Here is a 57,671-nt window from a genome sequence, read left to right as displayed (position 1 = left end):
CTGAGCCAGTGGCCAGCGTGGCAATGTATTGGTAGAGAAACGTTGGTGGAAAACCACGATATGTGATGCCAGACGCTCATCAGCCAGGTCAGTATAGAAGTCAGCAATAGCTGCCGGCATCATCAGACCTTTATAGCTGATTACAGTTGAGCATAAGGTCGTCACATAGAAGTATGGATCACTGGTTAACTGCTGCTCAGCACGACGACGCGCAAGGAACAATTTGCGGTTGAATTCAACTTCAGTCACACCGATTGGGCAGTTAACAATCACCTGTTCAAAAGCTGGTAGAGACTGCATTGCAATCTCACCGAGCGCATCATTATTCGTCGGTACAACACGCCATGCGATAACGCGACAACCTTCTTCTTCAATTTCTTTGGTCAGGACTTGTTTTGCATGTGCGGCTAATGCTGGATCCAGATTCAGGAATACTGTACCCACAGCAAAAATCTCACTTAAGGTAATGTCACTTAAGCGTTTGGCCTCTTCACGGAAGAATTCTTTAGGCATTGCCAGCAATAGACCACAACCATCACCGGTCTTGCCATCAGCAGCAATACCGCCACGGTGGGTCATACAACTTAGACTATGAATTGCGGTCTTGACCAGATCATGACTGGCATCACCCTGCATATGGGCGATCAAACCGAAACCACAGTTATCTTTAAACTCATCCGGTTGGTATAAACCTTGAGCGGGAGCTACATTATTAGGCGATGGCATGTGCATAGCGTACCCTTCTTTTCACTAAGCCCGATAGGCTATTAAACAATCTAAATTCTGCTGTGCGTGACTGTCTGATTTACTCGGCAAGCTAAGCAGCTTTATAGAGCAAAATATCATTGAGTATCTTTTCAACATAATCCTTTTTCAGACGGAATGCATGAAAAATAACATTCATTTTGCTGATGGATAAGATAAAAATAAGCAACAAAGATGACAATTACGCCTATTCATCGAATCATTTTCGCGCCAAAACAGGGAGATTAATTCAATTCATGCACCAATAAAGCAAATTTCATGCCAACTTAAGGAGCAAAAATCAAAACAACACAAATGACAAAGATTTAGCCTACAAAAGGAAAATTATGATTATTTATAGTGCGTATTTTTTGCACCAAAAGCGCACATTTATAATAAAGATAAAGTGTCCGTGCGCTATTTTAGACCGGCCTAGTTAAATGGATCACTAATCTCGTTTTCTTGAGGCCGAGAATTGCCATTTGATGAGCGCGGACTTCCTTCGACATGACTTTGAGATTTCTGTACATCCACTACATTACCTTCCTGATCACGTCGAACAATCGTGGTACTCGTGGTGCTTTCTTTAGGGGTGACCACAGGGGCTGAAGGTTGAGCTTTCGGTCTGATCTGTACGGATTCATCGACTTTCGGTAAAGGTACATTTTTCAACTGAATTTCATAAAGTTTTTGATTACTTGCCAGTTCTTCCGAACCCATACTGTTGACTAGACTGGCATATTGTTGCATGGCCACAACTTTAGGCTGGACGGATTTAGGCAGATTCAGATTGAGCGCTGATAAAGCCTGTTGAGCTTCTGCTGCGGTTTTATACAGACCATATAACAATACATATTGTTCAGGCTGGTTCTCACCCGAAAGCCTTAAATAAACAAAAGGCTTACGATCCTGTTGCTTTTTCAGGAAGGTTTTTAGAATGGCTTCATTACCTACACGAAATAGCTCAATCGCATGCTGTTTCTTTACTTCACCAATATATTTGGTTCCACGGAATTCAGGCTCATGACTAACATTGACAACAATTCGAGTATTGAGATCAAGAGGCTTAACCTCATCAGAAAGTGCACCAAGATGGGTCATAGAGGCTACTTTTTCTGGTTGAATCTGTAATTCAACTTCCGTTTCCGGCTTCTTCTCTACTTCTACAACTTCATCTGTATCAGCGATAGCCCAAAAAACCAAGGCAGCAAATAGACAGCATACGCCACAGACCAGCCAGAAATAATGCTGAATCTTTTGCCAAGGAGTACGTAATGCTGTCATAAAAATTTAAACCTATGCCTGATGAGCTAAAATCGCCTGTTGCATCAACTCGACATCAAAGTCTCGAGTAATAACCGCTTTTCCAAGTTGCTGCAATAATACAAGACGAAGCTGCCCATTTAAAACTTTCTTGTCGTGAGCCATATAAGCCAGGAAATCGTCAAGTGGGATTTTAGGACAAACAATAGGTAATTGCGCACGAGAAATGATTTTTTTTGTACGCTCAAGGTCTTCTAATGAAATCCAGCCCATGCGATGGGATAAATCTGCTGCCATCACCATACCGGTTGCTACCGCTTCTCCGTGCAGCCATTCACCATACCCTAGATAAGACTCAATCGCATGACCGAATGTATGACCGAGATTAAGTAAAGCGCGCTCACCCTGCTCTTTTTCATCATTGGCTACAATACGAGCTTTATGTGCACAAGAACGATAAACTGCTTCGGCCAGCAATTGCTCATCACGGGCAATAAGACCTTCCATATTGGCTTCCAGCCAGACCAGAAATTCTTCATCTCCGAGCAAGGCATATTTGATCACTTCAGCCAAGCCTGCAGACAGTTCACGATCTGGTAAAGTTGACAGCTGTGACATATCTGCCAACACCACTTGTGGCTGCTGGAAAGCACCAATCATATTTTTACCCAGTGGATGATTAATGCCAGTTTTACCGCCCACGCTGGAATCCACTTGAGAGAGTAAAGTCGTTGGCACCTGAATAAAATAGACACCACGCTGGAAACAGGCAGAGGCAAAACCGGCCATATCTCCAATAACACCACCACCGAGTGCCAGAACCGTACAGTCGCGGTTAAAGCCTGCCTCAAGCAATGCATCAAAAATTAGGTTTAGATGCTCAATATTTTTGTATTTCTCACCATCTGGCAAAATACAGGTCGCCACAGTTTTACCCAAATTTTCCAATGCAGCCTTATAGCGATCCAGATAGAGTGGTGCCACCGTCTCATTACTGACAACCATCACCTGCTTGCCATGAATATAGGGCTCAAGCAATTCCTGAGGATTCAAGTTACTGCCAATAAAAATAGGATAACGACGTTCACCGAGTTCGACATATAAGGTTTTCATGAGGGGATAACCACTTTTTCAACTGAACTTATTTTTTTGGAAGGATGAGATTCAGAATACGCTGCGCCAAATCTCGTGCAGCCCCCTGATTGGTCTCAATGATGTAATGTGCGACTTCCCGGTATAACGGATCCCGCACTGCAAGCAGATCTCTGAGTTTCTGTTCAGGATTTTCGACTTGTAACAAGGGACGGTTTTTGTCGCGATAGGTTCGCTGAAGCTGAATTTCAACTGGAGTGTAAAGATAAACAACGATACCTCGCTGCTTTAAATAATCCCGATTAGGAGCCTGAGTAATTGCACCACCACCAGTTGCAAGTACCAGCTGTGGGCGTGAGGTTAACTCATCAATTACAACAGTTTCACGATGACGAAAACCCTTTTCACCCTCTTTTTCAAAGATCCAGGGAATCGTAGCCCCTGTTTTCCGCTCAATTTCATGATCGCTGTCCAGAAATTCTCGTCCTAACAGTTCTGCTAAATGTCGTCCTACTGTTGTTTTACCGGCCCCCATCGGCCCTACCAAATAGATATTTGGCAGGGTTTCAAACTCTTTGCTTGGCAAGGAGTCACCTATTCATTTTGTTAAATTCAAAATATATTAATGATTTCTTGAAACACTGTCATTAACAATTCGAGGTGTAACAAAAATCAGTAGCTCACGTTTGTTATCCGATTTTACATCTTTACGGAATAAACGACCTAAATAAGGTAGATCGCCCAAGAAAGGAACTTTAGTTTGTGCATTTCGAGTTTCTTGCTCAAAAATACCACCAAGTACTACTGTTTCACCATTATCAACCAGTACATTAGTATTGATCTGGTTTTTATTAATCGTTAACTGTCCAGTAGGTGTCGGATTTCCTGGTGAGTCACTGGTAATATTCAACTCCATCTGCACTTTACCATCTGGTGTAATACTTGGCGTTACATCTAAACTTAAAGTTGCATCAATAAATTCAGTAGTTGACACTGCATTAGCACCACCACCTTCTGCGGACTGATAAGGAATTTGTGAACCGGAGGCAACGGTTGCTTTTTGCTTGTCAGCAGTGAGTACTTTCGGTGTAGAAATTACTTCACCATAACCATCTGCTTGAAGCGCAGAAAGTTCAAGATCGAGCATAAAATCTGACAGACTAATTAAACCAAAGGCGATGCGACTTGCTCCCGGACTAGTTACACCTAGATCCACATTAAGGTTATCCGGTCTCTGAATTTCATAGGTCCACCCCCCTCTTTCACTATCAAATTCAGGCTCCCTCAAATCCCAAAGAGTCGTATCACTACCACCAACAAGAAGGTGATTATTATTGGTAATCCCTTGAGAGAGAATTCCCCATTTCACTCCCATTTCTTTGGTAAAGTCAGTCGTTGCACGCACAATACGTGCTTCTACCATGACTTGCTTTACTTGGACATCAAGCAGATCAACCATATTACGAATTTTATCAATGAAAGGCTGGGTATCATTCACAATAATGGTATTGGTACGAGCATCAATAGAGATAGAGCCACGTGAACTTAATAAACTTTCTTTATCGTCGTTATTAGTACTATTACTTGAATTACCTGATCCTGATGCACTTTTATTTTGAGTAATCAGTTTTTCAATATCTGCCGCTTTTGCATAACTGAGTTGCATATATTCAGTTTGAATTGGTGCAAGTGCAACGCTTTGTTTTAAAGCCTTGGCTTCTTCTTCTTCAGCCTTAATCAATTCTGCCACTGGTGCAATCCAGATCACATTACCATTACGACGTTTATCCAGATTTTTGGTTTTTAATACAATATCTAAAGCCTGATCCCAAGGCACTTCTTTGAGGCGTAAGGTAATATTACCCTGTACGCTATCTGCAGCAACCATATTGATATCGGTAAAATCGGCTAATAATTGTAGAACTCGACGAACTTCAATATCTTGGAAATCGAGGGAAATTTTCTTGCCTGTATAAGCGACTGATTTAGGACGTAATGGACCCTTAACTTCTGGACGCTTCAAACTAATCGTCAGCTTATTATCCGTCTGGAAAGCCATATATTCATAACTTTCTGCAGACTGAATAGTAATTACACCTGAACCATTTTGATTGACTGCATCTACGGTTGAAACAGGCGTGGCAAAATCATTCACATTCAAACGTCGGGTCAAATGTGCCGGAATCTTGGAGCCCAGAGCCCGCACAATCACTTTGGTTCCCTGCTGCTGTACATCGACTGGTGTGTTCTGACCTGCCAGATCAATTACCACCAGTCCTTCACCTTGCGCACCCCGCTGAAAACCAATATTAGTAATCCCCTGAGCGACCTGCTGTTGTACAGGCTGAGCAATAGCGACTGGAGTGGCAGAATTAATTTTTAAAATAAAGGTATTGCCTTCCACACGCGTCGTAAATGCACCTGCATTAGCGAGATTCACTGTCAGGCGAGAACGCTGTGCATCTGAGCTAATATCCACTGAACTGGCTTCAGCAGTTGCGACTGGAATACTAGACTGTTTTAGATTTTGTTGTGCCTCATTAAAATCCAGAATCAGGCGTGATGGAGATTCAAGCTGATAAGCTTGAGGCTGAGGTGGCAAGCCATTAAACATCACTCGGATTTCAGTTCCCTGCCCAGGAATCTGCATTGGCACCACATTGGTCATTGAAACCTGCGCACTCGCTGCTTGCATCACAGCAATCGCGACAGCCCCCATAGAAAACTGACGAAACACATGATTCATTGTATTAGCATCCCCAAAAATAAATTCTTTAATACTCTTATTCATTTTTATTCCTTAAAACTTATGGCGCTGGCCCAATCAAAACCAGACTTCGTGGACGTTCCACATATCCCTCACGGCCATCTGGAATAATCTCAATCAAGTCAATCTGTGTCGGCGTAATTCTCGTTACACGACCATGATTAAGTCCCATATAGCTGCCACGTTGTATCCGTTCAATTTCCCCATCAGGCGTTTGAATTAGAGCCAGAATCTGCCCCGCCTGATTCCGCATACTGCCTTTCATACTTAAGGTTTCGAGTGGATAACTCTCTAAAGGCTGTAATTGGCGTGACAAATTTGGATAAACTCGCTTACCCGCCATAATTTTCAATTCAGCTGCTAAAGAGCTCGGCAGGAAAGGACTTTTCAGCTGATGAGCTGCGTAATTAAACATTTCTGTCGGAATAAAATCCGGCGCCGGTTCAATTGGTAATGGTGGTTGATTACGAATATTGGCCATTTCCTGATTGACTGCATCAATTCTTGATTCGCAGCCCACCAATAAAAATCCAAGCGTTAAAGCTGAAGTAATTTTAATAATATTCATTACTGAGCTCCCTGCGTATCAGTTGTAGCCGGAGTAGATGAAGCATCTGCATTACCTACATAACGGTAGGTTTTCGCTTTTACTACATAATCAATGACAGGAATTTCAGATTTCTTTTCTTTATTTTCAGTTCCCGTAATCGTGAAATCATGCAGCGTAACGATACGCGAAAGCCCTGCAATACTGCTCACAAAAGAACCAAAGGCATGATAATCCCCAGTGGCTTCAATCGCGATTGGCTGTTCAATAAAGAATTCCTGCTTGATTTCAGGTTCAAGACGAATATTCTTGAATTTCAGTCCGGAGTTCACTCCACTCAGGTTAATATCTTCCACCAGACCAGGAATTTCTGTTTCTTTCGGCAATTGTTCCAATTGCTGATTAAAACGTGCTTCCATTTCTTGCAACTGAATCTGGTACTGCTGTAAATTACGCAGCTTGGATTCCTTTTCCCGGAATTCATTTAACAGGTTTTGTTCTTGAGCACTGGCTTGTGAAATCGCTTCTATCTTGCCGCGAATAAACCCGAAATACCCCAGCATAAAAACCAGAATAACAATAAAGATCCAGCAGGTAATTTTGACTGATAACGGCCAGCTACCATAATTATTTGGATCTAGTGTATTGAATTGTTGAAAGAATTTTTCAACTGTCATTTTTTTTCTAGGAACAGCCACTACGTCTTGGCTTAATTCATCGAATCCGTCATTACTCATGATGATGCCTCCGCTGTAGTTGTGGCTGGTGTTTGTCCTTCTTTAAGTGTTGGCTCAGCGATTTGATCCAGATCAACCGTGACCGTAAAGCTGCCATAAGATTCTTCCACTCGGGGAATCACTGATGATGGCGCTTTATCTTTTGGTTCTTCAGCAACCAGGAAAGCATTCATAAATGCATTACGATACCAGGTAGAAGCCTCCAGATTACGTAGCAATTCAGCCACTGTATTCGGACTTTCCGCCTTACCTTCAATGGTGAATTTATCGCCGGTACGCTGGAATTTGGTAATGTACATATTGCTTGGTGTGACCCGTACAATTTCATCAATCAGGTGAACTGCGATCGGCCGTTGAGTCTGTAAACCCTGAATCAGCTTCATACGTTCAACAATTGCATTACGCTGGTCTTGTAAACCATCCAATGCTTTCAGCTGTACATCCAGATTCTGGTTAGTACTGACCACCAGCTGATTGGCCTGTTCCTGATCCTGAAGTTTTTGATCGTAATAGAACCAGGTTGAACCTGCTGCTGCCAATCCTAGAAAAAGTGCCCCTGCGCAAATCGCTACAAATTCATTATTTCTTTTAATTCTTAGCTCATCGCGCCAAGGGAGTAAGTTAATCTTTGCCATTAATCAAAACTCCTCAATGCCAAACCACATGCAACCATGAGTGAGGACGCGTCATTTTCAATTTTTTTAATATCAATTTGAGGAGAAAAGCCCATTTGCAGGAATGGATTGGCAATGGTGACCCGGTAGCCGAGTTTTTGCTGTAATAGTTTTGCCAGACCTGGAATATTGGCATTCCCCCCTGCCAATAAAATATGGTCAATCTCGTTAAACTGAGATGAAGAGAAGAAGAACTGTAATGAACGCGCTGCCTGCTGCACGACTGCATCTAGAAAAGGTTCCAGCACTTCGATATCATAATCATCGGGTAAGGCACGGGTTTTTTTAGCACGTCCTGCTTCCTCAAAAGACAATCCATAACGGTTCTGGATTTCCTGAGTCAGCTGCTTACCACCAAAAACCTGCTCACGAGTATAAATGATCTTGTTATTCTGCATGACGGACAAAGTCGTCATACTATGACCAATATCCAGGATCCCGACAGTATTTACCCCCATCGGCAAGGTGTCTGAAAATACCTTGAATGCATTTTCTAGTGCAAAACTCTCGACATCTGCAATTTTTGGATTGAGATTGGCAATTTGCAGTACTTCAGAACGCGCTTCAACATTTTCGATTCGGGTTGCTACTAACAGGACATTGACCCGGTTCGGATTGGTTAAACGGTCTGGCAAGACTTCAAAGTCCAGACTGGCTTCATCAAGTGGGAAAGGAATATATTGTTCGGCATCTTCACGAATCTGAATTTCACGTTCATCATCCGACATATCGGCATCCATTTCGATGATCTTGGTGATGACCATAGAAGTTGGAATCGCAAAGGCTGACTGACTAGACTGGGTATTGGCCAAATTAATCGCACGCCCCAACGCATCACCCACCGCTTCTGGATTTAAAATGTTTTTTTCAACGACACTACTTTCTGGTAATGGGACCAAAGCATAACTTTCTACCCAGTACCTACCGTTCTTTACAGAGAGCTCTAAAACTTTAACAGAAGTCGAACTAATATCGACTCCTATTAACCCCTTATTTGGCTTACGATATAACCTGCGCACAATACAATTCCTATTATTTTTTTATCCCCAATAAAAACAAACTCACCAATCTGTGCCGGCCTATAATTTTATATAGATACAATAACTCATCTAACAATATGCATATCTAAAGGATATACTGACCGGTAATTAGTTTGCCATTAGCTCTTATTAAAACTTACTTGTTATGAAAAAGCTATCTTGTTCAGGCCTTGTTCATCCATTTTTTTTGATCATTATCATTATTTTGATCTCAATTCCGATGGGTTTCTATGGCATGTATCTCTATATTGCCCCATCTTTGCCTGAAATGTCTACGCTTAAAAAGGCACCTTTATTAAAGCCTTTACAAGTTTTTAGCTCAGATAATGAGCTCATTGCAGAGTATGGTGGCAAGCTTTCTGTTCCTGTGAATTATGAACAGATTCCGAAAGAATTTATTTACGCCTTCCTCGCTGCAGAAGATTCCAGTTTCTTCGAACACAGCGGGATCAGCTTTAAAGGCTTAGGACGTGCAGTCAGTGAAACCATTACCGGCTCTGATGTACAGACTGGTGGTTCGACCATTACCATGCAGGTCGCTAAAAACTACTATTTAAGTCCCGAACGTACTTTAAAGCGTAAGCTGACTGAAATTTTCCTGGCACGTAAAATAGAACAGAATTTAAGTAAAGAAGAAATTCTAACTTTATATGTCAATAAAATTTTCCTCGGGAAAAATGCTTATGGCATCGCGGCAGCAGCGAAAATCTATTACAACAAAAGTTTAGATGAGCTTTCGATTGCACAAATGGCGATGATTGCTGGCCTACCTAAAGCACCTTCTCGTTATAATCCGGTGGCTAACCCTAAGCGTGCACTGGAACGCCGCAACTGGATTTTAGGTCGTATGCTGCAACTGGGTTATCTGAATCAAAGCCAATATCAGGAAGCGATTGCTGAACCGATTAACCTGGATATGCCTGACCGTAGTACCCGCAACAAATTTCCCTACGTCGGTGAAATGGTTCGCTCTGAACTGGTAGAAAATTTTGGTGAACAGGCCATAGATTCAGGTTATAAAGTCTATACGACGATCCACAGTGAACGTCAAGCTTACGCTGAGCAGGCAGTACAGGATGGTTTAGAAGCTTACGACCGTCGTCATGGCTGGCGAGGTGCTGAGGCTCATGATCAACCTCTGCAAAATTTCCGTGTCTATGCCAACACTTACCCTGCTGAAGTGACCAAGGTCAATAATAATAGCTTTGAAGCGTTGATGCAGGATGGTACAACCGTAACTGTGCCTTGGTCAGGTATGTCTTGGGCTCGTCCTTATCGTAGTGCAGATAGTGTAGGTACTGCACCAAGCAGAGCCTCACAGATTGTTAAAGTTAAAGATATTGTTCGTTTAAGACCTAATGAAAATAAAAGTTCCTGGGCACTGGTACAAACACCTCAGGTACAGGGCCAATTAATTGCATTGAACCCGAATAATGGTGCGATTGAAGCCATTGTCGGTGGTTATAATTTTTATCAATCCAAATTTAACCGCGCGACTCAAGGCTGGCGTCAGCCGGGCTCAACCATTAAACCCTTTGTTTATGCTCTGGCTTTAGAACGTGGTATGACTCCGCATACCATGGTCAATGATGCGCCTATTACCATTGGTAAATGGAGTCCGCGTAATTCGGATGGCCGTTATTTAGGGATGATTCCTTTACGTCGTGCTTTATATCTGTCACGTAACACGGTTTCAGTACGCCTATTACAAACTGTTGGTATTGAGCGTACACGTCAGTTATTTATGGATTTTGGCTTGCAGGATAACCAGATTCCACGTAACTACACCATTGCTCTAGGTACACCTCAGGTTTTACCAATCCAGATGGCTACTGGTTATGCTACGTTCGCCAATGGCGGTTATCGGATTCAGCCACATTTTATTACGCGGATCGAAGATGCCTATGGCAAGACTATTTTTGAGGCTAAGCCTGAATATGCCTGCATCTCGTGTATTAATGCTCAGGAAGAAAGTCCTCAACCAACAGCCGCACTCACTCCTGATGATGAAGCCATTGAAATCAATAACAAAACCTTAGCACAGAAACCAGAGACACCAAAAATCTCGGCTGAAGACAGTAACTACCGTCAGGCAGAACGTATTTTAAAATCTAGTTCTGCTTATGATATGGCCAATATCCTGCGTGATGTGATTCAGCATGGTACGGGACGTGCTGCTTTAAGAATTGGTCGTAGCGATATTGGGGGTAAAACCGGTACCACCAATGATGCCAAAGATGCCTGGTTTGCAGGTTTTAATGGCAAACTGGTCACCGTTGCCTGGGTCGGTTTCGACCAGCCAAAAACTTTAGGTCGCCGTGAATACGGTGGCGTGGCAGCCTTACCAATCTGGACCGACTTTATGGGGAATGCCTTAAAAGGTACACCAGAAGCTTGGGTTCGCCTGGATCGTAACGCTAAAGCACCAATTAACCGTAATAAAGTAGTGCAAGGTGAGCAGGAACAACATGATCCGTCTTCTCCACCTTTAGCGACGCCTCTGTATCGCCCTGCCCCGGTTGTAGCACCTAAACGACAAAGCAATGATTTTGAAGATTTGCCTGATCAGGAAATCCGCATACCGGATGATGAAAGAGTGGCACCAAGAGACCAGCCACTACAGCCAAATCGGGTGGTGGATCCTTTGGAAAACTTGATTGAAGAAATTGAATAATCTGAACCAATAAAAAATCCCTCATTATTGAGGGATTTTTTATTTCTAAATGCCCGATTTACTTCTTCTGAAATACATAAATCTGGAATTGGGCCATTAAATCGAATTGATCCTGCTGCTCAAGTGCCAAACGGCGTTCAGGTTTGGCTTTATAAGCATAGGGAGTCATAGCAATCAGGTTTTTTAAATCCGCTTGAGGCAAAGTCATTGGCGCATCAATCACCTGTTCACTTACCAGATTAAATACATCCTGCAACTGCTCAACAAATTTATGTGGTTCATGTGCTTTCACTTCCTCAAATAAGGCTTCCCGCATCGCATACAAATGTTGTGGTGCAGGCGTCACTACCATCAAATAAGATTTTGGCTTTAATACCCGCAATATTTCTTGTTTCGGAATCGGACTAAATAAGCTGGTACAGAGATCAATGGATTGATCCAATACCGGCAAGGTTGCCCCTGTCCCTACCACCCAGGTAATTTCTTTATTCAGTTTAGCTGCGACCTGAACTGCATTTTTGGCAATATCTACGCCGACACATTGCATGACTTCAGCCTGCATGGCATTAGTGTAATAACCTTCACCACAACCAATATCGAGCAGGTTTTCAATCCGCAGCTCACGGATTTTCTTGACCACAGCATGTTGCAAAGGCGCATAATGACCTGCACTCAGAAATGCACGGCGTGCCTGCACAGATTCAGGCGTATCGCCCGGATTTTTACTATGTTTATGCTGCACCACATGTAGATTCACATAACCCTGCTTGGCTACATCATAGCTATGCTGATTGTCACAGCGCCATGTACGTTCATTTAAGCGTAACTGCTCACGACAAACAGGACACATCAGTAGGTTCATTTTTTAATTTCTCCAAAACAAAAAAGCCGGCATGCGCCGACTTTTTCAAATGCATTTCTTAGCGTAATTTTAAGGTCATTAGGCCCAAAACTACCAGCATAATCGTAATAATCCAGAAACGGATGACGACTTGAGTTTCACGCCAGCCTTTCTTTTCATAATGGTGATGCAGCGGTGCCATCAGGAATACCCGTTTATTACGCATTCTTAATGAACCGATTTGCAGGAAGACTGAAATTGCTTCCACCAGGAATACACCTGCCATAATCGCAAACACGATTTCCTGACGCACCATCACAGCAATCGTACCCAGCATTGCACCTAAAGATAACGCCCCTACATCACCCATGAACACTTGAGCTGGGTGAGCGTTATACCAGAGGAATGCCAGACCGGCACCAATCATCGCAGCGCAGATCACTACCAGTTCAGAAGAATATTTTACATAAGGGATATGTAAGTAGTTAGCGAAACGTACATCGCCTGCCAGATAAGCAAATACCCCTAAACCTGCCGCAACCAGGACAATTGGCATGATTGCCAGACCATCCAGACCATCAGTCAGGTTTACGGCATTGGATGCACCATTAATCACGAAGTAAGTGAAAATAATGAAGCCAATTCCCAACGGAATCACGGACAATGGAATGGTGTGATCCTTAAAGAATGGAATCAGCACATCCAGCATATTGGCAGTCACAACCGGATTCGATTGCTGCTGTGCGATGACATATAGTGCAATACCAGCACCCAAAGAACCCACTGATGTCCAGAAGAATTTCTTGCGTGCAGGTAAACCGGCATTGTCTTTATAACGGATTTTAATCCAGTCATCCGCCCAACCAACGGCACCAAAAATCACCATCACCGAGAGTACAATCCAGACATAAGGATTCGTCAGGTCTGCCCACAATAAGGTAGAGATCCCGATCGAGAGCAGGATTAGCACCCCACCCATGGTCGGTGTGCCCATTTTCTTGGCATGATTCTCAGGAGCAAACGAACTTACTGCCTGACCATATTTTAGTGCCTGCAATTTGCGAATCATGATCGGACCCAAGACCAAACCGATAGTCATAGCAGTCAAAACGCTGAGCAAAGCACGTAAAGTTAAATAACGAACCACCTGAAACGTGCTATCAAAGCCCGCCAGCTGGTCAAATAGCCATAACAGCATTTAGAGTTTCTCCATCAATGCAGCCATTAATGTTTCCATATGGGTAAAACGCGACCCTTTAAATAGAAAAGACATTGGCTGGGGATGATGTGTTTCAATCAAATCAATTAAAAATGGTAAAGCCTGCTCCTGATTGAGGAAAGCCTGCATCTTCTTACCATATTGCGTACTACGTGCACCTTCTTGTGCAGCTGGAGCAAATTCACCCACAGCCACCACAAAATTAATGCTTTTGACCGATACCAGATCCCGACCAAGTTTATAATGCTCGATCGCGGCAGATGAACCCAGTTCACCGATATCACCGGTCACCATCACTCGAATACCCTGCTGCTGCGCTAAAACTTCAGCCGCTCCACGCATCGAGCTTGGATTGGCATTGTAGGTATCATCAATAAATAAAAAATCTTTGTGCGGAATAAAGTTCAAACGACCTTTGGCACCAACAGCCTGTTCAAGGCCAGCCACGATATCATTCAGACTGATACCAATCGCCAAAGAAAAAGCCACCGCTGCAGTTGCGTTTTGCACATTGTGTTCACCAGCAAATGGCAGATTTACGGTTTTACTGCCTTGCGGTGTATTTAGTGTGAAAGTCGCAGATTGCGGATGTAGTTCTACGTCAGTTGCATAGACATCACCGCCCTGACCAAAACTCAAAGTTTTCTCAGTTTTGACGGCTGCACGGATTTGCTCGGCATAATCATCAGCTGCAGGCACAATCGAAGTTTCAGAAATATGCGAATAGATTTCAGACTTGGCGCGACAAATCCCATCACGGCCACCAAACTCACCTAAGTGTGCGGTACCGATATTAATGATACCGGCCACATGCGGCTGTACCAGGTTGGAAGTGTAATCAATTTCACCCTGATGGCTTGCACCCAGTTCCATCACTGCATACTGATGTTCAGCACGCAGTTCCAGCAACATCATTGGGACACCCAAATCATTATTCAGGTTACCGCGAGTGACTAAAGTCGGTGCCAGACGTGACAGGATACTGCCCAGCATTTCCTTGGTCGTGGTTTTACCGCTACTGCCAGTCAAAGCAATGACTTTAAGCTGTGAGTTTTGCTGACGACGATAAGCGCCAAGATGACCCAGTGCCAGACGAGTGTCTTCAACTACTAGCTGGCAAATATTTGCATCAACAGGTCGACTGACAATTGCGATTCCACAGCCCTTCTCAGCCACTTGGGCGATAAAGTCATGCGCATCAAAATGCTCACCTTTGAGTGCCAGAAAAACATCACCTGCTTCGGCATGACGGGAATCAGTTAAAATCCGCTTAATCTGGCCTTCAGGTTTTTTATCATTCAGCCAATAACCCTGAGTGGCTTGCTGTAACTGTTCAATTGTCCATGGCTCTAGAGGCACGGTACTTGTTGTTGAAGTATGCATGTAAAATCCTAATGCGCTGGAAATGCTAAATCACGGTTGTGATGCTGGGCATCAATCGCGGCCTGTACCTCGACCACATCATCAAACCAATGTCGCACCCCATCAATCTCCTGATAATTTTCGTGTCCCTTACCGGCAATCACCACAATGTCACCTGACTGTGCCTGATCGACTACAAAGCGGATTGCTTCACGACGGTCATGAGTTTCATGATAGGTTTTGCCTGAAAAATCGATACCCTGCTTCATGTCAGCGAAAATCTGGTTTGGATCTTCAGTACGTGGATTGTCCGAAGTCAGCACTGCAATATCAGCACCTTCGAGGGCCGCTTGAGTCATCAACGGGCGTTTACCACGATCACGGTCACCGCCACAACCAAAAGTAACCCAGAGTTTTTGACTGACATGGCGCTTCAGCGTAAGCAAGACCTGAGTGAGGGCATCTGGAGTATGTGCATAATCCACAACAAATAAACGCTCATCATCACGAATGACCTGCATACGGCCTGGGGCACCTTTCAGCTCGGGCACAGTTGCGATTAAATCGGCTAATGCAAAACCGGCTTGCTCTGCCACAACCAGGCTGGCAACCAGATTTTCGATATTAAAATGACCCAGCAAAGGACTATGCACAGTAAATGTATCTTGTGCAGTGATCAGTTTGAATTCAGCACCGGAAATACTGTACTGGATATCCTGAACCTGATAATCAGCTGCTTGCGACAAAGAATAAGTCAGAATTTTCGGCTGATTCGGATTGGCTTTTGCAGTATTCAGCATCACCTCTGCATGTGCGTCATCAATATTGATGACTGCAACTTTCAGAGATTCAAAGCTGAATAAACGCGATTTTGCTTCTGCATAAGCTTCCAGCGTACCGTGATAGTCGAGATGGTCACGACTTAAATTGCTATAAGCCGCAATTTCAATCGCACAACCATTCAGACGACCCTGCTCCAGACCATGCGAACTCGCTTCAATTGAAGCAAATTCCGCGCCTGCCTGTGCATAGGCATGCAAGGCATTTTGCAATTGCAGGGCATCCAGTGTGGTATGAGAAGAGGCTTCCAGATTCGGCAAAATACCATTCCCTGTAGTCCCCATAACTGCACAGGCTTTGCCTTGCAGCATTAATAACTCAGCAACCAGACGGGAAATCGTGGTTTTACCATTGGTGCCGGTCACGGCCAGAATACGGGCAGCCTTGACTGGCTGAGTCGCTTGCAGATAGCGCTTTTGCCACTCGCCCATCAAGTGACGGACATTGGGTACTACCAAAGCTGGAGTAACACCCAGCTCCTGTTCAGAAATCACCGCTAACGCGCCTAATGACAGGGCTTTCTTGGCATATTCTGCGGTTTTTTCAGGTTGAGACAAGCTGGTCAGAGCAATAAAAATTTGCCCCAATTTGACTTTGCGGCTGTCCAGTTCGAAACCCTGAAAGGATTGTCGCATCCATTCAGCAGGTTCTTGAACGGCGTAGAGATCTTGAAATGTAATGGACATTGATCACCTATTTACTGGACTTTGGGAGATTCTAAAGGTTTGTCCAACGGGACATTCAGCAGGCGTAAAGATTCCTGCATCACACGGGCAAAGACAGGTGCAGATACCATACCACCATAATAAGACCCTTGCGGATTTTCCACGACCACCACCATGGCAATACGTGGATCACTCACGGGTGCTACACCGGCAAATAAAGCACGGTATTCACTGGTTGAATAGCCTTTACGATCGGCACGCAATTTATGCGCAGTACCGGTTTTACCTGCAACACGATAACCAGGTACGGTTGCACGGGTTGCTGTACCACCAGGCAAAGTTGCAGTCTCCATCATCAGCAGAACCTGTTGTGCGATTTGTGGATCAATCATCTGCTCGCCTTGGGGCTGTTCTTCTAATTTATACAGGCTTAAAGGCACTTTCACACCTTTGTTCGCCAGCATGGCATAGGCATCAGCCAATTGCAGCACAGTCGCATTCAGACCATAACCATAAGCCATAGTTGCTACTTCAGATACATTCCATTTACTTGGCGGCAGAATCAAACCGGAACTTTCACCCGGAAATTTCACTGCGGAACGCTGACCAAAACCAAGACGTTTATAGAAAGTCGGTAAAGTTTCATACGGCAGTGACAAAGCTAATTTAGCTACACCGACGTTTGATGATTTCTGGATAATGCCACCCAGTGTCAACTGGCCGTAGTTATGCGTATCACGGATGGTGTGGTTTCCAACCCGCATACTACCTGGACTCGTATTGATCACCGAATTGGCCGTGTATTTGCCACTCTCCAAAGCCATCGCCACTGTTAGCGGCTTCATGGTTGAACCCGGCTCGAAGGAATCGACAGCACCACGGTTACGCATTGCGTCTTTATTTAATAAGCCATTCTTGTCATTCGGGTTATAAGAGGGCCAAGAAGACATTGCCAGAATTTCACCGGTTTTGACGTCGACTGCAATCGCTGTTGCGGAGCGGGCATTATTGGCGACGCCTGCTGCAGTCAGTTCACGATACATAATGTACTGTAAACGTGAGTCGATACTCAGGGTAATGTTTTCACCTGGCTCAACTTCTTTAATCACTTCCGGTTCTTTAACGCGGTTGCCTTTTTTGTCACGGATAATCTGCTGTTCACCATCCTGACCGGCAAGACGGGTATTCAGCTGCATCTCCAGACCTTCGATCCCGGTACCTTCACTATTGGTCAGACCAATAATCTGGGAGTTTGGCTGGGGCTGAGGATAATAGCGCTTATAGTTTTTCTCGGTATACACACCTTGGAAATTACGCTTCATGATCAGTTCCGCCTGTTGTGGCGGCACTTCTTTTTTCAGGATCAGATAACGTGAACGTGGACGCTCTTCCATCTTTTTGCGCAATTCAGCACGATCCATGCCCACTGCATCAGCCAGCTCATCCAGATTCAGGTTTTTATCTGGGAGCTGGCGTTTTAGTTTACGGCTATTCGGCTCTTTCTGTAGTGCCAGCATGGTTTCATCATAGAGTTTTTTATTATCAAAATAGTCACGTGGGTCAATCACGATTTTCATAATCGGCGTACTGATCGCCAGCGGAATACCATTACGATCATAAATTACGCCACGCATGGCTTTGATGGTATTGGTTCGCAGAATATTGGCATTGGCTTTATTTTGCAGAAAATCCTTATTAATAATCTGCACATAGAAAGCACGGCCGATCAGTGTTACAAAACACAGCAGCACCACAGCCCACATGATGTAAAAACGGTTGATATAAACATTTAAGGCATTTTTCTCGGTGACGGACTGCTTTTTACGTACCGGTTGCTTCTTTCTCTTGTCTACCATGTTCGAGCGCTAGCCTTATTTTTTCTCATCTGAAGGTTGTGGTAAGGAAATCACGACACTCTGTGAAATCGGAGGTGAATACATCCTTAACTGGGTCACTGCACGGGTACCAATTTGCGCGGTCGCACCAAAGGTCTGCTGTTCAATCAGCAAACGTCCCCACTCTGCATTCAAATCATCCCGTTCGCGCAGATAGGTACTCAGTTTGCGGTTATCCTGACGGTATTCAAAGACCTGGAAGACGACAAATACCGCACTGATGAAGACCATCAATATCAATATGAGGTAAATAATGACTTTTTTCAGCCATAACTTTTCTGTTTTTTTATCAACCACTTCAGTTTTCATGATGTGCCTATTAAGCTAAACGTTCTGCCACGCGCAGCCATGCGCTACGTGAACGAGGATTGGCTTTAACTTCCTCATCACTTGCCTTGACCCGGGCGATTTTCTTTAAACGTCGCGTATCCTTTTGTTGTTGCGGCATTCCCCAGCCTGAATCTTCTTCAAGCGTTGATTCTTTTTGAATAAACTGTTTAATCAACCGGTCTTCCAGTGAATGGAAACTGATCACAGCCAAACGTCCCTCCGGTTTTAAAATCTCAACCGCTTGAGGGAGGAAAGTTTCAATATCTTCTAATTCTTTATTAATAGCAATACGAATTGCCTGGAAAGTTCGGGTGGCAGCATGTTTATTTTTTTCCCATTTTGGATGGGCAACTTTCACAATTTCCGCCAGTTTGGCTGTGGTATCAATATATCCGGCAGCCTTGATCGCTTTGGCTATACGGCGACTATAACGCTCTTCCCCATACTGAAAAATCACATTAGCCAGTGCTTCTTCTTCAATATCCACCAGCCATTCTGCTGCAGTCGGACCTTGCGAGTTGTCCATACGCATATCCAGCGGGCCATCTTTCATAAAGCTAAAACCACGTTCTGCCTGATCCAGCTGCGGTGAAGACACCCCTAAGTCAGCCATCACACCATCTACACTTTCAATACCCTGCTCAGCTAATGCCTGTTTTAAATCAGCGAAGCTGGCATGGATAATTTTAAAACGTGAATCTTCCTGTTCCAGTTCTGCGGCAACAGCCAATGCTTGCGGATCTTTATCGAAAGCATAGACGCGTGCATTTTCATCTAATTTGGAAAGCAATAAACGTGTATGCCCACCGCGGCCAAAGGTTCCATCCACATAAATTCCCGTATCGCGACCAGCCAGTAAGGCATCAATCGTTTCGTGAAGTAATACAGAAATATGTGACATAAAAACTCAATCAATAGGGCGAAAAATTTAACTGCACATTATCACTCTGTTTAGCTAAAGCTCCAAACGACTTTTTGTAGATAAATATTAATTTCTATAGAGAAAACCGTTTTTATTTTTCGACAGTCGATAAAAAAGCCTCCATCGAGGAAGCTTTCTTATATTTTAAATTTATTTTTTAATCAACAGATTAACGCTTCGAGTTATAAATCTGGTCGAAGATCGCGCCATTCACAAAGTGAGTTTTCTGTGCATTGGCCCAGCCACCGAATACTTCATCAATCGTAAAGGTTTTAATTTTCGGGAACTGTGATGAATATTTGGCTAAGACTTTCTCATTACGTGGACGGTAGAAATGTCGTGCTGCCATGTCCTGACCAAGTGGAGAGTAAAGATAGTTAATATAACCTTTAGCTAACCATTTATTGCCATTTTTATCTACGGTACGATCTACGATGGCTACAGAGGGTTCAGTCAGAATGGTCAAAGATGGATAAACGATATCAAACTTATTTTTACCCAGAGTTTTTTGCGTTACCAGAGCTTCATTTTCCCAAGTTAACAACACATCACCAATATTACGTTCAGCAAATGTGGTCATCGATGCACGTGCAGCAGAGTCCATCACTTTGACGTTTTTATAAAGCTTGCCGACAAATTCTTGGGCTTTGGCTTTGCTACCACCCGGCTGTTTCTCTGCATAACCCCAAGCTGACAGATAAACCCAACGTGGCAAGCCACCAGTTTTCGGATTTGGTGTAATAATTTCTACACCCGGTTTAGTCAGATCTTTCCAGTCTTTAATTCCTTTAGGGTTACCCTTACGCACCATGAAGACAATCGTTGAAGTATAAGGTGCAGAATTATGCGGGAACTCTTTTTGCCAGCCTGGCTGAATCTGACCAGATCTTACGATCTCTTCAATATCGTTTGCCAATGCCAAGGTAACCACATCACCTTTTAAACCGTCGACCACAGAACGCGCCTGTTTACCTGAACCGCCGTGTGACTGTTTAAAGTTCACATCAATACCGGTTCGTTTTTTCCAGTAGGCACCAAAAGATTTGTTGAATTCGTCATAGAATTCACGGGTTGCATCATAAGAAACGTTCAGGAATTCACGATCCGCAGCTTGGCTCGCAGTTGCAGTAAATGTCAGACCTGTTGCCAATAAGGCAGCACTAACGAATGATTTTAATTGAGTTTTCATAAGAGTATCGGGAGATTATCTTCATTAGATATAACTATATGAAATAAAGTTATTTTTCGCAATTGAGCAAACAAAGTGCATACAGGGTAATATTTAGTTATTTTTTGTTTTAATTTCATGTTTTATATAATAAAAATATCTAGATTAAAGGCTTATCCCATTTTTATAGCATTTTATGCTTTAGATATAAAAAAAACGGATAATAAATTATCCGCTTTCTCATTATGGTTCAGTAAGTAAGATTATTTACGGTTTTCCACAGAGATCTGATCGTAAATTGCCCCATTCACAAAATGGGTTTTCTGCGCTTTTGCCCAGCCGCCAAAGACTTTATCAATAGTAAAAGTCTGGATTTTCGGGAATTGTGCCGCATATTTTGCTGCTGCTTTGGCATCGCGTGGACGGAAGTAATATTTCGCTGCCAACTCCTGCCCTTTTGGTGAATATAAATAGTTCAGATAACCTTTGGCCAAATTACGGTTGCCATTTTTATCCACGGTCTTGTCGACAATCGCCACTGAAGGCTCAGCCAGAATAGAAATTGAAGGATAAACAATTTCATATTTATCTTTACCCAGACCTTGCGTAGCCAATAACGCTTCATTTTCCCAAGAGAGTAATACATCGCCGATCCCGCGTTCAGCAAAGGTCGTTAATGAACCACGCGCACCTGAATCCAACACTTTGACATTGGCATAGAGTTTTTTCACCAGTTCTTTGGCTTTGGCATCACTACCACCCGGCTGTTTCAAAGCATAACCCCAGGCAGAAAGATAAATCCAGCGCGGTGCACCGCCAGTTTTCGGGTTTGGCGTAATAATTTCAACGCCTGGTTTGGTTAGGTCATTCCAGTCTTTAATCTGTTTTGGATTGCCTTTACGAACCAGAAAGACAATTGTAGAAGTATAAGGAGCCGAATTACTTGGGAACTCTTTCTGCCAGCCCTTTTCGATTAAGCCTGCATTGACGATTTCTTCGATGTCATTGGCCAGTGCCAAAGTGACTACATCGGCCTGCAAACCATCCACCACAGAGCGTGCCTGTTTGCCTGAACCGCCATGCGACTGTTTGAAATTGACCGCTTGCCCGGTTTTCTGTTTCCAGAACTTACCAAATTCTTCATTATATTCCTGATAGAATTCGCGGGTCGGATCATAGGAAACGTTGAGAAAGTCTTTTGCAGCATAGCCAGGAATGGCACTTCCGCCAAGTAATACTAAAATAGTAGAAGTTATTATCTTTTTCATGATTAGTGCTCATTGCTAATTTATCCAGCACTATATAAATAAAAAAATTACTTAACAATCATGCGTTTATAATATTTTATCCAATCATATTCTATTTTTGATATATATGCTCACAATTCATTTCGGATACATTTTCCCCTAAAAATTTAATATCCTGCTACAATATAAGACAGTTCTTCACGATCTCTACACAGTTATCTGTTACAAATAGTCAACTTAAATGTGGAAATTCTGAGATTTAGTAATTTTCCACAGAGAAATATTAGTTTTTTGTAAAAAATGTGACCTGGTTCTACTTTTTTATATCTGAATGTGATTAGATTGTAGCCAGTATTATAACAACATTTTTAACAAAACAAGATTAACCAGAGCCAAGGAGGAAGTTTGGATATGAAATTTAAAATATTCACAGCCAGCATCCTAAGTCTTATCATGCTGTTCTCGATTCAACTTGGCCATGCCGTAGTTGTAAAAACAGAGCTACCTAAAGCCTCTGTAAGTGCAATTGAAGTGAAAACATCACCAATTGAAAAAGCAATTCAGCAACATAAGGCTGATAAAAATGCTTTTCATACTGAGGATGAACTTAAAGCGCTGACTGCGTTCAAATCAAATCCGACTCAAAGCTTTTTTGCAGCTCAAAACCTGCGCTTTACCCGCTTTGTACAAAGTATTTTTTCTCCGAGTAATTCATAAGACTTAGTTTTAGTTCTCCACATTCGTTATATTTTGCTCATCCTGAAAAGCCGCATCATTCAATGTTGAATAAAGCATTAAGTGATGTGGCTTTTTCGTTATAATAGCTGCAATTTTATATTTAAGATTAGATCCGGTTATGACTGTTCGTACTCGTATTGCACCTTCTCCTACCGGTTTCCCGCATGTGGGAACTGCCTATATTGCCCTGTTCAACCTGTGTTTTGCCAAACAGCACCGGGGAGAATTCATTCTTCGTATTGAAGATACAGATCAGCTGCGCTCTACTCCTGAATCTGAAAAAATGATTCTGGACTCACTACGCTGGTTAGGTCTGAACTGGTCAGAAGGCCCAGATGTCGGTGGTCCACATGCACCCTACCGTCAGTCAGAACGGATGAGCATCTATAAAAAATACGCAGAAGAACTGGTAGATAAAGGTCATGCCTTCTACTGTTTCGCAACAGCGCAAGAACTGGATGAAATGCGTGCTGAACAGCAGGCTCGTGGTGAAACTCCACGCTACGATGGCCGCGGTCTGAAACTGTCTAAAGAAGAAGTGGCACGTCGTCTGGCAGCTGGTGAACCGCACGTGATCCGTATGAAAGTGCCAGCTGAAGGTGTATGTACCTTTAATGACATGCTGCGCGGTGAAGTAGAAATTCCATGGGCGCAAGTCGATATGCAAATTCTGCTGAAAACTGATGGTCTGCCAACTTATCATCTGGCAAACGTGGTTGATGACCATCTGATGCAAATTACTCATGTGATTCGTGGTGAAGAATGGATTCCATCTGCACCAAAACATCAGTTGCTGTACAAATACTTTGGTTGGGACATGCCAGTCCTGTGCCATATGCCGCTACTGCGTAACCCGGACAAATCAAAACTGTCTAAACGCAAGAACCCGACCTCAATTAACTACTACAAAGATATCGGCGTATTGCCAGAAGCATTGCTGAACTATCTGGGCCGTATGGGCTGGTCAATGCCAGATGAGCGTGAAAAGTTCACGTTGGCTGAAATGATTGAACACTTTGACATTAACCGTGTCTCTCTGGGTGGCCCAATCTTTGATGTTGAGAAACTCAACTGGTTAAATGGCCAATGGATTAAAGCTCTCTCTCCTGCTGAACTGTTAGATACCTTACTGGCTTGGAAAGCAGACCGTGCCAAACTGGAAGAAATCGCTGCTGCAATTCAACCACGGATCAATCTGCTGTCTGAAGCAGTGAACTGGTCAGCGCATTATTTCAACCATTTCCCGACTTTGACTAAAGAACAGTTCGAAAGCAAAAAACTTTCTGAAGAACAAGTGCGTCAAAGCTTGCAATTTGCGATCTGGCGTCTGGAAAGTCTGTTCACCTGGAACAATGACACTGTCAGCCAAACGCTGATGGATTTGGCGAATCAGATGGGCATTAAATTACGTGACTTTATGCCAGCGTTCTTTATTGCCATTGCCGGTTCAACCGCTTCTACCCCAGTCATGCAGACCATGGTTACCATTGGTCCGGATCTGACTTTTGCCCGCCTGCGCCACGCACTGGAAGTTGTGGGTGGTCCTAGCAAGAAAGAAGTAAAAGCTTGGGAAAAACTGAATGAGAGTCTGAAACTGCCGAAAAATGAAGCAGTTGATCAAGCTTAATTTATTTTTTAGTTGACGGCTGAGCGTTATATCCATAATATAGCGCTCACACAGACTGGGGTCATAGCTCAGTTGGTAGAGCGCTACAATGGCATTGTAGAGGTCAGGAGTTCGATCCTCCTTGACTCCACCAAATAAGTCTTGCTTTACCTGTGTATTTGCCTCATTTGTCCCTATCGTCTAGAGGCCTAGGACATCGCCCTTTCACGGCGGTAACCGGGGTTCGAATCCCCGTAGGGACGCCATATTCAAGATGGCAACATCTTAATAAAAAACCCAAGCATTGTGACTTGGGTTTTTTATTGTCTGTCTGTTTTATATTGGCGGTATTTCGGTTTTTGCGTATCTTCCGATAAAATAATCAGTAATTTAGAATTTTGGAGTTGTAATGCAATATCGTTGCCCTAAATGTCAAAGCCCAAAAATCATGCCTGTGGCTCAGCCAGGTCAACCAGCGGCGCGTCCTGTCGTGCCTAAAAGCCTGATCATGCTGGTGCCTGCCCTGTTTGTATTATTGCTGCTGGTCATCATTAGCATCGCGATATGGATTTTTGGAGATGGTGCAGGTACGACTTTACAGACCGCCACTGTGATCGTGTTTATTATCTGTCTGATCGCAGGCTTCATGTTCTATAAAGATTTGCCTGATTTTAAAATTTCTATGCAAGCTTTCATGCAAAGCCAAAAGAAATGGAAATGCCGTGAATGCAATCATGAGTGGGAAATCTGATTTCTATAGTTCACTCATTTTCAAAGCTAAAAATCTTGCATGCTTATGCAAGATTTTTTTATTAGTAAAACTAAATTTTCTACCATCCAATATTAAAGTGTCGACTAGAGCAATAAATTCATATTTTTTCTAATTTACTTCACTTTTAAAATGAAGTTTTTTTATTTCTACTGCTTGTTTTTGCTCATTAAATACACAAAAATATCAACATGAGACTAAAAGCATGTAATTCATTACCGAAATAAAACCGCTTTATATTGTAGTCTTTAGTGGATAGTTTAAATAATTATTAATAATGGCAAACGTGAGGAATAAAAATGCTTAAACTCAAAAAAGTCATACATTTTCTGTTTTCTCATGAAGAGCCTACGGGTACAGAAGTGGAAAATTCTATTTCTGAAGCAGACACTTATTATCTGGAAGCTGTACAGTTTGAAAAGCTTTGCCATGCTTTAAAGCACCGCCAAGCCGAACATTTTCAAATTGCGCAGCTAGAGCAGCAAGAAAATTATCAACGCAATGCTTTCTGGAACTACTTAAGTGCAGCCACGCGTGGACACGCCGAAGCGCAATATAGACTGGGTAAACACTTTCTTAAAGGTAGTCTAGGTTTAGATCAGAATTATTTTCATGCTGAGGAATGGCTGAATAAGGCTAAACAGCAAGGTCATTTAAAAGCTGCGCGGCTGTTATCAAATACTTATAGCCAAATGAGTGTCCAATATTAAATAAAAAAACCAGCCCAAAGGCTGGTTTTTTATGCGCTTTAATTAAGCACCAATTTTGCGGTATTTCTGACGCTTCGCTGCCAGATCATCGCCATATTTCTTACGGCGATACTCTTCAAACTCGGTATAGTTACCGGTGAAGAATTCTGGAGTTTCATCTTCAAATGACAAGATGTGAGTCGCAATACGGTCCAGGAACCAACGGTCATGCGATACCACCATCACACAGCCCGGGAAGACCAGAATTGCATCTTCTAACGCACGTAAAGTTTCTACGTCCAAGTCGTTTGATGGTTCATCGAGCAAGATAACGTTCGCACCTTGTTGCAGGATTTTCGCAAGTTGTAAACGGTTACGCTCACCACCTGACAATTCGCCTACGCGTTTTTGCTGATCTTGGCCTTTAAAGTTAAAGCGCCCGATATAAGCACGAGATGCAATTTCGTAATCGCCCACTTTCAGGATATCCAGACCGCCAGACACTTCTTCCCAAACGGTTTTATTGTCATCCAGGGTGTCACGGATCTGACCCACATAAGCAACTTTTACAGAATCACCTAAAGTCACTGTACCAGTATCAGGTTGCTGTTCGCCCGTCATCATACGGAACAGTGTAGTTTTACCTGCACCGTTTGGACCTACGATACCGACAATCGCTGTTGGTGGTACTGTGAAAGACAGGTCTTTATACAGTAATTTGTCACCAAATGATTTGCTGATCCCTTCAACTTCAACCACCTTGTTGCCCAGACGAGGACCAGGTGGAATATAGATTTCAGAAGTTTCATTACGTTGCTGGAATTCACGAGAGTTAAGCTCCTCGAAACGTTCCATACGTGCTTTGTTTTTCTTCTGCTGGCCTTTCGCATTTGAACGAACCCATTCAAGTTCTTTTTTCAATGCTTTAGCAAAAGATTCTTCCTGCTTGTTCTCTTGTTCTAAACGCGCATTTTTCTGTTCCAGCCAAGAAGAATAGTTACCTTGGTAAGGAATACCATGTCCACGGTCAAGCTCCAAAATCCACTCGGCCACGTTATCAAGGAAGTAACGGTCGTGCGTAATCGCCACGATAGTACCCGGGAAGTCTTTCAGGAAGCGTTCCAGCCAAGATACAGATTCTGCATCCAAGTGGTTGGTTGGTTCGTCAAGAAGCAACATGTCTGGTTTAGACAGCAGCAAACGGCACAATGCCACACGACGGCGTTCACCACCTGAAAGCATGGTTACATCTGCATCCCATGCTGGCAGGTTCAATGCTGCTGCAGCCTGTTCCAGCTGGTTATTCAGGTTATGCGCATCCCAAGTCTGGATAATCGCTTCCAGTTTTTCTTGCTCTTTTGCTAGTGCATCGAAGTCTGCATCTGGATCTGCATAGTCTGCAAATACCTGATCAAGGCGTTCTAATGCATCAAGTGCCTCACGTACGCCGTCTTCAACGTTGCCACGAACGTCTTTGGTTGGATCAAGTGGTGGTTCTTGCTCGAGGTAACCAATTTTGATACCCGGTTGCGCACGCGCTTCACCAGAGAAATCTTTATCTACGCCCGCCATAATACGAAGCAAAGTAGATTTACCTGCACCGTTTAAACCAAGCACACCAATTTTTGCACCTGGAAAGAATGATAAAGAGATGTCTTTCAGGATTTCGCGCTTAGGCGGAACCATCTTCGACACACGGTTCATCGTGTAAATATATTGGGCCACGTAGGACTCCTCTATAGAAAAAGCAACATTCGCATTCTATTTCAAGCAGTATGCGAACAAATATTTGGCGGGCATTATACGATGAATGTACAAAAAAAATAAGGCATAGCATGCATCTTCAATAGAATGTTACAACTAATGGCGGGTTGGTTTTTTAAACACAATCGTAGACACTGGGTGATATTCAACTGCGGCTGAATAAAATCCACATATATAAGAAAATTGAATATTCTTTTCTCTAATATGCACTTTTATTCATATTCACAGATGATAGACTGATGAAATATCCGATCAATACAATTAACTCACGAAGATGATGTAAACATGACTTATAAAGACGAAACACTTGCCATTCATGCGGGATATAGCCCGGAACCGACAACAAAAGCTGTAGCCGTACCCATCTACCAAACGACGTCTTATGCTTTTGACAATACTCAACATGGGGCTGATTTATTCGATTTAAAGGTTCAGGGCAATATCTATACCCGGATTATGAATCCCACCACCGCTGTTTTAGAACAACGTCTGGCTGCACTGGAAGGCGGGATTGGTGCGTTGGCTCTGGCCTCCGGCATGTCTGCGATTACCTATTCCATCCAGACCATTGCAGAAGCAGGTGACAATATTGCCTCGGTATCCACGCTTTATGGCGGTACATACAACCTGTTTGCGCATACCTTACCGAAGCAGGGTATTGAAGTTCGCTTCTTTGATTATCAAAAACCTGAAAGTTTACGCGACTTGATTGATGACAAAACCAAGCTGGTCTTCGTCGAATCGATTGGTAATCCACTCGGCAACATCATTGACCTGGAAGCCATTTCAAGCATTGCCCATGAATACGGCGTGCCGGTCATTGTAGACAATACCGTAGCCACTCCTGCTCTGCTCAAGCCTTTCGAATATGGCGCTGACATTGTAGTGCATTCACTGACCAAATATATTGGCGGACATGGCAACTCCATTGGTGGTGCCATTGTCGATAGCGGTAAATTCCCTTGGGGCAAATATCCGGAGCGTTTCAAAGTCTTGAACACGCCTGATCCGAGTTATCACGGGGTCAATTATGTCGAAGCTTTGGGTGAAGCGGCGTATATTGCCCGCGCACGCGTGGTGCCATTACGCAATACCGGTGCCGCAATTAGCCCATTAAGTGTATTTCTGATCTTGCAGGGTCTGGAAACGCTGAATCTTCGCATGGAGCGTCATACCGAAAATGCGCAAAAAGTTGCTGAATATTTACAGCAACATCCCAAAGTAAATTGGGTGAACTATGCTGGATTAAAAGACCATCCACAACATGCATTGGCACAAAAATACGTGAAAGGTAAACCGTCTGCGATTCTGTCTTTTGGTGTGCAAGATGGTCGTGAAGGCGGCAGCCGTTTTATTGATGCGCTACAGCTCTTTACCCGTCTGGTCAATATTGGGGATGCCAAGAGTCTGGCCTGCCACCCGGCAACCACCACCCACCGCCAGCTTAATCCTGAAGAGCTCAAATCGGCTGGTGTAAGTGAAGATATGGTACGTTTATCGATCGGGATTGAACACATTGATGACCTGATTGCGGATCTGGAACACTCTCTCGCAGCAGTTTAAGCCTCATTTTAAAGCAGAAAACTCCAGCAAAAATGCTGGAGTTTTTTTATTTATTTTTTGAATACAATCACTTGCTTTGTGATTTATTTTCATGATAAAAATCAATTGAAACGGCGAACACAAATAGAGCAATTACTCTAATTTTTATTTTATTTTCAATAGTTTAATGTATAGATTTTCTTAAATAATTAGTTATCATATTAGTACTCATCTTCGCTCTTATCTTTGTTAGAGCCATCTTTGATTTTTTAATAAAAATAATTTGAACGCAGTCTTCAAATTAGGGATAACAAACGTGAAAACTAGACTACAGAAACAATTGGAAAAACGTATTGCAGGTAAAACTGTTCTCATTACAGGCGCATCCAGTGGTATAGGTTTAACGACGGCACATCAGCTGGCAGATGCTGGCGCACATGTTTTACTGGTCGCGCGTACCAAAGACACCCTAGAACAAGTAAAAAAAGAAATTGAATCCAAGGACGGTAAAGCTTCAGTATTTCCATGTGATCTCAACAATATGGAATCCATTGATGAAGTGTCCAAACAGATTATTGCTTCAGTCGACCATATCGATATCCTGATTAACAATGCGGGTCGCTCGATTCGCCGTGCGGTGCATGAATCAGTGGATCGTTTTCATGATTTTGAACGTACCATGCAGCTAAATTATTTTGGCGCTGTGCGTCTGGTAATGAATATCCTGCCGCAAATGATGATTCGCCGTGCAGGTCATATCATCAATATCAGCTCGATTGGTGTATTGGCGAATGCCACTCGCTTCTCGGCTTATGTCGCATCTAAAGCCGCACTGGATGCTTTCAGCCGCTGTCTGTCTGCAGAAGTCCATTCACATAAAATTGCGATCACTTCGATTTATATGCCTTTGGTTCGTACGCCAATGATCGCACCGACCAAAATTTATAAATATGTGCCTACCCTGTCTCCGGAACAGGCAGCCGAACTGATTGCTTATGCGATTGTGAAACGTCCGAAGAAAGTCGCAACCAATTTGGGACGTCTGGCTTCGATTACCTATGCGATTGCACCAGACATCAACAATGTCCTGATGTCGATCGGTTATAACCTGTTCCCAAGCTCTTCAGCATCAGTGGGTCAGCCACAAAAACTGAACTGGGTACAAAAGGCCTATGCGCGGATCTTCCCGGGTGAGCACTGGTAATTTCTTCAACAATATTCTGGCCGCCTAAGGGCGGCTATTTTATTTCTGCACTTTAGAGATTCAACCGCTCAGGTTTATAATTTGAATGTGCCTAACGACACATCCTGTCTTTTCAGGCACAGATTTTTGCCGCAAATGCGACGAGATCACGTACACTATGGACGGATATTTCCTATCCATCTTTTTATATTCTGATTCAATTAATGGAAACCCTTATGAACAACGTGCAATGGCTCGATGAAGTAAAATTTAACGAACAAGGTCTGATCCCTGCCATTGCCCAGCACCATCAAACTGGTCGTGTATTGATGGTCGCCTGGATGAACCGCGAAGCGCTGACTTTAACTGCTGAAAAAAATCAGGCGGTATATTTCTCCCGTTCGCGCAACAAGTTATGGCATAAGGGCGAAGAATCTGGTCATTTCCAGACTGTGCATGAAATCCGTCTGGACTGTGATGCTGACGTGATTATTTTACAGATTGAACAGCATGGTGGTATTGCCTGCCATACTGGTCGTGAATCATGTTTCTACCGTAAACTGACACCAAATGGCTGGGAAATTGTGGATGCACAAATCAAAGATCCTGCTGCGATTTACGGTGAAAAATCAACAAATCCGCATACGCTTGCCATGAATGCCTCAACCGCTCAGTCTGAACAGGTTGAAGTATTGTCATACTTGGGCGAGATGATGGCAGAGCGTAAGAAAGCTGATCCGGAATCTTCTTATGTGGCCAAGCTGTACCATAAAGGCCTCAACAAGATTCTGGAAAAAGTCGGTGAAGAAAGCTTTGAGACCGTGATCGCGGCTAAAGATTTCAAAACTGAAGCCTCTGAAGACAACAAGAATGACCTGATCTATGAAGTGGCTGATCTATGGTTCCATACCATTGTGATGCTCGGTTACTTCGACCTGGATCCGCAACTGGTCCTGAATGAACTGGCACGCCGTCAGGGTCTATCCGGTCTGGTTGAAAAAGCCAATCGCCAACATTAAATCGTGAATGAATCTACCTGTGTCTGATCTGCAAAAACCCAAAGCGACCTATGAGCAGGCAACTGCTATTGATAACGCACGCCTGGGAAAATCTTTTAAAGTCATTGCCTATGCGGGCACAGGTAAAACCACGACCCTGCAAATGATCAGTGATGCCATGCCGGAACGGCGCGGCATGTATCTGGCGTTTAATAAATCCATTGCCTCAGAAGCACAAAACAAGTTTCATCGTGGTGTCGACTGCCGAACGTTTCACTCCCTGGCTTTTCGCAGTGTTCCACGTGGAGTCACGGATAAACTACGCCTACCGCGTTTAAGTCCAAGCTTTATTGCCAAAGAATATCGCCTTGAACCGATGACCTTGCGCCGGATGATGGGCGGACGTTATGAAAAATATGTACTGATGCCTTCGCGTCTGGCCAGTCTGGTCGCGAATGCAGTTGGCTATTTCTGCTCAACCAGTTCGCAATATCCCGCCCCGCGACATATTCAGGCACCGAGCTGGCTACACCCAGATGATATTGAAGCATTGCAAAAGAAACTTTATCCAGCAGTTGAACGGCGTTGGTTAGAGTCAATTGATCCCAATCATCAGGCCGGGATTGGGCATGATATTTACCTGAAACTTTGGGCATTGTCTGAGCCCAATATTCCTGCCGACTATGTGCTGTTTGATGAAGCACAGGATGCTGATCCACTGATGCTGGGAATTTTGCTGAAACAGCGTAGCACTCAGGTCATCTATGTCGGCGATGCGCATCAGCAGATTTATGCCTGGCGTGGCGCAGTGAATGCCATGCAGCAGCTGCCGCTACCCGAATCTCGTCTGACCACTTCATTCCGTTTCGGGCCTGAAATTGCGTTAAATGCCAATGCGATTTTGGGAGCATTGAATGAAACCGTGCCCCTACTCGGTAATCCGCACTTAAACTCCAAAGTCGTCAATAAACCGCACACTAAATTACGCGATGCGATTCTATGCCGGACCAATGCGCGTGCTATGGAACTATTACTTGCCGGTTTAGTACGTGGCGATAAAGTCAGCCTGCAAGCGGATCATGTCAAACTGAACCGTTTTGTTGATGCCGCTGCGATGCTGAAACAGGGCAAACGTGTGGTTGATGTACCTGAACTGGCCTGGTTTAATTCCTGGCATGATGTACACGAATACTGTGAGACCAATGAAGGCAGTGATATCAAGCCTTTAGTCAAACTGGTTGATGAACATGGCACTGATCCCCTGAAAACTGCCCTCGCCAAAATCACCCCAATCGGGCAAGCAGACTACATCATCTCTACCGCGCATAAGGCCAAAGGTCTGGAATGGGATCGCGTTCATATTGAAGATGACTACCAGTTCAAGCTGAATGAGAAAGACCATAAAATTAGTGACGAAGAGTTACGTCTGCTTTACGTGGCCTGTACTCGTGCTAAAGTAAGCTTAAATATTCATCACATTTATGACCTCATTCAACAACTGAAAATCAGGATGCCACAGTCACTGCGCCAAGCCGTCGGCTAAGGTAAAACATAGATGTAAAAATCACGCTACAGGTGATCCATGCACATCGAAAAAATACAACTCAAACATGCTCTGCACTTTTCCAATATCCAGCTCGATTTTGATTTGCAAAAATCACCTGTGACTTTAATTCTGGGTGATCAGTGTTCCGGTAAAACCACCTTGCTACGCTTGAGTTATCAGGCTTTGACCTGGTTTTCTGCCCGTTTTCGTGACTTGCGTACCGCAGGTTTAAGTATGCTGGATCAGGATATCCTGCAAAATCGTCTACAATCCAAAATTGATATCCAGGTTCGTTTTCCCGATGATTTGGGATCATTGCCTGAATCAGCACAGGGAGAGGCAGCCCCTGCCCAATCCTGTTCCTGGCAGTTATATAAGACCTTAAATAGTCAGGGAATTGGCTTTGCCAAAGCGGAAACGCAGCAACTCGATGCCATGGTGAATCTTTATCAGAAGGCAAGACAACATGACCCTTTGCTCGGCCTGCCTATGGTTGCCTACTACCCGGCTGAACGTTTCATCAATGAAATCAATTTACTCAGCAAAAATAATCAGGCCATTTTTCAGACTGCGCATGCCTATGAAATTACCGCTATCCCTTTTACGACTTTTGCACGTTTCTTTGAATGGTTTCGTGAAGTCAGTGATATTGAAAATGCACAAAGTGCCAAGATCATTGACCAGATTCTAGATCAGGCGCTACAGCAATCGGATGATATACAGGCAGATCAGCTGGCCCAGCAAATTGAAAAAGCCAAAGCGCATATGCATACGCCAAGCCTGACTGCCTTGCGTGAAGCTTTATCCATTGTGCTGCCGGAACTTAGCCAGATTTATCTCGATTACCAGCCCAAACTGCAATTAATAGTGCGTTATCAGGATCACACCTTTAGCTTTCAGCAGTTGTCGAGCAGTATCCGGAACTGGATTGCACTGGTGGGAGATGTTGTACGGCGCCTTTGTCTGCTTAATCCGCACAGTTTATTTCCCTGTCAGGAAGGTACTGGCATTTTGCTGATTGATGAAATTGATCACCAACTGGATCAGGACATGGCCGCCGTCATTTTACCGCGTCTGCATCAGGCGTTTCCTAACTTGCAGATTATTGTGACTGGAAACCGGCCGGAATTGCTGGAGCAGGCTCAGGATTTTCAGTGTCTAAAACTGGAAAATAAACAGTTGCATCCCATCCATCTAAATCCAATGCAGGTTCAGTATGATCATTTTTATGCAGAGTTGCCGCTTGAGATGAGCCAGAATCATTCAGATATAGAAAAAGTTGAAGATGCACTTCAGGAACCAGAAACAGTCAACCTGACGACTCAGTCTGTTCTGCAACTGATTCAGGAACAGCTAAGCACAGAACAGCAGCAAGAACTTTTACAACTGTTGAGTCAGGATAATTCACAAAGCCTGCCTCAATCTTCTTAACTAGTGCTGAAACGATAATGTAATTTAAAAAATAAAATCAGGATGCAAGAATAGGTTTTGATTTTCTGCATTTCTGATCAAGAAGTTATAAATTTTTATCAATAAATGCAGGGAGTTTGATCTTTATTTTCGGTCAAATTTGTACGAGATGTTCAAGCATGCACCCCATATCAAAACCAAGCTTACGTATAATCTACAAGTTCTACATAAAAACATTGATGTTGTGGTTATCCTGTAATATGATCGGTTTTACTTGCAATTTTCGTTGTAAAATCGGAATTTGCTATCGTTTATAAGTTGCGCAATACAACTGTTTTATTCTGTTTGAATATCATTCTGGCTTTCAAGATCGAGAAGTTTTGGGTCGCTCTTTGCGGTCCTGTAATCCTTGAAAGATAAAGATTCACCCTAGGTTGACCTTAACCTATATCACGACAATGGATACGAGTGTGCTGCCAATTATTATATTGTTACCGTTAGTATTAGGCACAACCCTTGTCTCGTGGCTGAAGCAATTTTCACGCGGGGTAACGGCTTTAGGAGCAATTGCCGTCAGCCTCAGCAGTTTCTTATTACTGTTGAGTCAGGCGCCTGCTGTATTTAATGGAACGGTAATTACCCAGACCTGGTCCTGGCTACCCCAGCTTGGAATCGATTTCAGTTTCCGGCTGGATGCTTTGGGCATGCTGTTTGCTCTGCTGATTAGTGGGATTGGTACCCTGATTTATATCTATGCCTATTACTATCTCAGCCCTAAAAACTCCCTGAGTAAACTGTATTTCCTGCTGATGCTGTTTATGGCAGCGATGCTCGGCATTTCATTGTCTAATAATCTTCTGATTCTCCTGATTTTCTGGGAACTCACCAGTATTTCTTCCTTCCTGCTAGTTGGTTACTGGAGCAATTACGAAGCGGCCCAACGCGGCTCACGCATGGCTCTAACCATTACCGGCATGGGCGGCTTATCTATGCTGGGTGGTTTTATTCTACTCGGACAGATTACGGGTACCTATCAGATTGACCAGATCCTGATGATGGGCGAACAGATTCAGGCGCATGCCCTATTTGTACCGACATTATTATTAATTTTACTCGGTGCTTTTACCAAAAGTGCGCAGTTCCCGTTTCACTTCTGGTTACCAAATGCCATGGCAGCACCGACGCCGGTGTCTGCCTATCTGCACTCTGCCACCATGGTCAAAGCGGGCCTGTTTTTAGTCGCACGTTTATTGCCGATTTTTGCAGGCGCGGCACTGTTCCATAATATTGTTACTTTTATCGGGTTATTTACCCTGTGTGTGGCAGCGTTCTTTGCCATCTTTAAAGAAGATCTGAAAGGTCTGTTGGCCTATTCAACTATTAGCCACTTGGGCCTGATCATGTGTTTGCTGGGTATTGGCTCACCACTGGCTGTGGCAGCAGCAATTTTCCATATCATTAACCATGCAACCTTTAAAGCTGCCTTGTTCATGATTGCCGGGATCATTGACCATGAATCCGGTACTCGTGATCTGCGAAAATTGTCTGGTCTTTGGCAAATGCTGCCTTTTACCGCAACACTGACCATGATCACCGCCGCCTCCATGGCTGGTATTCCATTAACCAATGGTTTCTTGTCCAAGGAAATGTTCTTTACCGAACTGGTCGCAAACTTAAGTGGCCCAGTCATGGTCGGTGCTGCTATTGCAGGAACACTGGCCGGGATTTTCGCTGTCGCCTATTCGATTCGCTTGGTACATGGCGTGTTTTTTGATGGTCCGTTAGGCCAGCAAGTCCCAAATAAAGATGCGCATGAGCCGCCATTTGGTATGCGTGCACCAGCTATTTTATTAGCTTTCCTGTGTATTGCAGTTGGTTTGTTACCAGGATTACTGGTCGAAAAGATTGTAAATAGCACTACACAAGCGTCAACCCAGAATTTCGCCTTTGAAGGTACTCACCTCGCCCTTTGGCACGGTATTAATCTGCCTTTGGTGATGAGTATTATTGCGATATTTGGCGGTGCGATTTTCTATTTTGCACTGGCTAAAGGCGGTGCAATTCGGGAAATTGATCTGGATCCAAAACTCGGCAAACTGCAGGGTCGTGTACTGTTTGATCTGTTCCTGAAAAATCTGTTACTGAATTCAAGACGTTTCCGCCGTGCGACTGAAAATGGCAAACTGCAAAGTTATATTTTGTGGACGGTGCTGTTTACCATTGGTCTGGTGGGCTATCCACTCGTCGTCAATGGGATCGACACCGGTAGCCGCGAACTGACCCATGCACCAGTTCTGGCCATCGTTCTATGGTTACTGCTGTTCTCAGCCTGCTGGATGATGCTGTGGTTCCATCATGAACGGATTAAAGCCATCCTGATCAGCGGTGCGGTCGGTCTGGTCGTCACCATGGTTTTCATTGGTTTTTCAGCACCCGATCTGGCTTTGACCCAGATTACAGTCGATGTAGTAACAACTGTTCTGCTACTGATGAGCCTGTCACTCCTGCCACAATTAACGCCTTATGAATCCAGCCCGACCCGACGCTGGCGAGATGCAGTGATTGCGGTCTGCGGGGGTCTAGGAATTGCAACGGTTGCTTGGCTAGTTATGACACGTGACCATAATTCAATTTCCTGGTTCTTCATCCAACAATCGATTCCGCTTGGTGGCGGTACAAACGTCGTCAACGTAATTCTGGTCGATTTCCGTGGTTTCGATACCTTCGGCGAGATTACCGTACTCGGGATTGCTGCCATTGGGGTACTGAGTCTGATGGACGGTATGCGTGCCCATGGCACCACCATTACCCAAGGCCTGACTTACCGTTTTAACCCCTCCCCTTTGATGCTACGTATTACAGCATCGTGGATTTTACCGGTAGCCTTGGTGGTTAGCCTATATATCTTTATGCGCGGCCATAATCTTCCGGGTGGCGGTTTTATTGCCGGTCTGGTCACCTCATTGGCCTTGATCATTCAATACGTTGCGATTGGTCAGGATCATGCAGAAAAAATGCTGGGAGCTAAATCTGGACGTCTCTATGAAATCTGGATTGGTATCGGCCTGACTATTGCAGGCCTAACCGGTATCGCAGCCTGGTTCTGGTCACGTCCATTCCTGACCAGTGCCCATATTCATGTCCATCCGCCATTACTTGGCGATATGCATCTGGCTTCTGCCGCGCTATTTGATGTCGGTGTCTATGTCACCGTAGTCGGGGCGACCATGCTGATGATTTCCGTTCTGGGTGACTCCCGTCACTCAAGTATGACTGGCCCAGTACCAAGAGGATAATAGAATGATTAGTTTAGAACTTTTATTAGCCTCAGCAATTGGCCTACTCACTGCCACCGGGATCTATCTGATTCTGCGAGCACGTACCTTTCCGGTGGTCCTTGGACTGGCCATGATTGGTTATGCAGTGAACCTGTTTTTATTTGCCATGGGCCGTATTCAGATGAATTCGCCTGCAGTGCTTACCGAAGCCACGCAGGTCACCGATCCTTTACCTCAGGCCTTGGTTTTAACCGCAATTGTAATCGGTTTTGCAACCACCGCCTTTATTGTACAGCTGGCCTTACGTAGCCGTTATGAATCAGGAACAGATCACGTTGATTCCAAAGAAGAGATACCGCAACATGACCCACGTGAGGATGAGCCGTAATGACTGATCTTCTCAACTTCTTGAATCAACACACCCCTATTTTCAGTATTCTTTTACCGGCGTTTACTGCCTTTATTCTAGTACTGTTGGGTAACCCGGGTTCCGGTTCTCTGATTACCGACTGGCGTCAGCCGTGGCGTCGTGGTGTGAGTCATATTTCGACCCTATTGGGTCTGATTATGGCGATTGGCTACCTGATCAATAGCAGCCAAGGGCAAATTAATGTCTACACTTTAAGTGAATGGGCTGCCCCTTTTGGTATTGTGCTGGTCCTGGACCAGCTCTCTGCCTTGATGCTGGTACTGACCTATACACTCGCTTTGCCAATCGTTTGGTATGCCAGCAAAGAATGGGATATTCGCGGGCGCTATTTCCACGCCATGGTCCATTTTCTATTAATGGGGCTTAGTGGTGCCTTTCTGACCGGTGACTTGTTTAACCTGTTCGTGTTCTTCGAGATCCTGTTAATGGCATCCTATGTTCTACTTTTGCATGGGCAAGGCAAGGCACGCTTCCAGCTCGGTGTGCATTATGTGGCTATTAACCTGCTCGCTTCTGCCATGTTCCTGATCGGACTCGGCATGATTTATGGCAGTGTCGGCAGCCTGAATATGGCTGATGTTGCCCGTCTGATGCCAACTTTGGCAGGCGATGAACATAAGCTGGCTGTTGCAGGCGGACTGATGCTATTTGTGGTGTTCGGGATCAAGGCAGCCATGTTACCGGTAGGTCTGTGGCTTCCTAAAACGTATGCTGTTGCAACTACTCCGGTGGCTGCCCTGTTTACCATCATGACCAAAGTCGGGATCTACGCGATTATCCGGGTCAATGGTACTGTATTTGATGATGAATACAGTCATCAGATCCTGATGAACTGTCTGCTGATAATTGGGGTGATTACCTCACTGTATGGCGCATTTGGTGCAATTGGGACTGAACGTTTACGCCGTTTCGTCGGCTTTATGATTCTGTCTTCGGTCGGCACCATTCTGATTGCGATTGCCATGAATAGCACCCAGGCTTGGGCAGGTGCCTTGTACTATATGGTGCACAGTACCCTGATTGGCGCAGCGTTTTATATCCTATGTGGCTGGATTACCTCACAGCGCGGTGAGTTTAAAGACCATTTTAAAATTGCCCCACAGATGAAACAGAATACTTTGGTTTCCATCGTATATTTCATCATTGCCTTGATGATGGCCGGCTTGCCGCCTTTCAGTGGCTTCTTCGGTAAGGTGTTTATTCTGCAAGCTTCAGGACAGTCTGAGCATCAAATGCTGATTATCTTCACGGTTCTACTGGTCAGCTTACTGAGTATTCTGGCTTTTACCCGGGTCGGTTTTATTCTGTTCTGGCGTTCAAGCCGACCGGAACAGGATGAAAATTCTGAAGAATTCAGCAAATATGAAGCCTTACCAAGCAAGGCACCAGCACGAAATGACCGGGTCATTTATCTATTATTGCTCAGTCTGACAGCCTACGTTGTTTTTGCTGCACCGATTTATCAATATAATTATCAGACCGCAGCACAGATTAAGACCAATCCGATTTATGAAGCAGCATTATTAAAACGTGATGCTGAAGGTAAGTTTATTAGTGTGCAGCCATTTGATCCGGGTTATTTACCAGAAACCAAATACGGTGGTGAAACGCCTGATCCAAATGCGCATCTGATTCCTTATGTCATTTCAGAAAATACCTTAAATGGCGACCATATTTCTGAATTTAAACAACGTCAGATTGATAAACAGTATATTGAACAGAACAAATACGACGACAATCAACTTAAACCGGCGGAGGGACTTTAATGGCTAAATCATTACTTCAACGCTGGTTCCCTCATCCTTTCGTTTCCGTGATTGTGGCGATGAGCTGGGTCATGCTGGCCCATAATATGGAAGCCGGCACATTGCTCATGGCTCTGTTTCTGGCCATCTTGATTCCGCGAATGGTCGCCCCTTTTATTGATTACACACCGAATATCCGGTGGGTGCCGGCAATGCGCCTATTTTGGGTCGTTGTTTGGGACATCATTGTCGCAAACATTAAGGTAGCGATTCTGGTGCTGGGACCGACCAAAAATCTGCATCCCAAATGGTTCCGGGTACCTCTGGATACCGAACATGAAGAAGTGAATACGTTGCTGGCAATGATTATTACCACGACACCAGGTACAGTCTCTGCGGGGATTGATCAGGACCGTGGCGATATTCTGGTGCATGCCTTAAGCACGGATGATGAAGAGGCCGAAATCGAAACCATCAAACAGCGCTATGAACAACCATTGATTAAAATTTTTAGCGCACAATCAGGAGCTGAAGCATGACCATTCTGCCATATGCATTGCTGATTTGTCTGGGTGCTGTCACGATCTCCATGTTACTGTGTCTGATCCGGCTGGTTATGGGCCCATCAATCGTTGACCGTCTGCTGGCACTGGATACCCTATTTTTAAATGCAACCTGTCTGGTGGTGATTCTGGGAATCTACTGGAGCAGCACTTTCATGTTTGAAGGTGCCCTACTGGTGGCCATGCTGGGCTTTGTTTCTACCGCTGCCCTTGCCCGCTATTTCACCACTGGCCATGTCATCGACTAGGAGTTTTTAAATGCCTTTGATTTTAGAAATACTAGTTTCGATTTTTTTATTGATTGGCGCTTTCTTTATGCTGGTGGGTGGTATTGGAATGATACGTCTACCTGACCTGTTTATGCGTCTGCATGCACCGACTAAATCCAGTACCTTAGGCCTGGGAAGCTTTCTGATCGCTTCTATTATTTTTTCGGCTATCTATGGTCGTTTAGGTTTTGCTGAAGTACTGATTACCCTGTTTGCCTTCATTACTGCACCGGTATCTGCCAACCTGATGGCGCAAGCGGCCTTGCATTTACGTTTGCGCTCGATGAGTGGTGAAGTGCCAGAAACACTAGAACGTCCATTGCCTTGGCAGAAAACCCGCCGTCGTGCATTTTATGAAAAGAAAATGAATGACCAGGATTCAAAGTAATAGTTAGCCAGTTCTACTTAAAAGTTCAACAATAAAAAAGCCACCCTAAGGTGGCTTTTTTATTGCGCTTTATAAAAGCTTATTCTTCATCTTTCTTGTCTTCAGCAGGAGGTAAATCCTTCACTGCTTCAGCAATCAGACCAAACATATAGTTACCATATGCATTGGTTTTGTCGTAATGGAAACGTAGACGAGGTGTAATACGTGTCTTGATTCGACGACTCAGTTCATGGCGCAGGAACCCTGATGCCTTATTCAGGACATCGAGTGTTTCTTTATTTGCGGCTTCACTTTGCTCATCACCAAGTTCACGACCCATTACTGTGACATAAACTTCTGCATATCCTAAGTCTGGGCTCACCTTCACGGCTGAGATGGTCACCAGACCACCCAGACGTGGATCTTTCAGCTCCTGACGGATCAGTTCAGACAACTCGCGTTGTACCGTATCCGCCATACGCTTCAGACGTTGACTACCCGCCATTAAAGACTCCGTTTAATCAATTGCACATCATACACTTCGATCTTGTCGAGAGGTTTGATGTCTTTATAGCCTTTCACCGCAAGACCACATTCCATACCGGCACGAACTTCTTCCACCACTTCTTTGTAGCGACGAAGAGATTCAAGCTCACCCTGGAAGATCACCACGTCATCACGTAATACGCGAATCGGTTTGTTACGGTGTAATACGCCTTCAAGCACCATACAGCCTGCTGCAGCACCGAATTTGCTTGAGTGGAACACTTCACGCACTTGAGCAACACCCAAGATTGTTTCACGGTGTTCAGGAGCAAGCTTACCGCTCATCGCTGCTTTCACGTCATCAATCAATTGATAGATCACTGAGTAGTAACGAATGTCGATACTGTCTGCATCTGCTTTTTGACGTGCAGTATTGTCGGCACGTACGTTAAAGCCAAGAAGAACCGCTTCTGAAGATTCAGCAAGTGTGACGTCAGATTCAGTAATCGCACCAACACCAGAACCGATGATACGTACTTTTACTTCATCCGTTGAAAGCTCAGCCAATGCAACATGCAGAGCTTCCAATGTACCGCGTACATCAGTTTTTAATACCACATTGACGATCGGCACATCTTTTTTGCCCATAGACGCCATGATGTTTTCAAGACGCATTGCAGATTGACGTTCAAGACGTTTTTGACGTTCACGATCCATACGCGCATCGGCAACTTCACGTGCTTTCTTCTCGTCATTCACAACAAGAACTTCGTCACCTGCCATCGGCGCTTCTGGAAGACCCAGAATTTCAACTGGAATCGAAGGACCTGCAGACTTGATACGTTTACCGTTTTCATCAGTCATGGCACGAACGCGGCCATAAGATGAACCAGCAAGTACCAGGTCACCCACTTTCAGCGTACCGTTCTGTACAAGAATAGAAGTTACTGCACCGCGGCCTTTATCAACACGCGCTTCAATCACAACACCTTGCGCCGCACCTTCTTCAGACGCTTTCAATTCAAGCAATTCAGACTGAATTAAAATCAGGTCAAGAAGTTCGTCAATACCCGCACCAGTATGTGCAGATACTTTCGCTACAGGAACGTCACCGCCCCATTCTTCAGGTACGATTTCTTTGGTAGTCAATTCGTTCAATACGCGATCTGGATCAGCAGAGTCTTTATCCATCTTGTTGATTGCAACAATGATTGGCGTACCTGCTGCACGTGCGTGATCGATTGCTTCTGCAGTTTGTGGCATCACACCATCATCTGCTGCAACAACCAGGACTACGATATCAGTCGCTTTGGCACCGCGTGAACGCATTGCAGTAAACGCTGCGTGTCCCGGAGTATCCAAGAAGGTGATAATACCTTTATCAGTTGTTACATGATAAGCACCGATATGCTGGGTAATACCCCCTGCTTCGCCTTGCGCCACTTTGGCACGACGAATACGGTCTAGAAGCGATGTTTTACCATGGTCAACGTGACCCATGATCGTAACAACTGGCGCACGAGTGGTTTGCGCACCACGAGCTTCTTCAGCCTGTTCAAGCAGGTTATCTTCAACTGCAGTTTCAGAAACCAGTACCGGGTTATGGCCCATTTCTTCAACCACAAGAGCCGCGATTTCCTGATCGATCGCCTGGTTTTGAGTAACCAGTTCACCCATTTTCATCAGTGACTTGATCACTTCACGAACCTTAACCGCCATTTTCGCAGCCAGGTCAGCAACGACAATCGTTTCACCGATTTCAACGTCATAAACCTGTTTTTTCACTGGTTTTTCAAAACCATGCTTGTTCGCTTGGCTAGATTTTAAACCACGTTTGTGTGAGTTATCACGGAAAGACTGCTCTTCACCACGACGACCACCTTTCTTCGGTGAACGTGTATTTGAAGTGTTAGTACCACGTTTAATTTCGCGGTCTTCTTTCGCAAATGAGTCTTCATATGCCTGGCCAACCAGACCAGCAGCAAGTGGAGAGTCATCAATCACACGAATAGTTGCAGTGGTATCTTCAGAAGAATACTTCGACGCCATCTTGCGCATTTGCTCAAGTGTACGTTGTTGTGCTTCTTCAGCTGCCTTGCGACGTGCTGCTTCTTCAGCTGCTTTTAATTGAGCGGCTTGAGCTTCACGCGCTTTTTTCTGTTCTGCTGTTTCAACTTGTTTAACCGCTGCTTTCACAATCGGTTTATTAGTTGATTTGCGTTTTACCACAACAGCTGCTTTAGGTGTTTCCTGTTTCTCAGTTTCTTGTTTCTGAGCTGCACGCATTGCTTCTAGCGCTTTGCTTGCATTGTTTGTACCTGATTTAGGTGCATCAGCAGGTTTTTTAGCGGGTGCTGACTTCTGTTCAGCTTCTGCTTTCGCTTGCTGTTCAGCTTGAGCCTTCGCTAAAGCTTCTGCTTTAATTTGTTCCGGGTCTGGCTTGACGAATGTATGTTTCTTGCGAACTTCTACATTAATCGTTTTCGCCTTACCTGAAGTACTTGCCACTTTAGCAGTACTGGTCGTTTTACGTTTCAACGTGATTTGTCCTGCATGGCCATCTGAACCTTGTGTCTTTTTCACATGATTCATTAAGCGATCTTGTTGTTCGGTGGTAATAATATCGTCAGCTTTACGCTGTGGTAAACCTGCCTCACGAACCTGCTCTAGGAGCTTATCAACATGGCGACCCACGCTGAGTGCTAACTCTTTAATCGACTTGTCCGTCATATACTACCTCCTAGTTAAACCATGATTCGCGCGCTTTCATAATAAGTTGACCGGCCTTCTCAGCACCGAGACCTTCGATATCTTCGATATCATCAGTCGCTTGGTCAGCTAAGTCATCTACGGTTACCACACCACGAGCTGCGAGAGCTTGCGCGATCTCTGCTGTCATGCCTTCCATTGCAACAAGTTCTTCACTTGGCGCTTGTACGTTTTCTTGCTGTTGTAATGCATCAGCAAGTGCAATTTCTTTCGCACGGCTTTGCAGTAGTTCAACCAGTTCCGCATCCAGTTCGATTTCATCAAACGTTTCTGGCGGTACGTAAGCAATTTCTTCAAGCGAGGTGAAGCCCATTTCTACCAACGCCATAGCCAAATCTTCAGCAATATCCAGACGTGTTACAAACATGTCCAGGTATTTTTGTGCTTCGCTTTGTTGACGCGCGTAGTATTCTTCTTCCAGCATCATATCCAGCTTGTAGCCAGTCAGTTCTGATGCTAGACGAACATTCTGACCCTGTGAACCAATCGCACGAGCCAACTGATCACTCGTTGCGAAAATAATGTCTGCAGTACGTGCATCTTCATCGATAACAATACTGGATACATCTGCTGGTTCAAGTGCGCTTGCGATGTACTGAGCAGGATCATCTGACCATACTACGACATCAATACGCTCACCATTGAGTTCCTGTTGTACTGCCTGGATACGTGTACCACGCATACCAATACAAGCACCAACCGGATCAATACGGTGGTCATTTGTTTTCACTGCAATTTTGGCACGTACACCTGGCTGGCGTGCGGCTGCCTTGATTTCAATGATTTCTTCCGAGATTTCTGGAATCTCTTTTTTCATCAATGCGATCAGCATTTCAGGTTTAGCACGAGAAAGCTGTAGTTGAGCACCACGACCTTCACGATTGACATTGAAAAGAATCGCATTCACACGTTGTTTCGGGCGAAGGATTTCCTTCGGAATCATTTCTTCACGTGCAAGATATGCTTCAGCATTGTCCCCTAAGTCAATAATGAAACCGTCTTTGGTTTGTTTTTTCACTTCACCGTAGATCAGCTCACCGACTTTAGATTCATAAGCATCAGCAACCAGTGCACGTTCTGCTTCACGAATCTTTTGTACAATCACCTGTTTAGCAATCTGTGCAGCAATACGACCGAAATCGATTGACTCAACTTCCAGCTCACGAATGTCACCGATTGACCATTTTGCCGGATCAACATCAGAGATGGCATCCTGACAGGCAGGCATTTCATGATCTTCATCAGCCACTACTTCCCATTGACGGAAAGTACGATAATCACCAGTTTTACGGTCAATTTCTACACGAAGACGAGCTTCTTCCGAGTGAGTCCCCTCGTAGAATTTCTTCTTAGTCGCTGCAACCAAAGCTTGTTCTAGCGCTTCAAAAATTGCTTCACGACTTACACCTTTTTCGTTACTAACCGTTTCAACGACGGTAAGAATTTCACGTGCCATAAGTCACCTATTCGTTCAGATTCTTATTAATTGAATTAATCTTGATAGACCAAGTTTGCTTTATCGATATTGTGACTGTCGATATCCAAAATCTGTTGCTTTTCTACTTCAACTTGAATCATTTCATTTTCAAGGTCGACTACAACCAGTTTTGCCTGGAATTTACGACGGTTATCGACGGCACTGATCAAACGCAGCGCAACCGTTTGTCCGATATAATGAGCCATCTGCTCCAGCTGGAAGAATGGACGATCCCAACCTGGTGAAGACACTTCAAGCGAATATTCACCTGAGATTGGATCATGTACATCCAGGATCGCGCCGACTTGCTGTGTGACACGTACACAGTCCTGAACCCCAATACCACGACCCTGCTCTTCTTCGCCATCTTCATTGACAACAGGTGCTGCATTTTCATCGACCGGTTTGTCGATATAGATCCGTAATAATGAACGTTTGCCTTGTGGCAGGAATTCAATCCCCCACAGATTTACATCACAGGCTTCAACTGCTGGTGCAATCAAGTCCTGAAGTGCTTGAGTTTTATTTGATAGCTTCATTTACTCTCGTCATCTGGTGCGATTTTATGATCTATTTGACCACTACAAACCAATACAAACTATAGTAGTAGTGAAACATGGAGATTTGACCAAATATTGTCGACACTACACGATAGCCAATAAAAAAGGGCGTAAATCGCCCCAATTAATGCACAATTTGAACTTTTTTCAAATCCCACTGTGCAAAAAGGCCCACCATAGTTGTGAGCCTCTTTTAAGAAACTTGGTAGCGGGAGCTGGATTTGAACCAACGACCTTCGGGTTATGAGCCCGACGAGCTACCAGACTGCTCCATCCCGCATCAACGTGCAAAAATTATATACAAAAGATGCGAACTTTTCAATCACAACCACATCATTCTGCATATTTGTTATCTGTTACTGAAAAATTGGTAGCGGGAGCTGGATTTGAACCAACGACCTTCGGGTTATGAGCCCGACGAGCTACCAGACTGCTCCATCCCGCATCAGCATACAAATAACATTCAGCTTAATATTTTACACTAAACTGCCTTTAAAGTTTGCAGCTTTAAAGGATTGGTAGCGGGGGCTGGATTTGAACCAACGACCTTCGGGTTATGAGCCCGACGAGCTACCAGACTGCTCCACCCCGCAACAACATGCAAATAATTCTTCTCAACTTAAATCAGATTTAAGCTGCCTTTTAAAAGTTTGCGTCTTTAAAAAAGGATTGATTGGTAGCGGGAGCTGGATTTGAACCAACGACCTTCGGGTTATGAGCCCGACGAGCTACCAGACTGCTCCATCCCGCATCAACAGAAGTTTTTTTAGCTGCATACACCAACTTATATTCTGGATTATAAGTTGGTGCGGAAGGGGGGACTTGAACCCCCACGCCCGAAAGCACTACCACCTCAAGGTAGCGTGTCTACCAATTCCACCACCACCGCAGCTGTGACGCATTCTAGTCGCATCACTGAAAAAAAGAAAGGTTTAATTAAAATTATTCGGTCGTTTGTGGTGCAGTTGGTGAAGTTTCAACCGGTTGCGCAGGCGCAGTTGGTGCTGATTGAATTGACGATAAACTGTACGCATTCGTGGTTTGTTTCTTGGCAAGAATCGCCAAAGTAATACTGGTCACAAAGAACAATGCGGTAAAAACTGCCGTCAAACGGGTCATGAAATTACCCGAACCTGAGGCACCAAAGATCGTTGCCGCACCGCCGCCGCCAAATGATGCACCTGCATCCGCACCTTTACCATGCTGAACTAAAATCAAGACAATCATCAAAATCGCTAAGATAATATGTACTACCAGCACAAAAGTTTGCATGCTGAACTCCTAATTATTGTGTATTTGCAAATGCTTGAGCAATTTGATGGAACGACTCAGCATTGAGTGATGCACCACCCACCAATGCCCCGTTAATGTCAGGGCAGGCTGCTAACTCTACTGCATTTTCCGGTTTTACACTACCACCATATAAAATCGCCATAGTCGCAGCATAACCTGTAATCTGGCTCAAACCCTGACGGATCTGGGCATGCATGGCCTGCGCATCTTCTGGAGAAGCTGTTTTACCGGTACCAATGGCCCAGATTGGCTCATAAGCAATCACAATATTTTTCCACTGTTCATCTTCTACCACAGTCGCGATATCGCAAATCTGTTGGAGAACCACTGCTTCCGCCTGCCCTGCTTCACGCTGTTCCAGACTTTCGCCCACACAGTAAATTACGGTTAAACCGGCATTTAAGGCATTCCTGATTTTAGCATTTAAGATCTGTGAACTTTCAGCAAAAATTTCACGACGTTCAGAGTGCCCAATCAATACATAGTGAATCTGGCTATCAGCCAATAATTCAGCACTCACCTCCCCAGTATAAGCGCCTGTCCCTGCAATACGTGATACATCTTGTGCTACGGTATATACAGGGCGATTAGCAGAAGCAAATGCAGTTTGAATTTGAGTTAAGGCAAGGGTTGTCGGCGCCACACCCAAATGACATTTCTCTGTTGAAACTGGTGCAGACTCAAGCAAGTCTTTTAAATTCTGAACCAAAGCTTGGGCATCTGCCTGCATTGGATTCATTTTCCAGTTGCCCACCACCCAAGGGGTAATCGTCGAAACCGACATAAATAACCTATTTCACTGACATATCTTGAATTGGGCACATTCTACACGGAATTGTAAAATTTAAAGAATAGTTTTATTCATCCTATTTCTCAGTTTAAACTATTCAAAATGGTTATTTTTTGTTATCACTGAAAAAAATGCCCGGTTCTTCCGACCAGTTCAAGCTTTTACTGAATATCAGGAAGATTGCAGCATTCTCAGCTATGGTATTTTTGTATAACAAACGTATAATTTTAGAATAGCAAATTAAAAAAATTGAATTGATAGGCATTTGAAGCATGACAGCATTGCAGGGGTCACCAAGATTTACGGGGTTTATTCGTCGCCTGGTCGATGAAGGGGTATTATCGGCTGAAGATATGCGGACTGCTTTAGCCAATGCCAAACAGGAAAAAACAGATATCGTGGCCTATTTGGTCAGTCATCATAATCTCTCTCCTACCACCATTGCTGAAACGATCTCAGTAGAATTTGGTGAGCCTCTATTTGATATTGGCGCGTATGATCCAGGACAAATCCTGCGTGAAGATATTGATGAAAAGCTGGTCACCAAGCATCGAATTTTGCCAATTTATAAAAATGCCAATGTTCTTTATATCGCCACGAGCAATCCGACCAATATTGAAGCCACAGATGCAATTCGTTTTGCCACCAAACTGAATATTGAAACCGTTATTGTTGAACACAATAAACTCGAGAAACTGATCGAGCAAAACTTTACTGAAGAAAGTACTTTTGATTTCGACGATGATTTCGATCTGGATGTAAATGTCGATACAGCCGATCCGACTCAAGAAGAAGACGAAAAAGACAAGGGTGAAGAAGCCCCGATTGTTAAATATATTAATAAATTACTGATTGATGCCATTCGTATGGGCGCATCGGATCTACATTTTGAACCTTATGAAAAAATGTATCGGGTACGCTATCGTGTTGATGGAGTCTTACGTCAGATTGCAACACCGCCGCTACAACTAGCAAACCGTTTGGCGTCACGTTTAAAAGTTATGTCGCAAATGGACATTTCTGAGAAACGCGTGCCTCAAGACGGCCGTATTAAATTAAAGCTTTCAAAAAACAAAGCTATCGACTTCCGTGTTAACTCACTCCCTACCCTGTTTGGTGAAAAACTGGTTCTACGTATTCTAGATCCGTCTAGTGCCATGCTGGGAATTGATGCTTTAGGTTATGAACCTGAGCAGAAAGAGTTATTCATGGAAGCCTTAGATAAACCGCAAGGGATGTTACTGATTACCGGTCCTACTGGTTCCGGTAAAACCGTATCCCTTTATACGGGCTTAAACATCTTAAATCGTGAAGATACCAATATTTCTACTGCGGAAGACCCAGTCGAGATTAACCTGCAAGGGATTAATCAAGTTAACGTGAATAATAAAGTTGGCCTGACTTTCGCAGCGGCATTAAAATCCTTCTTGCGTCAGGATCCTGATATTGTCATGGTCGGTGAGATCCGTGATCTGGAAACAGCTGAAATTGCAATCAAGGCAGCCCAAACAGGCCATATGGTGATGTCAACCCTGCATACCAACAGTGCGCCGGAAACTCTGACCCGTTTACGTAATATGGGCGTCCCTTCTTTCAATATCGCGACCTCGGTCAATCTTGTCATTGCGCAGCGTCTGGCCCGTCGCTTGTGTTCGCAATGTAAAAAACCAGCCGATATTCCTCAGCAAAGTTTGCTGGAAATGGGCTTTACCGAAGCAGACTTACAAAGCCCGGAATTTCAGATTTATGAGCCAGTCGGCTGTAATGAATGCCGTGAAGGTTATAAGGGCCGGGTCGGTATTTATGAAGTCATGAAGGTCACACCTGAAATTTCAAGAATTATTATGGAAGATGGCAATGCCATTGAAATTGCTGAAGCTTCCGCACGGGCAGGATTTAACAATTTACGCCGATCAGGGTTAGTGAAGGTTATGCAGGGGGTGACTTCTTTACAGGAAGTCAATCGTGTAACCAGCGAATGATCGTGCTGAATATAAAATAAGGATAAAGCTATGGCAGCAGTAAAAAAAGGCCAGATGACACCGATCTTCAGTTATGAAGGGGTTGACCGCAAAGGCGCCAAGATCAAGGGGGAATTGCCAGCACGAAATATGGCCTTGGCAAAAGTGAACTTGCGCAAACAAGGCATTACGATCAAAACCATCCGGGAAAAGAAAAAAAATATTCTCGAAGGTTTGATGAAGAAAAAAGTTTCTACACTGGATATCACTATCTTCACCCGTCAGCTCGCCACTATGATGAAAGCTGGGGTACCGTTAGTTCAGGGCTTTGAAATTGTTGCGGAAGGTTTGGAAAATCCTTCTATGCGCGAGGTTGTGCTTGGAATTAAAGGCGAAGTTGAAGGGGGGAATACTTTTGCCGGAGCCTTACGAAAATACCCACAATATTTCGATAATCTATTCTGCTCTTTGGTCGAATCTGGCGAACAATCTGGTGCTCTGGAAACCATGCTGGATCGTGTCGCGATTTATAAAGAAAAAAGTGAACTGTTAAAGCAAAAGATCAAAAAAGCCATGAAATATCCAGCTACAGTTATTGTAGTAGCTGTGATCGTGACGATTATTCTGATGGTGAAAGTAGTCCCTGTATTCCAAGACTTATTCTCTTCATTTGGTGCTGACTTACCTGCATTTACTAAAATGGTAGTCAATATGTCCGAATGGATGCAGAAATATTGGTTCCTTTTAATTATTGGAATTGGCGTAGTGATTACTGCTTTCCTTGAAGCAAAAAAACGTAGCAAAAAATTTCGCGATTTACTGGATAAAGCTGCGCTCAAAGCACCCATCTTTGGTGATCTGGTCTATAAAGCGATTATTGCGCGTTATAGCCGCACCCTCGCCACAACATTTGCTGCCGGTGTGCCATTAATTGATGCGCTTGAATCGACTGCTGGTGCAACCAATAACGTGGTATATGAAGAAGCCGTATTAAAAATCAAGGAAGATGTTGCAACCGGTCAACAGCTTCAATTTGCCATGCGTGTCACCGATAAATTCCCTTCTATGGCCGTACAAATGGTTGCGATTGGTGAAGAATCCGGCGCACTAGATGCTATGCTGGATAAAGTTGCAACCCATTATGAAAATGAAGTCGACAATGCGGTCGATGGTTTAACTTCCATGATGGAGCCCTTGATTATGGCCATTCTTGGTGTCCTTGTTGGTGGCCTTGTTATCGCAATGTACCTTCCAATTTTCCAAATGGGTTCCGTGGTTTAATGCAAGATTTTATTTCATATTTCAGTCAAAACCCAACTGCGCTTTATCTCGCAGTTGGGCTTTTTAGTCTCTGTATTGGCAGCTTTTTAAACGTTGTCATTTACCGCACCCCTAAAATGATGGAACAGGAATGGCGTACGGATTGCCAGCTATTTTTGCATCCAGATCAGCCCATTATTGATGAGAGCAAAATTACTTTAAGCAAACCAGCTTCCACCTGCCCGAAATGTCAGACTCCTATTCACTGGTATCAGAACATTCCGGTGATTAGCTGGATCTTATTACGTGGTAAATGTGGTAACTGTCAGAATCCAATCAGTATCCGCTATCCATTTATTGAACTTCTCACAGCTGCTTGTGCGCTGATAGTGGTGGCAGTATTTGGGCCTACCATACAGATGCTGTTTGGTCTGGTTTTTACCTATGTCCTGATTGCCCTCACCTTTATTGATTTCGATACCCAGTTATTACCCGATCGCTATACCCTGCCGCTGGCTGCACTCGGCCTGGGCATTAATAGTTATGCGATTTATACTACCCCTGATTCTGCCATCTGGGGCTATATCATTGGCTTCTTATGCTTGTGGGTGGTGTACTATCTGTTTAAGCTGGTGACCGGCAAGGAAGGTATGGGCTATGGAGATTTCAAACTGTTAGCGGCCTTAGGTGCCTGGATGGGGCCTATGCTCCTACCACTCATTGTATTATTGTCATCATTGATGGGTGCGATTATTGGGATTATCCTGCTTAAAGTCCGTAAAGAAAACCAGCCCTTTGCCTTTGGCCCTTATATTGCCATTGCCGGCTGGATTACCTTTTTATGGGGTGAGCAGATTATGAAAATTTATTTAGGTCAGTAAAGTGAAATTTGTACTCGGTTTAACTGGTGGAATTGGCAGTGGCAAGTCTGCTGCCAGCCAATGGTTTGAAGCACAAGGGATTGCTGTCGTAGATGCAGATATTGTCGCCCGTGAAATCGTTGATATCGGTCAGCCAGCCCTACAGCAAATTCGGGAAGCTTTCGGCGATTGGGTTTTACTCAAGGATGGTTCATTGAATCGCCGTGTTTTGCGCGAACATATTTTCCAGTCTCCAGAAGCACGAAAAATGCTGGAAAATATCACCCACCCTGCTATTCGCAATTCAATTATTCAACAGTTACATGCAGCACAAAGTCCTTATGCGATTTTAGTTTCTCCTTTATTGTTTGAAACAAATCAGCATGAACTAACACAACATACGTTATTAATTGATGCTGCTATTGAACTGCAAATTCAACGGGCTTCACAGCGCGATGGACAAAATGTAGAGCAAATTCAGAAGATCATTGCCGCACAAATGCCGCGTGAACAAAAGTGTGCCATGGCTGATGATATTGTACTGAATGATGGTGAGCTAGAACATCTCTATGCTCATCTCACACCATTACATGAAAAGTATCTTCAGATGGCTGCTCAAAATCATTAACCCGAACTCAGTTAGAGTTCAAATAAAAAGCAGTCCTTTTAGGACTGCTTTTTTTGTTGTTCCAGTTTTTGGCTGAGACTGTCTTGATGCATCAGCCAGCGCCAAGGCTGTATGGCACCGATTGCCATACCCACTAAGCCAGAGACAATCGCGAGACTTAGAGGTTCATCTAGAAGCGGCACAGCCAGTATGGCAGCAATAAATGGTGCGAGAGTCACGATACTACCCGCTTTAAATGCACCTAAACGCTTAATCGCTTCCACATAAGTTAGTGTCGCTACAATCACCACAAAAATACCGTGAAAGAGCACTTGGGCAGCCATTTGCCAAGGTTCAGCAGCATCCAGATGTTTTGGAAAAAATAATATATAAAGCGGTACATAGACGATAGCTGACCAGATCGCCACACTGGCCATGGAATGCCAGGCAGAGAGTTTCCATTGACGTAGCAGTACAGTGAACACACCCCACCACATCGCACTAATGAAAAACAGCAAGTCGCCTAATCCCAAGGCCACACCGGGCTCTCGGAACATCAGCCAGCTCATACTGCCAATCGCAAGCAGCATAATCGCCATACTAATCCAGGTATGTCGGTCAAACCCCTGTTTAAATAATACAAAAGCAGCCACTGCGGTACTAAGCGGAATACAGCCATTTAGAAATACGGCAGCATGAGCTGCAGGTGCATAATGGAAAGCGGTATAGGCGGTCAGGCAATACCCTACCCCGCCAATCATGGCTAAAAGAAAGGATTCCTTACTCCACAAAAAGGCTGTGTCCTTTTTATAAATCAGGACCGGCATCAGAATCAGAAAAGCCAATAGAAAACGTAATCCAACCAGATCCCAGGCACTAATCCCCCACTGGGCACTTAAGCGCGTGCTTAAGGTAAAACCTCCCCAAATACACATGGTAATTAAGACAAAGGCATAACCTTGCGTTCGGGGAGACATAGACTTCTTCTTTAACAATATTTATGAATAAACAATAAAAAGGGCTTAGGCTTGACGCTGACGGCAGGCTTCATACAGGGCCATCCCTGTTGCGACACTCACATTCAGGCTTTGCAGATTGCCTGCCATCGGAATATAAACCGTCTGATCACATTGGCTTTGGGTAATTGGACGTAAACCGGTATCTTCCGCACCCATCACCACGCATACACCTGTACCAGTAAAATCAAATTTCTGGATAGGTAAAGCTTTTTCATCCAGCATCGTACCAACCACACGTACATTAAATTCATCTTTGATTTGACCCAAAGTGCGCGCCAGATTGGTCACCTGAATAAACTTCACTTTTTCTGCACCACCTGCTGCCACTTTACGTGCAGTCGGCGTCAGGCTTGCTGAACGGTCACGCGGTACAATCACAGCCGCTACACCCATCGCTGCGGCAGTACGAATACAAGCACCCAGGTTATGTGGATCAGTTACCTGATCGAGTGCTAATAGAAGTACTTGAGAATCTTGTTTCAATAGATCTTCCAGATCCTTTTCATTTAAGGTTGGATGCGGGCGAACTGCCGCTACAACGCCTTGGTGAAAAGGCAAACCAGCCAGTTTTTCCAGCTTGTCACGACTAGCCTGCTGGACACTAATGCCAAAAGGCTCAGCCAATTCCAGCACACGTTTCAGGCGCTGATCATCACGGCCTTTCAGGGTAAAAAGAGTCAAGACACGTTCAGGCTCAAGCTCCAGCAGTGATTCTACTGAATGGACGCCATAATAATACTCAGGTTTAGCCATGAACGACCTCGAAAATAAATTGGGAAATAGGCAGCAAAAGAAAAATCCTGTAAAGCCAACTTCACAGGATTCTGTATCAAGCTTAGTTTAACCGATTCAGAACAAAATTTCTTGATCGGTTACAGCTCATCTGTAGGTCTGTTTAGCCTTCAAAATGGCAAACATAGTCCAGCACATCATCAGTTTCGATTTTGAAACGACTATTGCCTGGCACATAGAACGACTGACCAGCACGGAATAGTTCTTTCTCTTCGCTGTCAGCGATTTGCACACGGCATTCACCTGAAATGATTTCCATACGCTCAGGCACATGTGTTTCAAAAGTTAATGCATTTTCTGAAGGTAAAATTACCCCTAAGGTTTTTTTAGTGCCATCTTCAAATTGCACCACATGGCTGATGCATAACCCGCCAAAATACACATTCGATTTTTTAAGTACTGATACATGATCAAACTGAGCTGACATGCCATTTCTCCAGATAAAGCATTTTGTAATATTTTGATTGCTGTAGTTTAAATGTGCACCCGCAACTAATCAATCGAAGTTTATCGGACTTGAATGAATTTATTGGGTGCCCCTGCTTGCCTTGATTCCAGCCTGTTTGAGTGATTTCGGCAGATCCTGGAAAATGCCGTAATTTTTCTCGCCATTTATAAGCAAAATATATTCCGACCTGATTTAATTTAAATTTCAAGCATGTCAGAAAAATGAAAATATCTTTTGTAACTTCAGTGGCCTGATCTTGGTTCCTGTGACACAACATTCAAATAAGCGTGTATTAATCCCTGAAATTTAAGATAGAATGAAATCGATTTATCCTGATTTATAATAACAGCCGCGTTGCTAGACTGAAGCAACTGACATGCTATTTCATTCAAACTTTTCGCAGCCCGGATGCGTTTATGCTGACACATTTAACTCTGATCAATTTTGCTTTGGCCGAGCATCTTGCTATTGATATTGATAAAGGTTTTAACGTTCTTACTGGTGAAACCGGTGCAGGTAAATCCCTGTTACTGGATGCTCTGTCTGCCTGTCTGGGGGAGCGAACCGATACCAATTATGTGCGTTATGGCACCGAAAAAGCGGATGTAACAGCAACCTTTAGTTATCAGGAAGACAGCCCTGAAGCGAGCTGGTTAAAAGAGCATGAACTCGATGATGAGTCAGGGGAGATTCATTTACGCCGGGTGATCTTTGCCACTGGACGTAGCAAGGCCTGGATCAATGGCCGCCCAAGCAGCCTGTCAGAACTTAAAGAAATTGGTCGCTTACTGGTTCAGCTGTATAGCCAGCATAGTCAGCAGCAACTTCTAGAACCGCCTTATCCCAAACACTGGCTAGATCGTTATAGCAATTTTTATGCACCAGCTCAGGAAGTACGTGATGCTTATAGCACCTGGCATAAAAATATTCGCCAGCATCAGGCCGCGCTGGATGCACAAGCAACCCGTAAGCAACGTATAGAAACTCTGGAGCTGCAACTCGAAGAACTAGAAGAAGTCGTTCAGACGGATTATCAGGAAATTGAGCAGGAATTTGACCGCCTTTCCCATCATGAAGCCATCATGCAGGATTGTGTCTATAGCCTGAATGGTCTGGACGAAGGTGAACAGAATATTTCTCAGGAACTGGCTTCAATTTTACGCCGTATGGAATCGCATGCCGGTCGTAGCGAGCAGCTTTCCCAGATTTATACCTCTTTACTGAATGCCCAAAGCGAACTCGAAGATGCGACGGCGACCTTACGCCAGTTTATGGATCGGCAAAGCTTTGATCCGGAACGTATGGAAGAACTGAATTCCAAACTGGAAGTGTTTCACCGTTTAGCACGCAAATACCGCACCCAGCCAGAATTGCTGAAAGAAGAATATGAGGCCTGGCAGACTGAACTTGAACAATTGCATCAGCTAGAAGACCCAGAAACTCTGGCTGAACAGGTCGAGGTCTCTTATCAGGAGTTTCTAAGCAAAGCTCAACATCTGGACCAGATTCGCCGTGATGCAGCCGAACCGCTGGCGAAAAAACTGACCGAACAGGTGAAACAGCTTGCCCTACCTGAAGCGCATTTTGAATTTAAATTTGAGCCTTTGGAACATCCATCAAGTGAAGGTTTGAGTTTTATTCAGCTTCTGTTTACTGCCAACAAGGGCATACCAGCACAACCTCTGGCACGCGTGGCTTCAGGCGGTGAATTATCCCGTATCGCCTTGGTGATGCAGGTGATGAATGCAGAAAAAACCGAAGCTGAAGTATTGGTCTTTGATGAAATCGACGTCGGGATCAGTGGCGGAACTGCGGAAATCGTGGGTCGCTTATTGGCTGATCTGGCACAGCATGTACAAATTCTTTGTATTACCCATCAGGCGCAGGTGGCTGCACAGTCCGACCAGCATTTACTGGTGAAAAAACGCCAGACTGATCCAGCCAGCAGTACCATTATTAATCTGGAAGAAAGTGAAATTGTACAGGAACTTGCACGTATGACGGGTGGCGTGGAAATTAATGAAACGACTTTACAACATGCACGTCAGTTAAGGCAGCTCAAATTCCAGCAAGCATAAATCATGCTTAATAAAAAATCCCTGACTAGTGCAGGGATTTTTTATGAACAGCTTTTAGTTTAAAACAACTTATAAAAAATTAATAAAAATAAAGCACTCCGCTTTAAATATAAAATTTGATATTTTCTTTTATTGACTTATTTAGTTTGATTATTAGATCTCTTTCATAAATCAAAAAACGATCTTCTTTTTGGTTAATATTTGCACTCCGGATTTCTTGGCATTCGTGCATAATCTGCGGATGAAATACATCGATTCAAACAAGCTTTCTGATCCTCAGTTCAAGCGATACACAGGCATCTCATGGTCAACTTTCTATTTGATGGTTGAGCAATTGCAGAAGCATG

Annotated in this window: 49 protein-coding genes and 7 tRNA genes (1 of these 56 running past the window's edge); 23 read left to right on the top strand and 33 right to left on the bottom strand. The window is 44.1% G+C overall.

Annotation, left to right across the window (positions count from 1 at the left end; genetic code table 11):
- From gltB to FTV31_RS05125, 9 genes are all read right to left on the bottom strand, one after another.
- Positions 1–726: the 5' portion of a glutamate synthase large subunit gene (gene gltB, locus FTV31_RS05165; RefSeq protein WP_180013506.1), read on the bottom strand. 3,750 nt of this gene lie to the left of the window's left edge; only the first 726 of its 4,476 coding nucleotides appear in the window; the start codon lies at positions 724–726; its stop codon lies beyond the left edge, outside the window.
- Between the two features lie 450 nt (positions 727–1,176).
- Positions 1,177–2,028: a hypothetical protein gene (locus FTV31_RS05160; RefSeq protein WP_180013428.1), complete on the bottom strand. Its 852-nt coding sequence runs from the start codon at positions 2,026–2,028 to the stop codon at positions 1,177–1,179.
- 12 nt (positions 2,029–2,040) lie between these two features.
- Positions 2,041–3,120, bottom strand: a complete 1,080-nt coding sequence (aroB, locus tag FTV31_RS05155) for a 3-dehydroquinate synthase (protein WP_180013427.1) — start codon at positions 3,118–3,120, stop codon at positions 2,041–2,043.
- Between the two features lie 28 nt (positions 3,121–3,148).
- The gene (gene aroK, locus FTV31_RS05150) at positions 3,149–3,685 is read right to left on the bottom strand and encodes a shikimate kinase AroK (RefSeq protein ID WP_005233593.1); all 537 of its coding nucleotides are present in this window, start codon (positions 3,683–3,685) and stop codon (positions 3,149–3,151) included.
- A 36-nt stretch (positions 3,686–3,721) separates the two neighbouring features.
- The gene (gene pilQ / locus FTV31_RS05145; RefSeq protein WP_180013425.1) at positions 3,722–5,890 is read right to left on the bottom strand and encodes a type IV pilus secretin PilQ family protein; all 2,169 of its coding nucleotides are present in this window, start codon (positions 5,888–5,890) and stop codon (positions 3,722–3,724) included.
- 16 nt (positions 5,891–5,906) lie between these two features.
- Complete coding sequence (locus FTV31_RS05140; RefSeq protein ID WP_034169727.1) at positions 5,907–6,434, bottom strand: pilus assembly protein PilP; 528 nt, start codon at positions 6,432–6,434, stop codon at positions 5,907–5,909.
- Positions 6,434–7,150 (bottom strand): type 4a pilus biogenesis protein PilO, encoded by a 717-nt coding sequence (locus FTV31_RS05135; RefSeq protein ID WP_180013423.1) that lies wholly within the window; start codon positions 7,148–7,150, stop codon positions 6,434–6,436. The genes FTV31_RS05140 and FTV31_RS05135 overlap by 1 nt, the downstream gene beginning before the upstream one ends.
- Entirely contained in the window at positions 7,147–7,785 is a 639-nt protein-coding gene (locus FTV31_RS05130; protein WP_005233586.1) for a PilN domain-containing protein, read from the bottom strand. The genes FTV31_RS05135 and FTV31_RS05130 overlap by 4 nt, the downstream gene beginning before the upstream one ends.
- Complete coding sequence (locus FTV31_RS05125) at positions 7,785–8,843, bottom strand: pilus assembly protein PilM (protein ID WP_180002742.1); 1,059 nt, start codon at positions 8,841–8,843, stop codon at positions 7,785–7,787. The genes FTV31_RS05130 and FTV31_RS05125 overlap by 1 nt, the downstream gene beginning before the upstream one ends.
- Before the next feature lie 166 nt (positions 8,844–9,009).
- Here FTV31_RS05125 and ponA point away from each other — a divergent pair, with 166 nt between their 5' ends.
- Entirely contained in the window at positions 9,010–11,538 is a 2,529-nt protein-coding gene (gene ponA / locus FTV31_RS05120) for a penicillin-binding protein PBP1a (RefSeq protein WP_180013421.1), read from the top strand.
- Between the two features lie 58 nt (positions 11,539–11,596).
- Here ponA and FTV31_RS05115 read toward each other — a convergent pair whose 3' ends face one another.
- From FTV31_RS05115 to FTV31_RS05075, 9 genes are all read right to left on the bottom strand, one after another.
- Entirely contained in the window at positions 11,597–12,400 is an 804-nt protein-coding gene (locus FTV31_RS05115; protein ID WP_180013419.1) for a putative RNA methyltransferase, read from the bottom strand.
- Between the two features lie 58 nt (positions 12,401–12,458).
- Positions 12,459–13,577, bottom strand: coding sequence for a phospho-N-acetylmuramoyl-pentapeptide-transferase (gene mraY / locus FTV31_RS05110; RefSeq protein WP_179992183.1), 1,119 nt, complete (start codon positions 13,575–13,577; stop codon positions 12,459–12,461).
- On the bottom strand, positions 13,578–14,981 hold the full coding sequence (gene murF, locus FTV31_RS05105; protein WP_180013417.1) for a UDP-N-acetylmuramoyl-tripeptide--D-alanyl-D-alanine ligase: 1,404 nt from the start codon (positions 14,979–14,981) through the stop codon (positions 13,578–13,580).
- Positions 14,982–14,989: 8 nt separating this feature from the next.
- Positions 14,990–16,486: a UDP-N-acetylmuramoyl-L-alanyl-D-glutamate--2,6-diaminopimelate ligase gene (locus FTV31_RS05100; RefSeq protein WP_180013415.1), complete on the bottom strand. Its 1,497-nt coding sequence runs from the start codon at positions 16,484–16,486 to the stop codon at positions 14,990–14,992.
- An 11-nt stretch (positions 16,487–16,497) separates the two neighbouring features.
- The gene (ftsI, locus tag FTV31_RS05095; RefSeq protein WP_180013413.1) at positions 16,498–18,321 is read right to left on the bottom strand and encodes a penicillin-binding protein PBP3; all 1,824 of its coding nucleotides are present in this window, start codon (positions 18,319–18,321) and stop codon (positions 16,498–16,500) included.
- A gap of 15 nt (positions 18,322–18,336) precedes the next feature.
- Positions 18,337–18,669: a cell division protein FtsL gene (ftsL, locus tag FTV31_RS05090; protein ID WP_159122699.1), complete on the bottom strand. Its 333-nt coding sequence runs from the start codon at positions 18,667–18,669 to the stop codon at positions 18,337–18,339.
- Between the two features lie 10 nt (positions 18,670–18,679).
- Entirely contained in the window at positions 18,680–19,591 is a 912-nt protein-coding gene (gene rsmH / locus FTV31_RS05085; RefSeq protein WP_180013411.1) for a 16S rRNA (cytosine(1402)-N(4))-methyltransferase RsmH, read from the bottom strand.
- Between the two features lie 190 nt (positions 19,592–19,781).
- The gene (locus FTV31_RS05080) at positions 19,782–20,801 is read right to left on the bottom strand and encodes a sulfate ABC transporter substrate-binding protein (RefSeq protein WP_180013409.1); all 1,020 of its coding nucleotides are present in this window, start codon (positions 20,799–20,801) and stop codon (positions 19,782–19,784) included.
- 242 nt (positions 20,802–21,043) lie between these two features.
- Entirely contained in the window at positions 21,044–22,048 is a 1,005-nt protein-coding gene (locus FTV31_RS05075) for a sulfate ABC transporter substrate-binding protein (RefSeq protein ID WP_180013407.1), read from the bottom strand.
- A 390-nt stretch (positions 22,049–22,438) separates the two neighbouring features.
- Between FTV31_RS05075 and FTV31_RS05070 the strand changes: the two genes are divergently transcribed.
- The 6 genes from FTV31_RS05070 (at position 22,439) to FTV31_RS05045 (ending at position 25,850) form a co-directional block, all read left to right on the top strand.
- Positions 22,439–22,744 (top strand): hypothetical protein, encoded by a 306-nt coding sequence (locus FTV31_RS05070; protein WP_180013405.1) that lies wholly within the window; start codon positions 22,439–22,441, stop codon positions 22,742–22,744.
- Between the two features lie 139 nt (positions 22,745–22,883).
- A complete protein-coding gene (gene gltX / locus FTV31_RS05065) occupies positions 22,884–24,392 on the top strand; it encodes a glutamate--tRNA ligase (protein ID WP_180013403.1) in 1,509 nt (502 codons plus the stop codon).
- 57 nt (positions 24,393–24,449) lie between these two features.
- Positions 24,450–24,525: transfer RNA gene (locus FTV31_RS05060), tRNA-Ala, on the top strand.
- Between the two features lie 36 nt (positions 24,526–24,561).
- Positions 24,562–24,637, top strand: a tRNA-Glu gene (locus FTV31_RS05055).
- A gap of 143 nt (positions 24,638–24,780) precedes the next feature.
- Positions 24,781–25,122, top strand: coding sequence for a hypothetical protein (locus tag FTV31_RS05050; RefSeq protein ID WP_180013401.1), 342 nt, complete (start codon positions 24,781–24,783; stop codon positions 25,120–25,122).
- 317 nt (positions 25,123–25,439) lie between these two features.
- Positions 25,440–25,850 carry an SEL1-like repeat protein gene (locus FTV31_RS05045; protein ID WP_180013399.1) on the top strand — a complete coding sequence of 137 codons (411 nt, stop codon included), beginning with the start codon at positions 25,440–25,442 and terminating at the stop codon, positions 25,848–25,850.
- 42 nt (positions 25,851–25,892) lie between these two features.
- On the opposite strand, the gene ettA is transcribed toward FTV31_RS05045, so the two are convergent.
- The gene (gene ettA, locus FTV31_RS05040) at positions 25,893–27,554 is read right to left on the bottom strand and encodes an energy-dependent translational throttle protein EttA (RefSeq protein ID WP_005233568.1); all 1,662 of its coding nucleotides are present in this window, start codon (positions 27,552–27,554) and stop codon (positions 25,893–25,895) included.
- 324 nt (positions 27,555–27,878) lie between these two features.
- Between ettA and FTV31_RS05035 the strand changes: the two genes are divergently transcribed.
- The 11 genes from FTV31_RS05035 to FTV31_RS04985 all read left to right on the top strand — a co-directional run bounded on the left by FTV31_RS05035 (position 27,879) and on the right by FTV31_RS04985 (position 40,945).
- Positions 27,879–29,156, top strand: a complete 1,278-nt coding sequence (locus FTV31_RS05035; RefSeq protein WP_180013397.1) for an O-acetylhomoserine aminocarboxypropyltransferase/cysteine synthase family protein — start codon at positions 27,879–27,881, stop codon at positions 29,154–29,156.
- 295 nt (positions 29,157–29,451) lie between these two features.
- A complete protein-coding gene (locus FTV31_RS05030; protein ID WP_180013395.1) occupies positions 29,452–30,339 on the top strand; it encodes an SDR family NAD(P)-dependent oxidoreductase in 888 nt (295 codons plus the stop codon).
- A gap of 215 nt (positions 30,340–30,554) precedes the next feature.
- The gene (gene hisIE, locus FTV31_RS05025; RefSeq protein WP_180013393.1) at positions 30,555–31,337 is read left to right on the top strand and encodes a bifunctional phosphoribosyl-AMP cyclohydrolase/phosphoribosyl-ATP diphosphatase HisIE; all 783 of its coding nucleotides are present in this window, start codon (positions 30,555–30,557) and stop codon (positions 31,335–31,337) included.
- A 19-nt stretch (positions 31,338–31,356) separates the two neighbouring features.
- Positions 31,357–32,859 (top strand): AAA family ATPase, encoded by a 1,503-nt coding sequence (locus FTV31_RS05020; protein ID WP_034590271.1) that lies wholly within the window; start codon positions 31,357–31,359, stop codon positions 32,857–32,859.
- Between the two features lie 39 nt (positions 32,860–32,898).
- Positions 32,899–34,293: an AAA family ATPase gene (locus FTV31_RS05015; protein ID WP_180013391.1), complete on the top strand. Its 1,395-nt coding sequence runs from the start codon at positions 32,899–32,901 to the stop codon at positions 34,291–34,293.
- Positions 34,294–34,730: 437 nt separating this feature from the next.
- Positions 34,731–37,568 (top strand): monovalent cation/H+ antiporter subunit A, encoded by a 2,838-nt coding sequence (locus FTV31_RS05010; protein WP_180013389.1) that lies wholly within the window; start codon positions 34,731–34,733, stop codon positions 37,566–37,568.
- Positions 37,569–37,572: 4 nt separating this feature from the next.
- Complete coding sequence (locus FTV31_RS05005) at positions 37,573–37,938, top strand: Na+/H+ antiporter subunit C (protein ID WP_004787185.1); 366 nt, start codon at positions 37,573–37,575, stop codon at positions 37,936–37,938.
- A complete protein-coding gene (locus FTV31_RS05000) occupies positions 37,938–39,746 on the top strand; it encodes a monovalent cation/H+ antiporter subunit D (RefSeq protein ID WP_180013387.1) in 1,809 nt (602 codons plus the stop codon). Before FTV31_RS05005 ends, FTV31_RS05000 begins: the two co-directional genes overlap by 1 nt.
- On the top strand, positions 39,746–40,264 hold the full coding sequence (locus tag FTV31_RS04995) for a Na+/H+ antiporter subunit E (protein WP_180013385.1): 519 nt from the start codon (positions 39,746–39,748) through the stop codon (positions 40,262–40,264). The genes FTV31_RS05000 and FTV31_RS04995 overlap by 1 nt, the downstream gene beginning before the upstream one ends.
- The gene (locus tag FTV31_RS04990) at positions 40,261–40,536 is read left to right on the top strand and encodes a monovalent cation/H+ antiporter subunit F (RefSeq protein WP_004787192.1); all 276 of its coding nucleotides are present in this window, start codon (positions 40,261–40,263) and stop codon (positions 40,534–40,536) included. The genes FTV31_RS04995 and FTV31_RS04990 overlap by 4 nt, the downstream gene beginning before the upstream one ends.
- 10 nt (positions 40,537–40,546) lie before the next feature.
- On the top strand, positions 40,547–40,945 hold the full coding sequence (locus FTV31_RS04985; protein ID WP_005233541.1) for a Na+/H+ antiporter subunit G: 399 nt from the start codon (positions 40,547–40,549) through the stop codon (positions 40,943–40,945).
- A gap of 79 nt (positions 40,946–41,024) precedes the next feature.
- Here FTV31_RS04985 and FTV31_RS04980 read toward each other — a convergent pair whose 3' ends face one another.
- The 11 genes from FTV31_RS04980 to tpiA form a co-directional block, all read right to left on the bottom strand.
- Complete coding sequence (locus tag FTV31_RS04980) at positions 41,025–41,429, bottom strand: ribosome-binding factor A (protein WP_004810065.1); 405 nt, start codon at positions 41,427–41,429, stop codon at positions 41,025–41,027.
- Positions 41,429–44,140 carry a translation initiation factor IF-2 gene (gene infB / locus FTV31_RS04975; protein ID WP_180011351.1) on the bottom strand — a complete coding sequence of 904 codons (2,712 nt, stop codon included), beginning with the start codon at positions 44,138–44,140 and terminating at the stop codon, positions 41,429–41,431. The genes FTV31_RS04980 and infB overlap by 1 nt, the downstream gene beginning before the upstream one ends.
- Positions 44,141–44,150: 10 nt before the next feature.
- Positions 44,151–45,635 (bottom strand): transcription termination factor NusA, encoded by a 1,485-nt coding sequence (gene nusA, locus FTV31_RS04970; protein ID WP_180013382.1) that lies wholly within the window; start codon positions 45,633–45,635, stop codon positions 44,151–44,153.
- Between the two features lie 35 nt (positions 45,636–45,670).
- Entirely contained in the window at positions 45,671–46,195 is a 525-nt protein-coding gene (gene rimP / locus FTV31_RS04965) for a ribosome maturation factor RimP (protein WP_180013380.1), read from the bottom strand.
- Positions 46,196–46,419: 224 nt separating this feature from the next.
- Positions 46,420–46,496, bottom strand: a tRNA-Met gene (locus tag FTV31_RS04960).
- Between the two features lie 88 nt (positions 46,497–46,584).
- Positions 46,585–46,661: transfer RNA gene (locus FTV31_RS04955), tRNA-Met, on the bottom strand.
- A 71-nt stretch (positions 46,662–46,732) separates the two neighbouring features.
- A tRNA-Met gene (locus FTV31_RS04950) sits at positions 46,733–46,809 on the bottom strand.
- 81 nt (positions 46,810–46,890) lie between these two features.
- A tRNA-Met gene (locus FTV31_RS04945) sits at positions 46,891–46,967 on the bottom strand.
- Between the two features lie 53 nt (positions 46,968–47,020).
- Positions 47,021–47,105: transfer RNA gene (locus tag FTV31_RS04940), tRNA-Leu, on the bottom strand.
- Between the two features lie 53 nt (positions 47,106–47,158).
- Entirely contained in the window at positions 47,159–47,488 is a 330-nt protein-coding gene (gene secG / locus FTV31_RS04935; protein WP_159122712.1) for a preprotein translocase subunit SecG, read from the bottom strand.
- Between the two features lie 13 nt (positions 47,489–47,501).
- The gene (gene tpiA, locus FTV31_RS04930; protein WP_180013378.1) at positions 47,502–48,293 is read right to left on the bottom strand and encodes a triose-phosphate isomerase; all 792 of its coding nucleotides are present in this window, start codon (positions 48,291–48,293) and stop codon (positions 47,502–47,504) included.
- 278 nt (positions 48,294–48,571) lie between these two features.
- On the opposite strand from tpiA, the gene pilB reads away from it, so the two are divergent.
- From pilB to coaE, 4 genes are read left to right on the top strand one after another with little or no spacing between them, the layout of a single operon-like run.
- Positions 48,572–50,281 (top strand): type IV-A pilus assembly ATPase PilB, encoded by a 1,710-nt coding sequence (gene pilB / locus FTV31_RS04925; protein ID WP_180013376.1) that lies wholly within the window; start codon positions 48,572–48,574, stop codon positions 50,279–50,281.
- A gap of 30 nt (positions 50,282–50,311) precedes the next feature.
- Positions 50,312–51,541: a type II secretion system F family protein gene (locus tag FTV31_RS04920; protein ID WP_004787210.1), complete on the top strand. Its 1,230-nt coding sequence runs from the start codon at positions 50,312–50,314 to the stop codon at positions 51,539–51,541.
- Positions 51,541–52,401 (top strand): A24 family peptidase, encoded by an 861-nt coding sequence (locus FTV31_RS04915; protein ID WP_180013374.1) that lies wholly within the window; start codon positions 51,541–51,543, stop codon positions 52,399–52,401. The genes FTV31_RS04920 and FTV31_RS04915 overlap by 1 nt, the downstream gene beginning before the upstream one ends.
- Before the next feature lies 1 nt (position 52,402).
- Positions 52,403–53,008, top strand: coding sequence for a dephospho-CoA kinase (gene coaE, locus FTV31_RS04910; RefSeq protein WP_180013372.1), 606 nt, complete (start codon positions 52,403–52,405; stop codon positions 53,006–53,008).
- Positions 53,009–53,046: 38 nt separating this feature from the next.
- Here the strand turns inward: coaE and FTV31_RS04905 are convergent, their stop codons facing one another.
- The 3 genes from FTV31_RS04905 to FTV31_RS04895 all read right to left on the bottom strand — a co-directional run bounded on the left by FTV31_RS04905 (position 53,047) and on the right by FTV31_RS04895 (position 55,225).
- On the bottom strand, positions 53,047–53,964 hold the full coding sequence (locus FTV31_RS04905) for a DMT family transporter (RefSeq protein WP_180013370.1): 918 nt from the start codon (positions 53,962–53,964) through the stop codon (positions 53,047–53,049).
- A 45-nt stretch (positions 53,965–54,009) separates the two neighbouring features.
- Positions 54,010–54,759 (bottom strand): 23S rRNA (guanosine(2251)-2'-O)-methyltransferase RlmB, encoded by a 750-nt coding sequence (rlmB, locus tag FTV31_RS04900; RefSeq protein ID WP_005233526.1) that lies wholly within the window; start codon positions 54,757–54,759, stop codon positions 54,010–54,012.
- A 142-nt stretch (positions 54,760–54,901) separates the two neighbouring features.
- On the bottom strand, positions 54,902–55,225 hold the full coding sequence (locus FTV31_RS04895) for a pyrimidine/purine nucleoside phosphorylase (protein ID WP_004787221.1): 324 nt from the start codon (positions 55,223–55,225) through the stop codon (positions 54,902–54,904).
- 437 nt (positions 55,226–55,662) lie between these two features.
- On the opposite strand from FTV31_RS04895, the gene recN reads away from it, so the two are divergent.
- Positions 55,663–57,324 (top strand): DNA repair protein RecN, encoded by a 1,662-nt coding sequence (gene recN, locus FTV31_RS04890; protein ID WP_180013368.1) that lies wholly within the window; start codon positions 55,663–55,665, stop codon positions 57,322–57,324.
- The last annotated feature ends 347 nt before the right edge of the window (positions 57,325–57,671 follow it).

This window comes from Acinetobacter sp. YH16031 (assembly GCF_013417335.1).
Classification (GTDB): domain Bacteria; phylum Pseudomonadota; class Gammaproteobacteria; order Pseudomonadales; family Moraxellaceae; genus Acinetobacter.
This window is presented reverse-complemented; position numbering and strand designations above follow the sequence as displayed.

What these genes read in the sequence shown, in the direction of transcription:
- ponA (WP_180013421.1), top strand. Translation starts at nt 9,010, where the DNA reads ATGAAAAAGCTATCTTGTTCAGGCCTTGTTCATCCATTTTTTTTGATC.
- murF (WP_180013417.1), bottom strand. Translation starts at nt 14,981, where the DNA reads ATGCATACTTCAACAACAAGTACCGTGCCTCTAGAGCCATGGACAATT.
- FTV31_RS05100 (WP_180013415.1), bottom strand. Translation starts at nt 16,486, where the DNA reads ATGTCCATTACATTTCAAGATCTCTACGCCGTTCAAGAACCTGCTGAA.
- FTV31_RS04985 (WP_005233541.1), top strand. Translation starts at nt 40,547, where the DNA reads ATGCCTTTGATTTTAGAAATACTAGTTTCGATTTTTTTATTGATTGGC.
- pilB (WP_180013376.1), top strand. Translation starts at nt 48,572, where the DNA reads ATGACAGCATTGCAGGGGTCACCAAGATTTACGGGGTTTATTCGTCGC.
- FTV31_RS05050 (WP_180013401.1), top strand. Translation starts at nt 24,781, where the DNA reads ATGCAATATCGTTGCCCTAAATGTCAAAGCCCAAAAATCATGCCTGTG.
- ftsL (WP_159122699.1), bottom strand. Translation starts at nt 18,669, where the DNA reads ATGAAAACTGAAGTGGTTGATAAAAAAACAGAAAAGTTATGGCTGAAA.
- FTV31_RS04990 (WP_004787192.1), top strand. Translation starts at nt 40,261, where the DNA reads ATGACCATTCTGCCATATGCATTGCTGATTTGTCTGGGTGCTGTCACG.
- hisIE (WP_180013393.1), top strand. Translation starts at nt 30,555, where the DNA reads ATGAACAACGTGCAATGGCTCGATGAAGTAAAATTTAACGAACAAGGT.
- ftsI (WP_180013413.1), bottom strand. Translation starts at nt 18,321, where the DNA reads ATGGTAGACAAGAGAAAGAAGCAACCGGTACGTAAAAAGCAGTCCGTC.
- FTV31_RS04995 (WP_180013385.1), top strand. Translation starts at nt 39,746, where the DNA reads ATGGCTAAATCATTACTTCAACGCTGGTTCCCTCATCCTTTCGTTTCC.
- FTV31_RS04895 (WP_004787221.1), bottom strand. Translation starts at nt 55,225, where the DNA reads ATGTCAGCTCAGTTTGATCATGTATCAGTACTTAAAAAATCGAATGTG.
- infB (WP_180011351.1), bottom strand. Translation starts at nt 44,140, where the DNA reads ATGACGGACAAGTCGATTAAAGAGTTAGCACTCAGCGTGGGTCGCCAT.
- FTV31_RS05070 (WP_180013405.1), top strand. Translation starts at nt 22,439, where the DNA reads ATGAAATTTAAAATATTCACAGCCAGCATCCTAAGTCTTATCATGCTG.
- FTV31_RS05160 (WP_180013428.1), bottom strand. Translation starts at nt 2,028, where the DNA reads ATGACAGCATTACGTACTCCTTGGCAAAAGATTCAGCATTATTTCTGG.
- FTV31_RS05005 (WP_004787185.1), top strand. Translation starts at nt 37,573, where the DNA reads ATGATTAGTTTAGAACTTTTATTAGCCTCAGCAATTGGCCTACTCACT.
- FTV31_RS05135 (WP_180013423.1), bottom strand. Translation starts at nt 7,150, where the DNA reads ATGAGTAATGACGGATTCGATGAATTAAGCCAAGACGTAGTGGCTGTT.
- FTV31_RS04905 (WP_180013370.1), bottom strand. Translation starts at nt 53,964, where the DNA reads ATGTCTCCCCGAACGCAAGGTTATGCCTTTGTCTTAATTACCATGTGT.
- rimP (WP_180013380.1), bottom strand. Translation starts at nt 46,195, where the DNA reads ATGAAGCTATCAAATAAAACTCAAGCACTTCAGGACTTGATTGCACCA.
- FTV31_RS04915 (WP_180013374.1), top strand. Translation starts at nt 51,541, where the DNA reads ATGCAAGATTTTATTTCATATTTCAGTCAAAACCCAACTGCGCTTTAT.
- gltX (WP_180013403.1), top strand. Translation starts at nt 22,884, where the DNA reads ATGACTGTTCGTACTCGTATTGCACCTTCTCCTACCGGTTTCCCGCAT.
- FTV31_RS05000 (WP_180013387.1), top strand. Translation starts at nt 37,938, where the DNA reads ATGACTGATCTTCTCAACTTCTTGAATCAACACACCCCTATTTTCAGT.
- recN (WP_180013368.1), top strand. Translation starts at nt 55,663, where the DNA reads ATGCTGACACATTTAACTCTGATCAATTTTGCTTTGGCCGAGCATCTT.
- FTV31_RS05130 (WP_005233586.1), bottom strand. Translation starts at nt 7,785, where the DNA reads ATGGCAAAGATTAACTTACTCCCTTGGCGCGATGAGCTAAGAATTAAA.
- FTV31_RS05140 (WP_034169727.1), bottom strand. Translation starts at nt 6,434, where the DNA reads ATGAATATTATTAAAATTACTTCAGCTTTAACGCTTGGATTTTTATTG.
- FTV31_RS05035 (WP_180013397.1), top strand. Translation starts at nt 27,879, where the DNA reads ATGACTTATAAAGACGAAACACTTGCCATTCATGCGGGATATAGCCCG.
- tpiA (WP_180013378.1), bottom strand. Translation starts at nt 48,293, where the DNA reads ATGTCGGTTTCGACGATTACCCCTTGGGTGGTGGGCAACTGGAAAATG.
- FTV31_RS05115 (WP_180013419.1), bottom strand. Translation starts at nt 12,400, where the DNA reads ATGAACCTACTGATGTGTCCTGTTTGTCGTGAGCAGTTACGCTTAAAT.
- nusA (WP_180013382.1), bottom strand. Translation starts at nt 45,635, where the DNA reads ATGGCACGTGAAATTCTTACCGTCGTTGAAACGGTTAGTAACGAAAAA.
- rsmH (WP_180013411.1), bottom strand. Translation starts at nt 19,591, where the DNA reads ATGTCACATATTTCTGTATTACTTCACGAAACGATTGATGCCTTACTG.
- FTV31_RS05010 (WP_180013389.1), top strand. Translation starts at nt 34,731, where the DNA reads ATGGATACGAGTGTGCTGCCAATTATTATATTGTTACCGTTAGTATTA.
- pilQ (WP_180013425.1), bottom strand. Translation starts at nt 5,890, where the DNA reads ATGAATAAGAGTATTAAAGAATTTATTTTTGGGGATGCTAATACAATG.
- mraY (WP_179992183.1), bottom strand. Translation starts at nt 13,577, where the DNA reads ATGCTGTTATGGCTATTTGACCAGCTGGCGGGCTTTGATAGCACGTTT.
- FTV31_RS05080 (WP_180013409.1), bottom strand. Translation starts at nt 20,801, where the DNA reads ATGAAAACTCAATTAAAATCATTCGTTAGTGCTGCCTTATTGGCAACA.
- FTV31_RS04920 (WP_004787210.1), top strand. Translation starts at nt 50,312, where the DNA reads ATGGCAGCAGTAAAAAAAGGCCAGATGACACCGATCTTCAGTTATGAA.
- FTV31_RS05045 (WP_180013399.1), top strand. Translation starts at nt 25,440, where the DNA reads ATGCTTAAACTCAAAAAAGTCATACATTTTCTGTTTTCTCATGAAGAG.
- FTV31_RS04980 (WP_004810065.1), bottom strand. Translation starts at nt 41,429, where the DNA reads ATGGCGGGTAGTCAACGTCTGAAGCGTATGGCGGATACGGTACAACGC.
- FTV31_RS05075 (WP_180013407.1), bottom strand. Translation starts at nt 22,048, where the DNA reads ATGAAAAAGATAATAACTTCTACTATTTTAGTATTACTTGGCGGAAGT.
- aroB (WP_180013427.1), bottom strand. Translation starts at nt 3,120, where the DNA reads ATGAAAACCTTATATGTCGAACTCGGTGAACGTCGTTATCCTATTTTT.
- rlmB (WP_005233526.1), bottom strand. Translation starts at nt 54,759, where the DNA reads ATGGCTAAACCTGAGTATTATTATGGCGTCCATTCAGTAGAATCACTG.
- secG (WP_159122712.1), bottom strand. Translation starts at nt 47,488, where the DNA reads ATGCAAACTTTTGTGCTGGTAGTACATATTATCTTAGCGATTTTGATG.
- FTV31_RS05015 (WP_180013391.1), top strand. Translation starts at nt 32,899, where the DNA reads ATGCACATCGAAAAAATACAACTCAAACATGCTCTGCACTTTTCCAAT.